This is a genomic window from Sphingobium sp. SYK-6 (genome assembly GCF_000283515.1).
In the GTDB taxonomy this organism is placed as follows: domain Bacteria; phylum Pseudomonadota; class Alphaproteobacteria; order Sphingomonadales; family Sphingomonadaceae; genus Sphingobium; species Sphingobium lignivorans.
On record NC_015976.1, the window covers coordinates 1 to 55139 of the forward strand.

The 55139-nt window shown below is 67.0% G+C and carries 55 protein-coding genes, 1 tRNA gene and 2 riboswitches (1 of these 58 running past the window's edge); of the genes, 37 read left to right on the forward strand and 19 right to left on the reverse strand.

Annotated elements, in window-relative coordinates:
• Positions 1-153: 153 nt before the first annotated feature.
• The 14 genes from SLG_RS00005 (at position 154) to SLG_RS00070 (ending at position 11807) form a co-directional block, all read left to right on the forward strand.
• Positions 154-999, forward strand: a complete 846-nt coding sequence (locus tag SLG_RS00005; RefSeq protein WP_014074328.1) for a pyruvate, water dikinase regulatory protein — start codon at positions 154-156, stop codon at positions 997-999.
• Positions 996-1601 (forward strand): Maf family protein, encoded by a 606-nt coding sequence (locus SLG_RS00010; protein ID WP_014074329.1) that lies wholly within the window; start codon positions 996-998, stop codon positions 1599-1601. Before SLG_RS00005 ends, SLG_RS00010 begins: the two co-directional genes overlap by 4 nt.
• Positions 1598-2422 (forward strand): shikimate dehydrogenase family protein, encoded by an 825-nt coding sequence (locus SLG_RS00015; RefSeq protein WP_014074330.1) that lies wholly within the window; start codon positions 1598-1600, stop codon positions 2420-2422. Before SLG_RS00010 ends, SLG_RS00015 begins: the two co-directional genes overlap by 4 nt.
• Positions 2423-2431: 9 nt before the next feature.
• Positions 2432-3037: a dephospho-CoA kinase gene (coaE, locus tag SLG_RS00020; RefSeq protein WP_014074331.1), complete on the forward strand. Its 606-nt coding sequence runs from the start codon at positions 2432-2434 to the stop codon at positions 3035-3037.
• Between the two features lie 27 nt (positions 3038-3064).
• Positions 3065-3766 (forward strand): DNA polymerase III subunit epsilon, encoded by a 702-nt coding sequence (gene dnaQ / locus SLG_RS00025; protein ID WP_014074332.1) that lies wholly within the window; start codon positions 3065-3067, stop codon positions 3764-3766.
• A 69-nt stretch (positions 3767-3835) separates the two neighbouring features.
• The gene (gene hpf / locus SLG_RS00030) at positions 3836-4426 is read left to right on the forward strand and encodes a ribosome hibernation-promoting factor, HPF/YfiA family (protein WP_014074333.1); all 591 of its coding nucleotides are present in this window, start codon (positions 3836-3838) and stop codon (positions 4424-4426) included.
• Positions 4427-4652: 226 nt separating this feature from the next.
• Positions 4653-5120: a PTS sugar transporter subunit IIA gene (locus SLG_RS00035; protein WP_014074334.1), complete on the forward strand. Its 468-nt coding sequence runs from the start codon at positions 4653-4655 to the stop codon at positions 5118-5120.
• On the forward strand, positions 5080-5580 hold the full coding sequence (locus SLG_RS00040; RefSeq protein ID WP_041391652.1) for a PaaI family thioesterase: 501 nt from the start codon (positions 5080-5082) through the stop codon (positions 5578-5580). Before SLG_RS00035 ends, SLG_RS00040 begins: the two co-directional genes overlap by 41 nt.
• Positions 5577-5918 (forward strand): DUF1491 family protein, encoded by a 342-nt coding sequence (locus SLG_RS00045; RefSeq protein ID WP_014074336.1) that lies wholly within the window; start codon positions 5577-5579, stop codon positions 5916-5918. Before SLG_RS00040 ends, SLG_RS00045 begins: the two co-directional genes overlap by 4 nt.
• A gap of 220 nt (positions 5919-6138) precedes the next feature.
• Positions 6139-6714 carry a cell wall hydrolase gene (locus tag SLG_RS00050; protein WP_231848709.1) on the forward strand — a complete coding sequence of 192 codons (576 nt, stop codon included), beginning with the start codon at positions 6139-6141 and terminating at the stop codon, positions 6712-6714.
• A gap of 70 nt (positions 6715-6784) precedes the next feature.
• The gene (locus SLG_RS00055; RefSeq protein WP_014074338.1) at positions 6785-7294 is read left to right on the forward strand and encodes an MmcB family DNA repair protein; all 510 of its coding nucleotides are present in this window, start codon (positions 6785-6787) and stop codon (positions 7292-7294) included.
• Positions 7295-7532: 238 nt separating this feature from the next.
• On the forward strand, positions 7533-9476 hold the full coding sequence (acs, locus tag SLG_RS00060; RefSeq protein WP_014074339.1) for an acetate--CoA ligase: 1944 nt from the start codon (positions 7533-7535) through the stop codon (positions 9474-9476).
• 95 nt (positions 9477-9571) lie between these two features.
• Positions 9572-9671, forward strand: a riboswitch (glycine riboswitch).
• A 1-nt stretch (position 9672) separates the two neighbouring features.
• Positions 9673-9761: riboswitch (glycine riboswitch) on the forward strand.
• A gap of 57 nt (positions 9762-9818) precedes the next feature.
• Positions 9819-11030: a D-amino acid dehydrogenase gene (locus SLG_RS00065; protein ID WP_014074340.1), complete on the forward strand. Its 1212-nt coding sequence runs from the start codon at positions 9819-9821 to the stop codon at positions 11028-11030.
• Positions 11031-11135: 105 nt separating this feature from the next.
• Complete coding sequence (locus SLG_RS00070; protein WP_014074341.1) at positions 11136-11807, forward strand: peptidylprolyl isomerase; 672 nt, start codon at positions 11136-11138, stop codon at positions 11805-11807.
• Positions 11808-11868: 61 nt separating this feature from the next.
• On the opposite strand, the gene SLG_RS00075 is transcribed toward SLG_RS00070, so the two are convergent.
• Together SLG_RS00075 and SLG_RS00080 are read right to left on the reverse strand one after the other, a co-directional pair.
• Positions 11869-16524 carry an NAD-glutamate dehydrogenase gene (locus SLG_RS00075; RefSeq protein ID WP_014074342.1) on the reverse strand — a complete coding sequence of 1552 codons (4656 nt, stop codon included), beginning with the start codon at positions 16522-16524 and terminating at the stop codon, positions 11869-11871.
• A 134-nt stretch (positions 16525-16658) separates the two neighbouring features.
• Entirely contained in the window at positions 16659-17957 is a 1299-nt protein-coding gene (locus SLG_RS00080) for a PAS domain-containing protein (RefSeq protein ID WP_231848710.1), read from the reverse strand.
• A gap of 368 nt (positions 17958-18325) precedes the next feature.
• Here SLG_RS00080 and SLG_RS00085 point away from each other — a divergent pair.
• From SLG_RS00085 to SLG_RS00095, 3 genes are all read left to right on the forward strand, one after another.
• Positions 18326-18401, forward strand: a tRNA-Thr gene (locus SLG_RS00085).
• 193 nt (positions 18402-18594) lie between these two features.
• Positions 18595-18852, forward strand: coding sequence for a hypothetical protein (locus SLG_RS00090; RefSeq protein WP_014074344.1), 258 nt, complete (start codon positions 18595-18597; stop codon positions 18850-18852).
• The gene (locus SLG_RS00095; protein ID WP_041391653.1) at positions 18849-19160 is read left to right on the forward strand and encodes a hypothetical protein; all 312 of its coding nucleotides are present in this window, start codon (positions 18849-18851) and stop codon (positions 19158-19160) included. Before SLG_RS00090 ends, SLG_RS00095 begins: the two co-directional genes overlap by 4 nt.
• 179 nt (positions 19161-19339) lie before the next feature.
• Here SLG_RS00095 and SLG_RS21580 read toward each other — a convergent pair whose 3' ends face one another.
• Positions 19340-19501, reverse strand: coding sequence for a hypothetical protein (locus SLG_RS21580; protein ID WP_014074346.1), 162 nt, complete (start codon positions 19499-19501; stop codon positions 19340-19342).
• 136 nt (positions 19502-19637) lie between these two features.
• On the opposite strand from SLG_RS21580, the gene SLG_RS00100 reads away from it, so the two are divergent.
• On the forward strand, positions 19638-20369 hold the full coding sequence (locus SLG_RS00100) for a hypothetical protein (RefSeq protein ID WP_014074347.1): 732 nt from the start codon (positions 19638-19640) through the stop codon (positions 20367-20369).
• 144 nt (positions 20370-20513) lie between these two features.
• On the opposite strand, the gene SLG_RS00105 is transcribed toward SLG_RS00100, so the two are convergent.
• The 4 genes from SLG_RS00105 to SLG_RS00120 all read right to left on the reverse strand — a co-directional run bounded on the left by SLG_RS00105 (position 20514) and on the right by SLG_RS00120 (position 25020).
• Entirely contained in the window at positions 20514-20870 is a 357-nt protein-coding gene (locus tag SLG_RS00105) for a response regulator (protein ID WP_014074348.1), read from the reverse strand.
• Positions 20867-22315, reverse strand: coding sequence for a sensor histidine kinase (locus SLG_RS00110; RefSeq protein ID WP_014074349.1), 1449 nt, complete (start codon positions 22313-22315; stop codon positions 20867-20869). Before SLG_RS00110 ends, SLG_RS00105 begins: the two co-directional genes overlap by 4 nt.
• Before the next feature lie 349 nt (positions 22316-22664).
• Positions 22665-24380, reverse strand: a complete 1716-nt coding sequence (locus tag SLG_RS00115; RefSeq protein WP_014074350.1) for a flotillin family protein — start codon at positions 24378-24380, stop codon at positions 22665-22667.
• A gap of 19 nt (positions 24381-24399) precedes the next feature.
• Entirely contained in the window at positions 24400-25020 is a 621-nt protein-coding gene (locus SLG_RS00120; RefSeq protein WP_014074351.1) for an OB-fold-containig protein, read from the reverse strand.
• 303 nt (positions 25021-25323) lie between these two features.
• On the opposite strand from SLG_RS00120, the gene SLG_RS00125 reads away from it, so the two are divergent.
• On the forward strand, positions 25324-26658 hold the full coding sequence (locus SLG_RS00125; protein ID WP_014074353.1) for a YceI family protein: 1335 nt from the start codon (positions 25324-25326) through the stop codon (positions 26656-26658).
• 132 nt (positions 26659-26790) lie between these two features.
• Here SLG_RS00125 and ruvB read toward each other — a convergent pair whose 3' ends face one another.
• Genes ruvB through ruvA form a run of 3 tightly spaced genes read right to left on the reverse strand, consistent with a single transcriptional unit; the run spans position 26791 to position 29101 of the window.
• Entirely contained in the window at positions 26791-27819 is a 1029-nt protein-coding gene (gene ruvB, locus SLG_RS00130) for a Holliday junction branch migration DNA helicase RuvB (RefSeq protein ID WP_014074354.1), read from the reverse strand.
• 59 nt (positions 27820-27878) lie between these two features.
• The gene (locus SLG_RS00135) at positions 27879-28427 is read right to left on the reverse strand and encodes a DsrE family protein (RefSeq protein ID WP_014074355.1); all 549 of its coding nucleotides are present in this window, start codon (positions 28425-28427) and stop codon (positions 27879-27881) included.
• Positions 28428-28483: 56 nt separating this feature from the next.
• Positions 28484-29101, reverse strand: a complete 618-nt coding sequence (ruvA, locus tag SLG_RS00140; protein ID WP_014074356.1) for a Holliday junction branch migration protein RuvA — start codon at positions 29099-29101, stop codon at positions 28484-28486.
• A 480-nt stretch (positions 29102-29581) separates the two neighbouring features.
• Here ruvA and rpmH point away from each other — a divergent pair, with 480 nt between their 5' ends.
• From rpmH to SLG_RS00170, 6 genes are read left to right on the forward strand one after another with little or no spacing between them, the layout of a single operon-like run.
• A complete protein-coding gene (rpmH, locus tag SLG_RS00150) occupies positions 29582-29716 on the forward strand; it encodes a 50S ribosomal protein L34 (protein WP_014074358.1) in 135 nt (44 codons plus the stop codon).
• Between the two features lie 44 nt (positions 29717-29760).
• On the forward strand, positions 29761-30126 hold the full coding sequence (gene rnpA / locus SLG_RS00155) for a ribonuclease P protein component (RefSeq protein WP_014074359.1): 366 nt from the start codon (positions 29761-29763) through the stop codon (positions 30124-30126).
• A complete protein-coding gene (gene yidD / locus SLG_RS20720) occupies positions 30123-30335 on the forward strand; it encodes a membrane protein insertion efficiency factor YidD (RefSeq protein ID WP_014074360.1) in 213 nt (70 codons plus the stop codon). The genes rnpA and yidD overlap by 4 nt, the downstream gene beginning before the upstream one ends.
• A gap of 44 nt (positions 30336-30379) precedes the next feature.
• Positions 30380-32104, forward strand: a complete 1725-nt coding sequence (gene yidC, locus SLG_RS00160) for a membrane protein insertase YidC (protein ID WP_014074361.1) — start codon at positions 30380-30382, stop codon at positions 32102-32104.
• Between the two features lie 60 nt (positions 32105-32164).
• Positions 32165-32806 carry a ribosome biogenesis GTP-binding protein YihA/YsxC gene (gene yihA / locus SLG_RS00165; RefSeq protein ID WP_014074362.1) on the forward strand — a complete coding sequence of 214 codons (642 nt, stop codon included), beginning with the start codon at positions 32165-32167 and terminating at the stop codon, positions 32804-32806.
• 12 nt (positions 32807-32818) lie between these two features.
• Positions 32819-33511, forward strand: a complete 693-nt coding sequence (locus SLG_RS00170) for a glutathione S-transferase family protein (RefSeq protein WP_014074363.1) — start codon at positions 32819-32821, stop codon at positions 33509-33511.
• A 24-nt stretch (positions 33512-33535) separates the two neighbouring features.
• On the opposite strand, the gene SLG_RS00175 is transcribed toward SLG_RS00170, so the two are convergent.
• Positions 33536-34000, reverse strand: coding sequence for a cupin domain-containing protein (locus tag SLG_RS00175; protein WP_014074364.1), 465 nt, complete (start codon positions 33998-34000; stop codon positions 33536-33538).
• A gap of 131 nt (positions 34001-34131) precedes the next feature.
• Between SLG_RS00175 and dapE the strand changes: the two genes are divergently transcribed.
• Entirely contained in the window at positions 34132-35280 is a 1149-nt protein-coding gene (gene dapE, locus SLG_RS00180) for a succinyl-diaminopimelate desuccinylase (protein WP_014074365.1), read from the forward strand.
• On the opposite strand, the gene SLG_RS00185 is transcribed toward dapE, so the two are convergent.
• From SLG_RS00185 to SLG_RS00195, 3 genes are read right to left on the reverse strand one after another with little or no spacing between them, the layout of a single operon-like run.
• The gene (locus SLG_RS00185; protein WP_014074366.1) at positions 35258-35812 is read right to left on the reverse strand and encodes a Smr/MutS family protein; all 555 of its coding nucleotides are present in this window, start codon (positions 35810-35812) and stop codon (positions 35258-35260) included. The genes dapE and SLG_RS00185 overlap by 23 nt on opposite strands.
• Positions 35787-37082: a murein transglycosylase A gene (gene mltA / locus SLG_RS00190; protein WP_051003820.1), complete on the reverse strand. Its 1296-nt coding sequence runs from the start codon at positions 37080-37082 to the stop codon at positions 35787-35789. The genes SLG_RS00185 and mltA overlap by 26 nt, the downstream gene beginning before the upstream one ends.
• 24 nt (positions 37083-37106) lie before the next feature.
• A complete protein-coding gene (locus SLG_RS00195; RefSeq protein WP_041391654.1) occupies positions 37107-37760 on the reverse strand; it encodes a Tim44/TimA family putative adaptor protein in 654 nt (217 codons plus the stop codon).
• A 347-nt stretch (positions 37761-38107) separates the two neighbouring features.
• Here SLG_RS00195 and secB point away from each other — a divergent pair, with 347 nt between their 5' ends.
• The 4 genes from secB (at position 38108) to SLG_RS00215 (ending at position 42118) form a co-directional block, all read left to right on the forward strand.
• On the forward strand, positions 38108-38593 hold the full coding sequence (secB, locus tag SLG_RS00200; RefSeq protein WP_014074370.1) for a protein-export chaperone SecB: 486 nt from the start codon (positions 38108-38110) through the stop codon (positions 38591-38593).
• 35 nt (positions 38594-38628) lie between these two features.
• Entirely contained in the window at positions 38629-40212 is a 1584-nt protein-coding gene (gene murJ, locus SLG_RS00205; protein ID WP_014074371.1) for a murein biosynthesis integral membrane protein MurJ, read from the forward strand.
• A gap of 27 nt (positions 40213-40239) precedes the next feature.
• Entirely contained in the window at positions 40240-41244 is a 1005-nt protein-coding gene (trpS, locus tag SLG_RS00210; protein WP_014074372.1) for a tryptophan--tRNA ligase, read from the forward strand.
• Positions 41245-41464: 220 nt separating this feature from the next.
• Positions 41465-42118: a DUF4136 domain-containing protein gene (locus tag SLG_RS00215; RefSeq protein ID WP_014074373.1), complete on the forward strand. Its 654-nt coding sequence runs from the start codon at positions 41465-41467 to the stop codon at positions 42116-42118.
• A gap of 99 nt (positions 42119-42217) precedes the next feature.
• Here the strand turns inward: SLG_RS00215 and SLG_RS00220 are convergent, their stop codons facing one another.
• From SLG_RS00220 to tsaD, 3 genes are all read right to left on the reverse strand, one after another.
• On the reverse strand, positions 42218-43738 hold the full coding sequence (locus SLG_RS00220; protein ID WP_014074374.1) for a lipopolysaccharide biosynthesis protein: 1521 nt from the start codon (positions 43736-43738) through the stop codon (positions 42218-42220).
• An 86-nt stretch (positions 43739-43824) separates the two neighbouring features.
• Positions 43825-44811, reverse strand: a complete 987-nt coding sequence (locus SLG_RS00225; protein WP_014074375.1) for an NAD(P)H-dependent glycerol-3-phosphate dehydrogenase — start codon at positions 44809-44811, stop codon at positions 43825-43827.
• On the reverse strand, positions 44808-45842 hold the full coding sequence (gene tsaD / locus SLG_RS00230) for a tRNA (adenosine(37)-N6)-threonylcarbamoyltransferase complex transferase subunit TsaD (protein ID WP_014074376.1): 1035 nt from the start codon (positions 45840-45842) through the stop codon (positions 44808-44810). Before tsaD ends, SLG_RS00225 begins: the two co-directional genes overlap by 4 nt.
• 330 nt (positions 45843-46172) lie before the next feature.
• On the opposite strand from tsaD, the gene hemC reads away from it, so the two are divergent.
• From hemC to SLG_RS00245, 3 genes are read left to right on the forward strand one after another with little or no spacing between them, the layout of a single operon-like run.
• Positions 46173-47114: a hydroxymethylbilane synthase gene (hemC, locus tag SLG_RS00235; RefSeq protein WP_014074377.1), complete on the forward strand. Its 942-nt coding sequence runs from the start codon at positions 46173-46175 to the stop codon at positions 47112-47114.
• Positions 47111-47794: a uroporphyrinogen-III synthase gene (locus SLG_RS00240; protein ID WP_014074378.1), complete on the forward strand. Its 684-nt coding sequence runs from the start codon at positions 47111-47113 to the stop codon at positions 47792-47794. The genes hemC and SLG_RS00240 overlap by 4 nt, the downstream gene beginning before the upstream one ends.
• A 17-nt stretch (positions 47795-47811) precedes the next feature.
• The gene (locus tag SLG_RS00245; protein WP_014074379.1) at positions 47812-48768 is read left to right on the forward strand and encodes a hypothetical protein; all 957 of its coding nucleotides are present in this window, start codon (positions 47812-47814) and stop codon (positions 48766-48768) included.
• A 15-nt stretch (positions 48769-48783) separates the two neighbouring features.
• On the opposite strand, the gene SLG_RS00250 is transcribed toward SLG_RS00245, so the two are convergent.
• Positions 48784-49179: an acyl-CoA thioesterase gene (locus SLG_RS00250; RefSeq protein ID WP_014074380.1), complete on the reverse strand. Its 396-nt coding sequence runs from the start codon at positions 49177-49179 to the stop codon at positions 48784-48786.
• A 107-nt stretch (positions 49180-49286) separates the two neighbouring features.
• Between SLG_RS00250 and mutM the strand changes: the two genes are divergently transcribed.
• Together mutM and SLG_RS00260 are read left to right on the forward strand one after the other, a co-directional pair.
• A complete protein-coding gene (gene mutM, locus SLG_RS00255) occupies positions 49287-50096 on the forward strand; it encodes a bifunctional DNA-formamidopyrimidine glycosylase/DNA-(apurinic or apyrimidinic site) lyase (RefSeq protein ID WP_014074381.1) in 810 nt (269 codons plus the stop codon).
• Between the two features lie 53 nt (positions 50097-50149).
• On the forward strand, positions 50150-50776 hold the full coding sequence (locus tag SLG_RS00260) for a Pr6Pr family membrane protein (RefSeq protein ID WP_014074382.1): 627 nt from the start codon (positions 50150-50152) through the stop codon (positions 50774-50776).
• Between the two features lie 45 nt (positions 50777-50821).
• Here the strand turns inward: SLG_RS00260 and SLG_RS00265 are convergent, their stop codons facing one another.
• Positions 50822-52603: an aminopeptidase P family protein gene (locus SLG_RS00265; RefSeq protein ID WP_014074383.1), complete on the reverse strand. Its 1782-nt coding sequence runs from the start codon at positions 52601-52603 to the stop codon at positions 50822-50824.
• A 292-nt stretch (positions 52604-52895) separates the two neighbouring features.
• Between SLG_RS00265 and SLG_RS00270 the strand changes: the two genes are divergently transcribed.
• Both SLG_RS00270 and SLG_RS00275 read left to right on the forward strand, forming a co-directional pair.
• Positions 52896-53357: a PAS domain-containing protein gene (locus SLG_RS00270; protein ID WP_014074384.1), complete on the forward strand. Its 462-nt coding sequence runs from the start codon at positions 52896-52898 to the stop codon at positions 53355-53357.
• Between the two features lie 39 nt (positions 53358-53396).
• Positions 53397-55139 carry the 5' portion of an SLC13 family permease gene (locus SLG_RS00275; RefSeq protein ID WP_014074385.1) on the forward strand. It continues 33 nt past the right edge of the window, so 1743 of the gene's 1776 nt are visible here — the first part of the coding sequence; its start codon is at positions 53397-53399; its stop codon lies beyond the right edge, outside the window.

Consider the following 55139-nt stretch of genomic DNA (forward strand, 5'->3'; position numbering starts at 1 on the left):
TCATCCACATTTCCCACAGCCTGTGCGCAAACCGGCCCTGCTGTGGACAAGTGATCGAGTCGCGATCGCCGTAGCGCGGACGATTCCGGGTCGGCCTTTCATCCACTGTCCTGTCCCTTGCCTTATCCGGCATTTATCCACATGGTTCCCCGCATGGATCGGCTGAACCTGCACCTGCTTTCGGATTCCACCGGGGAAACGCTGGAACATATCGGCAAGGCGGCGATCGCGCAGTTCGAGAATGTGGAGACGATCCGTCATTTCTGGCCGATGGTCCGCTCCGAGCAGCATCTGGAACGCATCATGGAGGAAGTCGGGCGCAATCCCGGCATGGTGCTTTTCACGCTGGCCAACCAGTCCCTGCGCCGCAAGCTGGAGAGCAGCTGCCGCGCCATGGGCATTCCCTTCGTCGCGCCGCTCGACCCGGTGACGGATGCCATGTCGAATCTTCTCGGTCAGGAGACGCGCAACCGGCCCGGCCGCAAGCATGTGCTGGACGAAGCCTATTTCGCGCGGATCGACGCGATCCAGTTCACCATCGCGCATGATGATGGCGTCGGCTGGGAAAACTGGGAGGAAGCGGACATCGTCCTCGCCGGCGTGTCGCGCACTTCGAAGACGCCCACCAGCATCTATCTCGCTAATCGCGGCTACAAGACGGCCAACATCCCGCTCGTGCCCGAATCGCCGCCGCCGCCCAGCCTGTTCAAGCTCCGGCATCCGATGGTCGTCGGCCTGACGGCGGGCGCCGAACGGCTGGTGCAGGTGCGCCGCAATCGGCTGCTGTCGCTCAATCAGGCGCCGGCCACGCCTTATGTGGATATCGAGCGGGTCAACAGCGAGGTCGCGCATGCGCGCCGCATGTTCGCCGATCAGGGCTGGCCCGTCATCGACGTCACCCGGCGTTCGATCGAGGAGACGGCGGCGGCCATCGTCAATCTCTATCAGGAGCGGTTGAAGAATCTCGCCGCCGGGCTGGGCAGTTCGCTTCCGGTATGAGCGGGCCGCGTCTCATGCTGGCCTCGCAGAGCGAGAGCCGCCGCCGTCTGCTGGAGCAGGCCGCAGTCCCCTTCGAGCTGGTGGAAGCCGGCATCGACGAGGACGCCGTCAAGGGTGCTCTGGAAGCGGAAGGCCTCAGCGCGCGGGATCTTGCCGATGCGCTGGCCGAATGGAAGGCGCAGCGGCCCTCCATCCGCCATCCCGGCGATTTCGTGCTCGGCTGCGACCAGACGCTAGAGCTGGACGATGGCAGCCGGGTCGACAAGGTCGCGACACGGGAGGAAGCCGCCGCACTGCTGGAGCGGATGAGCGGCCGCGCGCACAAGCTGCACAGCGCGGCGGTGATCGCGCAGGGCGGCGCGGCGCAATGGCGCCACATCGAGAGCGTGACGCTTCACATGCGGCCGCTGAGCACCGCGTTCATCGACCGCTATCTCGCGCTCGATTGGGAGGCGTGCCGGTGGTGCGTCGGCTGCTACCGGGTGGAGGGGCCGGGCGCCCAGCTCTTCTCCCGCATTTCCGGCAGCCTGTTCGCCGTGCAGGGCCTGCCCCTGCTGCCTTTGCTCGACTATTTGCGCACACGCTCTATCTTGCCGGCATGAGCCAGCAACGCCCTTATGCCGAAGTGATCGGCGATCCCATCGCGCACAGCAAGTCGCCGACCATCCATAATTTCTGGCTGGAGGCGCTCGGCATCGATGCCGAATATCGCAAGACGCATGTGCGGCCGGACGAGCTTGCTGCCTATTTCCTGCGCCGGCGCGCCGATCCGGACTGGCTGGGCTGCAACATCACCATACCGCACAAGGTCGCGGCGCTGGAGTTCGTGGACGATCCGGGCGGCGTGCGCGAGCGGATCGGCGCGATCAACACCGTCGCCTGCGAGACGGGCGGGCCGCTGATCGGGACCAACACCGATGCCGGCGGCTTCCTCCAGCCGCTGCTGGCGCGCAAATGGCAGGGCAGCAGCGCTGTTCTCGCCGGCACGGGCGGCGCGGCGCGCGCCATCGGCTTCGCGCTGCGTTCGGTGGGCGTGAGCGCGATCACCATCGTCGCGCGCGATGCCGCAAAGGGCCATGCGCTGCTGGAAAAGCTCGGCATGGAAGGCGATGTGCAGGATTTCGCGGCGCCGTTGCCCGCTGCGGATCTGCTGGTCAATTCCTCCTCGCTTGGCATGGTCGGCCAGCCGCCTTATCAGCCCGATCTGCGCGCCTTGCCGGACCGGGCGGTCGTCTATGACATCGTATATGCGCCGCTCGAGACGCCCCTTCTCGCCGCTGCGCGCGCGCGCGGGCTCGAGACGGTGGACGGGCTGGAAATGCTCATCGGCCAGGCGGCGCTTGCCTTCGACATCTTCTTCGATGCCGATGCCCCGCGCGCGCTGGATGCGGAGCTGCGCGAACGCCTGCTCGCGCCCGCCTGACCGCCGTCCATGCCCCATCGCCCTTTCAGGCTCGGCCTCACCGGATCGATCGGCATGGGCAAGTCCGCCGTGGCCGGCATGATGCGCGCCATGGGCGTGCCGGTGTTCGATACCGATGCACAGGTGCACCGGCTGCAGGGCCCGGACGGCGCGCTGATTGGCGCGATCGAGGCGCGCTTTCCCGGCACCACCGGCGCGGGCGGGGTCGACCGGCAGGCGCTGGGCGCGCGGGTCATTGGCCAGCCTGAGGAAATGGCGGCGCTGGAAGCCATCGTGCATCCGGCCGTGCGCTCGGCGCGCCGCGATTTCCTGGCCCGGCATCGCGCTTATCCCATCGTGCTGCTCGACATTCCCCTGCTGTTCGAGACGCGGGCCGAGCGCGGGCTGGACATGGTCGCGGTCGTCTCCGCGCCTTTCTTCCTCCAGCGCCGCCGGGTCATGGCGCGGCCGGGGATGACAGAGGCGCGCTTCCGCCGGATCCGCGCCAGCCAGATGCCCGATCACGTCAAGCGCGCGCGCGCCGATGTGGTGATCGAGACGGGCTGTCCCAAATGGCGGACAAGAGCGCAGGTGCGGGGCCTGATTGCTTGCCTTCGCCGGTCGCTGGTCCGATAATGCCAACCCCACGAGTCTAGAGCGACAATGCGCGAAATCGTCTTTGATACGGAAACCACTGGCCTTGATCCGCTGACCGGGGATCGGCTCGTCGAGATCGGCTGTGTGGAGCTGGTCAATCGCATTCCCACCGGCGCGACCTATCATTGCTATTTCAATCCGGAGCGCGCGATGCCCTCGGCGGCCGAGGCCGTGCATGGCCTGTCCGACCGGTTCCTGGCGGACAAGCCGCGCTTTGCGGAGAAGGCCGCCGAGCTGCTGGACTTTCTGGGCGACGACAAGCTGGTGGCGCACAATGCCCGGTTCGATTTCGGCTTCCTCAATGCGGAGCTGGAACGCTGCCGGCTACCGCTCGTTGATCTCGAGCGCATGATCGACAGCCTGACCATCGCCCGCACGCTTCATCCCGGGGCAAAGCACAGCCTCGATGCGCTGTGCTCGCGCTACGGCATCGATCGCAGCCACCGCGTCAAGCATGGCGCCTTGCTGGACGCCGAGCTGCTTGCGCAACTCTATATCGAACTGACCGGTGGACGGCAGATCGGCCTTGGCCTGGTGGCGGAGGCGCAGATCGTGGTCGGCACGAGCGCGGCCGTTCTGCGTCCCGCCATGGCTGGCCGCGCGCCGCGTCCGCCCCGCCCCTTTTTCCCCAGCGAAGCGGAACTGGCGCGCCATGCGGCCTTTCTCGACAAGCTGGACAATCCCATCTGGCGGGATGGCGTGGCCTAGGGCAACGGCCCGGGGCCCCGCCATCCCGCTTACACAGGCCATCAAGGCCCAAGAAGAAGGAGAAAGTTGATGGACATCCGCGTATCGGGTCACCAGGTCGACACCGGTGAAGCCCTGCAGGAGCATGTCTCCACGCGCTTGAAGGCCATTGCAGACAAATATTTCTCGCGCACCATTTCCGCGAGCGTGACGTTCAGCCACGCCCCGCATGGTGCCTTCCGCTGCGATATCGTCTGTCATGTCATGTCCGGACTCATCCTGAAGGGCGCCGGTGAGGCGCATGACGCGCACCACTGCTTCGACCAGGCCGCCGAACGCATCGACAAGCAGCTGCGCCGCTACATGCGCCGCCTCAAGGACCGGCATGAGCAGACCGCCGCTGCCGAGGCGCAGCGCGACGCGACGGATACCATCGACGATGCGAGCTATGTCGTCTTCCAGTCGAGCGGAGAGGACGATGCGGAGGACATCGCTGACGCGCCGGTGGTGATTGCCGAGATGCGGGTGGATATCCCCCGGGCAAGCGTGTCGGACGCGGTGATGATGCTCGATCTGCGCAACACCAACGCGCTGCTCTTCGTGAACAGCGGCACCGCTGCCTTCAACATGGTCTACCGCCGCAATGACGGGACGATCGGCTGGGTCGAACCCCCCAAGTGACTGCCGGCGGCTGATCGGATGATGCGGGGCGGGAATGACGCTGCCTCGCTCGGATGGCCTTCGCTGCGCCGACCAACGACCCCACCCCTGCCCGGCGGCGGGGGTGGCGGTTGACCCCAGGGGCTATAAGCTCTATGGGGCCCCACGGTTTCTCCCCGCGGCAGCGCAGGGCCGGCTCGCCAGCATCCGACATCATCTGCAGGCCGCCGCAGGACACAGGTTGAACATGGATAATTTCAGCGACTTGCTGGCAGCGGACGCTGTTTCGTCTGCGGTCACGCTTCCCAACAAGAAGCAGCTTTTCCAGAAGCTCGGGCAGCTTGCGGCCGACGCCTACGGCCTCGATGCGACCGAAGTGATCGAGCGCATCACGGAGCGCGAGCGGCTGGGTTCCACCGGTTTCGGCGGCGGCATTGCCATCCCCCATGCCAAGCTCGATCATCTGGACAAGGTGCACGGCGTCGTCGTCCTGCTCGCCGAACCCATCGCGTTCGATGCGATCGACGAGGCGCCGGTGGATGTCGTGTTCATGCTGCTCTCGCCGTCGGACAGCGGCGCGGAGCATCTCAAGACCCTGGCGCGTGTCTCACGCCTGCTGCGCAACGAGCGTCACCTCGCCCGCATTCGCGGCGTGCGCTCGGATGCCGCGCTTTATGCCCTGCTCGCCGGCGGCGAGACGCGTGACGCTGCCTGAGGGCATGGCGCCCTCGGGTGAGGCTGCCCATTTTCGCGCGCTGGAGCGGCTATATGCCTCGGCGCGCATCAACCAGCTCTTTCCCTCCCGGCTCTCGGTCACTGCGCCGGGAGAAGCGCGCATCGCCTTCGATGTGAACGAGACCTATTTCCATGCCGGCGGCGCTACCCATGGCACGGTCTATTTCAAGATGCTCGATGACGCGGCCTTCTATGCCGCGAACAGTCTGGTGAGCGATCGTTTCCTGCTCACCACGGCCTTCAACCTCTTTTTCACGCGCCCGCTCCGCGCCGGTCCGGTCGTGGCGGAGGGACGCTGGCTCAGCGGGAAGCGGCGCGTCTATGTCGCCGAGGCGCGGCTGATCGACAGCGAGGGCGAGGAAGTCGGTCGCGGCACCGGCACGTTCATGCGCTCCACCATCGCGCTTGCCAGCCTGCCCGGCTATGCCGAAGCGCCATGAGCAGCCGGCCGACGACGCAGTTCCTGGTCGGTGCGCTTGTGCGCGCCGTGGAAGCGCAGGGCGGCATGGCCGCAGTGCTTCACAAGGGCGAGCCGGAGAGTGGCAGCATTGTCGTGCAGCTCGTTGAAAAGGGACGAAATCATGGCTTCTACGAGCGCGTGACGGCGCTGTCTGGTGCTGTGGAACTCACTCCCTGCGGGCCGCGAAATATGGATCAACCATTTGAAATGATGGAATATATTGAGCGTCGCGTGCGTTCGGACCCGGATATCTGGTTCGTGGAACTGGATGTCGCAGACGGGGAACAGCTCGCCGCCGCGATCCTCTGCGCTGCTTGACAATACAGCGCCCAGCGGCAAAGAGCGCCTCCACTCCCGCGCAGGTTGCCCAGGCGGTCACGGGGACACGCCATGGCAAACACGCAGACGGGGGGCGGACCGGAGCATCGAGTGACCGCATGACAAATGCGGCCCGGGCTTCGTCATCCGACCCACCGCCATATTCTGAAGGTTCATGCCCAACACTACTGTCATCGCCGCATTGACGGCGTTCGGACTCATGTCGTCCACTCTCGCGCTGGCTGAAGTCACGGATACTTCGCCGGCCGTCTTCGAGGTTCCTGCTACTGTGAACGCGCCAGCCGCGCTTCCGGTTCCGGTCGAGCCCGATACGTCTCTTTCGTCCGATGCGGGCTTCTCGCCGCTCGCGGATCCCGAGCAGCCCGACAGCCTGCCGGAACTGGTCGCCGCCGTCGATGAGCGCGGCGCCCTGAGCGAAGACGAGCATTGCCTCGCAACCGCCATTTATTACGAAGCGCGCAGCGAGAGCCTGTCCGGCCAGCTTGCCGTCGCCAATGTCGTCCTGCAGCGCGCCAAGTCGGGCCGTTTCCCCACCAGCCTGTGCGGCGTGGTGACTCAGCCCGGCCAGTTCAGCTTCGTGCGCAGCGGTCGTCTGCCCACGGCGCCCGAGACCGCACCGCAGTGGCGCACCGCCAAGGCCATTGCCGAGATCGCCATGGAAGGCAGCTGGGAAAATCCCGTGCAGGGCGCCCTCTTCTTCCACAGCACCCGGGTCCAGCCGGGCTGGAACCGGGCGAAGCTCACGCGCATCGGGGGCCATGTCTTCTACCGATAAGGCGTGCTTTCGGGGGCCGGATGCGTTCAGGCCCCTTGTTCTTGTTCCTGTCTTGTTCTAATCCGGTCGAATGGATTGCGTTTCCGGCCCTGATCTCGTCCTGCAGACCGCGTTGCTCGAGGGCACGGCGCCGGCAGTGACGCGCGGCGTCCTGCGCCTGTTCGCCCGGCACGATATTTTCGGCGTCGCGGAAGTGCCGCTGCCCAATGGCCGGCGGCTCGACATCATGGCGGTGGACGCGCGCGGCAGCATCATCGCGGTCGAGATCAAGTGCAGCCGGGCGGATCTGCTCGGCGATGGCAAATGGCCGGATTATTTCGACTATTGCGATCGCTATTTCTGGGCGGTGCCGGCGGGGTTCGATCTTTCGCTGTTCGAGGGCGAGGCGCTCTGGCCGGGACGCACCGGGCTCATCGTCGCGGATCAATATGATGCCGAGATCGTGCGGGCCGCGCCCAGCGAGCCACTCAGCCCGGCCCGTCGCAAGGCGGAGGTCCAGCGCCTTGCCCGCCGCGCCGCCCGCCGCCTCGCGCAGCTGGCCGATCCCGATGGGCAAATTCTCTGGGGCGAAGGCGCCTGACGCGACGGCATATCATGCGCGACCTCTCCCGCTGATCGCCGCCTGGGGGTGGCCAGCCCACGGCTCGCGTGCCGGAATCCATGGACAAGCGTGCCGGAACGTGCATCCATATCTGCAAAGGATGCAATCGCCAGCCCGGGTTCCCGGCCAATAGGATTAGGCTGCTGCCAATTCCAAACTTGGTATGTGTCCGGTCCGCCGCTCGCGGTCAGTCCGGCAAGAGTCAGGAGAGAGCGCCTTGAATCAGACCGTTTATCCCGTTCCCGCCGAATGGCGTCAAAGAGCCTATGTCGACGCGGAGGCCTATGCCCGCCTCTATGCGCAGTCCCTCAGCGATCCGGAGGGCTTCTGGCGGGAGCAGGCGCAGCGGCTGGACTGGATACGGCCCTTCACGCAGGTGAAGGATACGAGTTTCGACGAGGCCGATTTCGGCATCCGCTGGTTCGCGGACGGCAGTTTGAACATCGCCGCGAATTGCCTCGATCGCCATCTGGAGACGCAGGGCGATGTGCCGGCCATCCTCTGGGCAGGCGACGATCCGGCCGAGAGCCGCACCATCACCTATCGCGAGCTCCATGAGGAAGTCTGCCGCTTCGCCAATGTGCTGAAGGCCAAGGGTGTCCGCAGGGGCGATCGCGTCACCATCTACATGCCGATGATTCCCGAGGCGGCGATGGCGATGCTGGCCTGCGCGCGCATTGGCGCCATTCATAGCGTGGTGTTCGCCGGCTTCTCGCCGGAGAGCTTGGCGGGACGCGTCACGGATTGCGATTCGAGCGTCATCATCACGGCCGACGAGGGTCTGCGCGGTGGGCGGAAGATCCCGCTCAAGGCCAATGTCGACGAGGCGCTCGGCCATTGCACGGCGTGCGCGACGGTCATCGTCGTGCGGCGCACCGGCGGCCCGGTGACCATGGTGCCCGGCCGGGACTACTGGTATCATGAGTTGCGCGAGAGCGTGCCGGCGGATTGCCCGGCCGTGGAGATGGGTGCGGAAGACCCGCTGTTCATTCTCTACACGTCCGGGTCCACCGGAAAGCCCAAGGGCGTGCTGCACACGACGGGCGGCTATCTGCTCTGGGCGGCGCTCACCCATCATGTCGTGTTCGATTACAAGCCGGGCGAGATCTACTGGTGCGCGGCGGACATCGGCTGGGTCACGGGGCACAGCTACATCGTCTACGGCCCGCTCGCCAACGGCGCGACGACGGTGATGTTCGAGGGCGTCCCCAGCTACCCCGATTTCAGCCGCTTCTGGCAAGTGGTGGACCAGTTCGGGGTGAACATCTTCTACACCGCGCCCACCGCGATCCGCGCGCTCATGCGCGAGGGCGACGAATGGGTCCGCAAGTCCAGCCGCAGCTCGCTGCGCCTGCTGGGGTCGGTCGGCGAGCCGATCAACCCGGAGGCGTGGGAATGGTATTATTCCGTCGTGGGCGAGCGCCGGTGCCCGATCATGGACACATGGTGGCAGACGGAGACCGGCGGGCACATGATCACCCCGCTGCCCGGCGCCATCCCGCTCAAGCCGGGCAGTGCCTCGCGGCCCTTCTTCGGCGTGCAGCCGCAGGTCGTCGATCCGGAAGGTCATGTCCTGGAAGGCGCGGTGGAAGGCAATCTCGTCATCGCGGACAGCTGGCCGGGCCAGATGCGTACGGTCTGGGGCGATCATGAGCGCTTCTTCCAGACCTATTTCTCGACCTATCCCGGCAAATATTTCACGGGGGACGGCTGCCGGCGCGATGCGGATGGGGATTACTGGATCACCGGCCGCGTGGACGACGTCATCAACGTCTCGGGCCATCGCATGGGCACGGCGGAAGTCGAGAGCGCGCTCGTCGCTCATGCCAAGGTCGCCGAGGCGGCCGTCGTGGGCATGCCCCACGACATCAAGGGCCAGGGCATCTATGCCTATGTGACCTTGAACGCGAACGAGGAAGGGGATGATGCCCTGCGCGCCGAGCTGGTGCGCTGGGTGCGCCACGAGATCGGCCCGATCGCGACACCGGACGTCATCCAGTTCGCTCCTGCCCTGCCCAAGACCCGCTCGGGCAAGATCATGCGCCGCATCCTTCGCAAGATCGCCGAGAATGCCGTGGACCAGCTGGGCGATATCTCCGCGCTCGCCGATCCGGGCGTGGTCGATCATCTCGTGGCGAACCGGCATCGCGCCATCGCCTGAACCGCCGCCGCGCGCGCCCGTCCGGTCCTGCCGGCGCGGCGCGCGAGGCGCGTTGACAAGATTTCAAGGTTGCGACATAAAATTACGGTCCGCCATGACGCGATCCGGGAGAGTCCGGGCCCGATCAGTCAGGTCCGGCGCCGAAGGAGCAACCGGTCCCGGAAACTCTCAGGTACCAGGGACCGGATCGCCAGGACAGTCTGGAGAGAGGCGTCCGGCCAGGCGCCCACCGAAGGGGAACGGTCCGCGCCGCGGATCGACGCTCTCAGGTAACCGAACAGACGGGACTATGCCTTCTGTGGAGAGGGTAATGAGTCACGGCCTGCCCGGGAGTGTCCAGCCATGGCGAGAATCGCCGTCGTCGGTAGTGGAATAACAGGAATTACATCAGCTTATGCGCTGGTCCGCGCGGGTCATGAGGTGACGGTCATCGACCGGCATCGTTATCCCGCGATGGAGACGTCCTTCGCCAATGGCGGCCAGCTCTCCGCCAGCAATGCGGAAGTGTGGAACAGCTGGGGCACGATCCTCAAGGGCTTGCGCTGGATGACGCAGCCGTCCGCGCCGCTGCTCCTCAATCCCCGGCCGAGCTGGCACAAGCTGAGCTGGCTTGCCGAGTTCTGCGGACAGATCGGCAATTATCGTGCGCACAGCATCCAGACGGCGCGCCTCGCCATTGCCGCGCGGGAGCATCTCTTCCGGGTGGCGGAGGAGGAGGACATCGCGTTCGATCTCGAGCGACGCGGCATCCTGCATGTCTATCATGACGCGGCCGGCTTTCGTCAGGCCGATCGCGCCAATGCGCTGCTGCGCGAGGCGGGGCTGGATCGCTATCCGGTCACCCCGGCCGAGATCGCGCAGATCGAGCCGGCGCTGAACGGCACCTTCCATGGCGGCTTCTTCACCCCGTCGGACAGCACCGGCGACATCCACAAGTTCACGCGCGGGCTTGCCGCGGCTTGCGAACGTCGCGGCGCCGCACTCAGGCTCGGGGCGGGCGTGGAGCGGATCGTCGCGGGCGAGCGGGAGGTGCGGCTGGAGCTGGCGGCGCCCGATGGCGGTACGCTTATCTGCGATCGGCTGGTTGTCTGCGCGGGCGTGGAAAGCCGGCGGCTGGCCGCGAGTCTGGGGGACCGGGTCAACATCTATCCCGTCAAGGGCTATTCCATCACGGTCGCGCTCAATGACGAGGCGAGCCGCGCCGCGGCGCCGTGGGTCAGCCTGCTGGACGAAAGCGCCAAGATCGTGACGAGCCGGCTGGGTGCCGATCGCTTTCGGGTCGCGGGCACGGCGGAGTTCAACGGCTACAACAGGGATATCCGGGACGATCGCATCCGTCCTTTGGTTGCCTGGACGGAGCGGCTGTTCCCGGGCGTGGAGACCGATGCGGTCGTCCCCTGGGCGGGGCTGCGGCCGATGACGCCGTCCATGATGCCGGTGGTCCGCGCCGGGCGGAACCCGCGGGTGCTCTACAATACCGGGCACGGCCATCTCGGCTGGACACTCTCGGCCGCGACGGCGGAGATGCTGAGGGGGCTGCTCGACGGGGAATGAGCCCGTCCGGGCGGAAGATGCCCGGCGCTCGTCCCGCCACGGTTGAACAGGCACGCGCAGATGTGACATGCTGGGGGGACGATCCACCTCAGCCCAGGAACGATCTTGCTGTTTTTGTCCCGCTTTCTCCTCGCCCTGGCGGCCTTTCTCATCCTGCCTCTCTCCGGTCTCCAGGCCCAGCCGCCTTCCGCCAGCCGGCCGACGCCGGGTTATGTGCGGGTCCGGCTCGAGACGAGCATGGGCAATATCGTGCTGGCGCTGGATGCGAAGCGGGCGCCGCTCACCACGAAGAACTTCCTCGTCTATGTGGATGACGGGCGGCTGGACGACACGACCTTCTATCGCGCCACGCGCCACAAGGGCAATCCGAAGACCGGCTTCGTCCAGGGCGGCATCGATACGGATGCGCGGCGCATCTATTTCCCGACCGTGAAGCTGGAGCCCACGGACAAGACGGGCATTCGCCATCTCGACGGCGTCATTTCCATGGCGCGGCACAAGGACCCGGATTCGGGCACCGGCAATTTCTCGATCCAGGTCGGCCCCAATCCCACGCTGGACGCCCGGCCCGGCTATCCCGGTTATGCCGCGTTCGGCCATGTTGTGGCGGGCATGGACGTGGTGAAGCGCATTCTCGCGCTGGACACATGCTGCGGGCGCGGCGTCATGTTCGGACAGATGATCAAGAACCGGGTGACGATCGTCCGCGCGGTCCGGCTGGACGGCAAGCCCGCGCCGACCGGCGCGGTGAAGCCCTGGCTGATGCGCCGGAAATAGCGCAGCGGGAGGCACCGGCGCCGACTCCCGCCGGGGCCGGTGCCTCCCGATGTATCGCCGCTTATCGCGCCAGCAGTGCCCGGGCCTGTCCGGTCAGTTCCGCCACCATCGCCGCGCTCGGGCCGGCGGCCGCCTGCGCGCGGGTGATGAGCTGGCGGAACTTGGCCACCGCACCTTCGTTGCGCTCCAGCCATTCCGCCACATAGGGGCCGGTTTCCTTGTAGCGCGCGCCGGAGAGGAAGGAGAGGCGCATCTGCTGGAGGTCGCGGGCGCTGCCGGCGACCAGCAGGCGTTCCCACGGGTCGGTCGGGCTCATCCGCGCCGCCAGTCCCTGCAGCCAGTCGATGCCGAGCGCTTCGCCCAGATGGGTGAAGGCGCCGGCCACCGCGACTTCGCCCTGGGCGAGGTCCTTGGCGAGCAACGAAAGGCCGATCGCGCCGTCCATCTTCACCAGCAGCACGGTCCGCGCCGCCAGGGCCTTGCTCACGCCCAGCTCGCTCAGCTCGGACATCTGCGCGGTGGTCCGGCGTGCGGGCTCCGGCTGCAAGAGGCTGTCGACTTCCTTCACGAGCGTTGCCATCGGGGGCGTCAGCGCGGCGATCGCGTCGCTTGGCCGCATCGCGGCGGGCAGCGAGCGATGGGCATCGCCGATATGCGCCGCCATCGCATTGGCGACCTGGCGATACAGCGCGAGCCGTGCCTGTTCGCTCAGCTTCGCGGCGTCGATGTCATCCCACAGGGCGCGCACGTCGAACAATTGCTCGGCAATGACGAAGGCCCGTGCGATCTCGTCGAGCGTGCAGCTTGCTTCCTCCGCCAGCGTGAAGGGCAGGATGACGCCCAGCCGGTTGACGATGCGGTTGGCGAGCTTGGTCGCGATGATCTCGCAGCGCAGCTGGTGCGCCTCGATCGCGTCGGCCTCTTCCTCCCGCATCCGGGGCGGGAAGGCACGGATGAGGTCGCTGGTGAGCACCGGGTCGGCGGCGAGGCTGCTTTTCTCGATGGCGTCCTGAAGCGCCAGCTTCGCGGTGGAGAACAGCACGGCCAGCTCCGGCCGGGTGAGGCCGATGCCCTCGCCCGCGCGGCGCAGCAGTTCCTGGTCGCTGGCAAGGCCCTCCACTTTCCGGTCGAGATGGCCGCCATTTTCCAGTGTCGCGATCAGGCGGACATAGGATGCCAGATCGTCGGTGCCGCCCGCCTGCGCGATGGAAAGGCCGAGCGCCTGCAGGCGATTGTCCTCCAGCACGATCTCGGCGACGTCGTCGGTCATATCGGCCAGCAGGGCGTTGCGGGCGTCCTCGCTCAGGCGGCCCTCGGCCATTTCCTTGTTGAGCGCGATCTTGATGTTCACTTCATTGTCCGAGCAATCGACGCCGGCCGAATTGTCGATGAAGTCGGTGTTGATCCGCCCGCCCCGCAGCGCGAAGGCGATGCGCCCGGCCTGAGTCACGCCCAGATTGGCGCCCTCGCCGATCACCTTGGTTCGCACATCCTCGGCGTCGACACGCAGCCGGTCGTTGGCGCCGTCGCCCACGTCCGCGTTGTTCTGCCCGGCCGCCTTGATGTAGGTGCCGATGCCGCCGAACCAGATGAGGTCGCTTTCCGCGCGCAGCAGGGCGGAGATCAGCGCGGTGGGCTCCATCGACGTTTCGCTGGTCCCGACGATGGCCTGCATTTCCCGGCTGAGCGGGATGCTCTTGAGCGAGCGCGGGAAGACGCCGCCGCCCTTCGAGATGAGCTTGCGGTCATAATCGTCCCAGCTTGAGCGGGGCAGCTTGAACAGCCGCGCCCGTTCCTTCCAGCTCGCCGCCGGATCGGGCTCGGGATCGATGAAGATGTGGCGGTGGTCGAAGGCAGCGACCAGCTTGATCGCCTTGCTGAGCAGCATGCCGTTGCCGAACACGTCGCCGGACATGTCGCCCACGCCGATGACGCGCACGCTTTCCTTCTGCACGTCGATTCCCATTTCGGCGAAATGGCGCTGCACGCTGATCCAGGCGCCGCGCGCCGTGATGCCCATCGCCTTGTGGTCATAGCCGTTCGAGCCGCCGCTGGCGAAGGCATCGCCCAGCCAGAAGTCGCGCTCGATGGCGATGGCGTTGGCCACGTCGGAGAAGGTTGCGGTGCCCTTGTCCGCCGCGACGACGAAATAGGGGTCCTCGCCGTCATGGATGACGACATTCTCGGGATGGACCACCTCGCCCTTCACCAGATTGTCGGTGACGGAGAGCAGCGAGCGGATGAAGATCCGGTAGCTCTCGGTGCCTTCGGCGAGCCAGGCGTCGCGGTCCGCGGCGGGATTGGGCAGCATCTTGGGATAGAAGCCGCCCTTGGCGCCGGTCGGCACGATGACGGCGTTCTTCACGCGCTGGGCCTTCATCAGCCCCAGGATCTCGGTGCGGAAGTCGTCGCGCCGGTCGGACCAGCGCAGGCCGCCGCGGGCGACGCGCCCGGCGCGCAGGTGGATGCCCTCGACGCGCGGCGAATAGACCCAGATCTCGCGCCAGGGGAGCGGCCGGGGCAGGCCCGGCACTTGCGCGCTGTCGATCTTGAAGGCCAGCGCTTCCTGCGCGGCGGGCGAGAAGGCATTGGTGCGCAGCGTCGCGCAGATGACGGCGCGATAGAGGCGCAGGATGCGGTCGTCGTCCAGCCCGTTCACGCCCTCGAGCGCCGCGTCGATCTCGGCATTCAGCGCGGCCGCCGCATCCTTGTCCCCGCGGCGCTCCGGGTTGTGCCTCGCGTGGAAGAGGTCCACCAGCATCCGCGCGATGCGCGCTTCCCGCCCGAGCGAATCGACCACGGTGGACAGGCCGTAGGAGATGCCCGTCTGGCGCAGGTAGCGGAAGATCGCGCGCAGGATGATGATGTCGCGCGGGCCGATGTCCGCCGTCACGATGAGCTCGGCGAAACTGTCATTCTCGGCCCGTCCTTCCAGCACGGCGTCGAGCGCTTCGCCGACGATCTCGGCGCGGTCAAGCACGGGCGCGGCCGGGCCGCCGTCCTGCCGTTCGAGCGCGAACCGCTGGATGTGGCCGAGCGCGCTGTCGGCGCCGACGCCGGTGCTCCGCTCGTCGAGCGCCCGGAAGCCGAAATTCTCCAGCGCCGGCACGGCTTCGGAAAGCACCAGCGGCTCGAGGCTGTAGATCTTCACGCGCAGCCGGCTCTCACCGTCCGATGCGATGCGGTAGAAGCGCACGGAGCGGGTGCCCGGCCCCGGCAGCCGGTGCAGGGCGAGGATGTCCCGCGCCGCTTCCTCGGCTCCCGCGCTTTCCCGGTAGGAGAGCGGCAGGCCCGGCGCGTAGCGCTGGGCGAGGATCGCCGCGCGCGTGGTTTCGCCCAGGTCGAGCAATCCCTGCTCGACGGCCGGCACCCAGCCGCGCAGCATCCGCTCGAGCTGATGGTCGAGCGCCTCGGCGTCCGGCATGTGGCCGCCGTCGCGCACGTCGAACGTGAAGCGCACCAGCGCAAGGCCGCTGTCCTCCAGCGCGATGGACCAGCCGAGCAGCGTCGCATTGGCCGCGCTGGCGAGCATCCCGCCAATGGCTTCGCGGCGCGTGGTCGAGAGGTCGTCGCGCAGCATCCAGACGAAGGCGAAGAGATGCCGGTCCAGCGCGTCGCTCACCAGCTCCAGCTTGGGCCGGGGCCGGTCCGCCAGCGACATCGCGGTCAGCGTCACGCGCTCGCGGTCCTCCGGCTGGAAAGCCATCATGATGTCGTGCGGCAGGGTGGTGAGCGCATGCACCATCGTCTTGGCGGCATGGCCGGTCGGATCGTAGCCGAAGCGGGCCATGAGGCCGAACAGCGTGTCGCGCAGGCCCGGGATTTCCTCGGGCCGGGCAGCGAGCGCGGCGCTCGTCCACAAGCCGGCATGGATGGAGAGCGCGGTGATCTCCTCGCCCTCGCGCACCGGCACGATGAACAGGTCGATCAGCACATGGCGATGCACGCGCGACATGCGGTTGGATTTGAGGATCAGCGGCCCGGCATGGCCGGCCTCGAACCAGGCGAAGGCATCGGCGATGCGGCTGCGGGCGATCAGCGGCTCGTCGGCGAAGGTGCTGATGCCCTTGGCGCGGCTGACATTGCCTTCCCGGTCGCGCTGTTCGTGGCCGAGCTGGGTCAGGTTGCCCTTCTGCAGCCAGCGCAGCAGGTCGCCGCCTTCGCCCGCGCCCAGCCGGTTGGCATCCGCGTTCATCGCGTCGACCATGCTGCGCCAGGCGCCCACGGCCGCCCGCACATGCGCGAGGGTGAGTTCGAGCGCGCGCGCCAGGGCCTGCCGGCCTCGCGCATCGATCCGGTCGGTCTCGATGTAGATGAAGGATTCGCGCGTCGCGCCGTCATCGTCGCCGATGGCGGTGAGGCGGCCTTCCGCGTCGCGCCGGACGGGGAGGATCGGGTGCGCGAGCAGGTGAATCACCAGCCCCGCGTCGCTCAGGCAATTGCCGATGCTGTCCACGAGGAAGGGCTTGTCGGCATTGATGATCACCAGCCGCTGGCGCCGGGTCACGGCGTCGCCCCGCAGCTCGTCGCTGCTGCTGTCGATCAGGATGACGGATTCGCCGTCCTTGCGAACGGCCGCCGCTTCGCTGACGAATTGCGCGGCGGCGTCCAGCGCGCTGCCGCTCAGCGCGTCCCGTTCGCTGCCGTGCAGCCCGTCCGCGAGGGCCTTGGCGATGTGGAAAGTCGTCGATGCTTCGGAAGTGAGTGTTGCGCTCATGCCATCCTCTCTCGATGGTCGCGTCGAAGGGGTCGCGGCGCGCGACTGGCGCCGGTGTTATTTTCTTGCGTTAGACCTCTGACGATAAAACCGCAACTCGGCCTCTGCCCTTCGCGGCAGGGCGAGGGGAAAACTCAGACCTTTCGAGCGGCGGCGGCATAGACGCGGCCGGTCAGCCGGTCTTCCTGGTCGAGCGCGGCCACCATGGCGAGCTGCCCGTCCGCGTCCCGCCGCAGGATGACGACTGCGAGGCCCGTCTCGTCGAAGGGCAGTGCTTCGGGGGTGATCGTGCCGGCTCCGCGCAGCTTGCGCCGGGCGCGGCTGCCGGCTGCCGGGCGCGTCGGCACGCTGGCGCCGCGACGACGCGCGCGCACGCTGGCGACCAGCCCCTTGAGCCCCCCGGGGATGCTGTGGAGATACTGGGTCAGCGCGCCGGGCTCCATGCCCTCGGCCAGCGCATGGTCGATCGCGCAGACGAACTCGGCGAGGCGGGTCTTGTCATAGTCCGCGCCGAAGACGAGCTTGGCGAGCGCGGTCAGCGGGCTGCGCGGCTGCACCTCGATGCCGGAATCGGCCAGCAGCTCGGCATAGTCGTCCGGCCGTGCGGCTGCCACGGCCGCGAAGGCGTGGGCGAGGCCGATGGCGCGATAGAGGGCATGGCGCGTGCGGCCCTCGCTGGCGTTGGCGGCTGCCGCGGCCTCGCGTGCCTGCGCCAGCGAATCGCCCAGCGCCGTCTCGCTGTCGGAATGGTCTATGAGGTCGGGCGTGAGGTCGAGCGCGGCATTGTCCCACATCCCGTCCTCGGCCGTCGGCGTCTCATCGAGGTCGTCGAAGCCATCGTCGGGACCGAGGTCGAAGCTGGTGGGGCCGTCGGACCAGACCGGCACGCCGGTCGGCATGGCCAGCGCACCCGGCCCGGCCGCGGCGACTTCCGCGGCGATGCTGTCGGCCAGGTCCTCGGTGACCACTTCCTTCCAGTTGATGACGCCATAGACGAAGTCGATGGTGTCGTCGTCGGTCGAGAAGGGCATCATGATGCCGCGATAGAGAATCTCGGCACCGCGCTGGTTGGTGAATTCCGCCTCGAAGCCGATCGGCGCGGCATTGGCGATGATCTGGAGATAATGGTCGGTGATGCGCGAGAGCAGCGTGCGCGCCGGGATCTGGCTGACACGGCTGACCGGGCTCGTCAGGTCGCACTGCGCGGCCAGCGCGCTGCCGAGGAAAGCGATCGTCGGGTCGTCGATGCCGCTGGTGAAGTCCAGCAGCACGCTATGCGAGCCGAAATCGTGGATCTCGGCGGGATTGAGATCCTCGATATTGGGCAGCGAGCGGTCGCCCAGCAGCGATGCCCAGTAATTATAGGCGCGGATGTGCATCCGGCGCTCGTCGAAGCGGACGATAGGCGGCGCGTCCATTGCGTCGTCCAGCATTATGGCCTCCTCGGCCGCGCTGTGCCCCTGTGCATCCATGGTCTGACTCGTCGATCCGCCGTTGCGATTGGCCGGACACTTGCGCACGGAAGGGTAAATTCGGGGTAAAGGCGGGGCCGGATCGTAACCGCTCATTAGGACTGTTGTCCCGCGCCGGGCCACGCGATCGTCCCGATCCGGCGGGATCGGGCGCCATGCCGGAGGATCGCACGCGCCGGCCCGCGCCCGCTCGTCCGCCCGCACCGATGCCCCGGCCCGCACTCTAATGGCTTGCCACGCGCCACCACTGCTGTTAAGCGCCGCCGCTGCGCGGGAAAGCCCTTCACCAAAGGCCCTCGCGCAGAAGGACCGCAGGCCGGTCCACCGGAGCCGCTTTAGCTCAGCCGGTAGAGCATCGCATTCGTAATGCGAGGGTCAGGTGTTCGAGTCACCTAAGCGGCACCATTTCTTCGAAACCGGCGGGAAAGCCGGATTCCGACAGGCCAATAGGTAACTATCTAAGAGCTTTTCTCTGTGGCTTGACCGCCGGGAGCCGCCGCAGATCGGCTGGGTTAAGAAAAACCTCGGCCGCGAAACGCCAGCGAAGCGATATAATGATGCCGCGACGGGCGCTCGGCCCGGTCAGGCGCCCACGTTGATGCGGACGATGCCGGATGGCTCGAAGCGGCCGGTCAAGTTCGATGGCGTACAGGGCGAATATGTGATCGACCGAAAGTTCAGGGTCGTGAACCGTCCCAGGGCGCGTGCCCAGTTATTGCGGCAGTCGGAAGCACTGGCGCATAATCGGGCCATTGGAACTTGGGAAGTGCCCAATGAAGCCGAGCGAATCGCTGCGCTCAAGTTGTTTAAAGAGATGAAGATCACGAACATCAAGGTGAGGGTGGTGAAGCCATGAGCGCAATAGGGGTGGCGCGGATTATCGCTGATTTCATATTGTTTCTGGATCTCACCGATGATGATGTTCTTGATCCTGATGCAGCTGTCCTCATGATGGAGGATGTGGCAGCGAGGCTTCAGGATTTGGACAAAGCTTTTCTTCGACAACTGGTCGATGCTTTTCCTGTGATTGCCTCAGAATATAGCGGCGAGGCCCACAAATTGGTGCTCGACATACCCTATAGCTTCTATCTTGAGGAAACACTTGCCGCCGGCGACCCGGTGAGGCTAGCCGAACTGGAAGCGCTCCGCGACGCGAGGGATTGAACGTCCGGTTCTAGCGCGGGGTCGGATCACGACCTTTCGACGCCGCCCCTGTTACGCGCGATCAATAGAAAATTCGCAGTGATTTGAGCGCCCATCCTTGTCGTCTGTGGGGCACCATTTTCTGTCAAAACCATGAACGGCGGTAGCACCGCCCATGCCGCTCTTTGCGGCAGCCGCTTTCAGGACCGTAGTGGATCCAGCGACACGCGCTCCCGGCGGACGCGTTCCAGATCATCCTTGCGACGCTTTTCAGCATCATCCGAACGGTAGGGAATATTCGCGAGCAACATCTGCAGCCGCGACGGATCGAGCACGCGCCCGAGCAGACCATCGAGGACCATCCCGTCACAGTTCCTTTTCCTGTCCGTTGACGCAAAAGCCTCTCGAGATCGTAGAAGGCTTGGTCCGGTGACCTGCTTAACTTGCCGTTTAGCAGAACTCCGATAGGGGAGGCGTCAATCCGCAGCAGGAGCCATCATGATAGAGGTTGATCTTCGCCGCCTTTGCACCATCACTCAGGGCGTGGCGCACCAGCATATGCCTGCATGGGCCAATCTGACCGCGAATGTCATCAAGGGCACAAAGACGGACCCCGGGGACCTTGCGGGGCCCGGCATTTATACCTGCTTCTGGGACCGGGCGCTGATCTACATCGGCGCTTACAGCGGTCTCGCTCACGATCCGTTCGGCGGCCACGTTATCGATCGTGCCTTCAAGCATATTGTCGGATTTACGCTGCGTTCCGATCAGCTGTTTTTCAACGATCGTCCGCTGCGCGCCATCATCGACGGCCTTGACCATGAGATCGCCCGAGATCTCGCGAGGGCACGCGAGCAGGGTGACCGAGTGCGTTCGGGGGGAGGGCCTGAAACCGCGCTGGGGCCCAATGGCGCCTTTTGTGCGACCGAGAGAAAGGCCCGTTTCGCGGCAAGGCACTGGGATGTGCTCCGCGGTGCAACCCCTGACGAACTCTTTCGCCGCCTGACCTTTGCCTATCGCCGGCTCATGCCGCCTGCCTCGCTGGTGAGCAAGAAGGCCATTCAGAAGGATTGGATCGACCAGATCGAGAAGAAGCTGATCACCGCATTCGAGCCATGCTGCAACACGTCGGGGCGTCGCGGTCCGGATGGCCCGCCCGCGAGCCTGCAACAGGTGTCCGAAGCCCTCGACACGGCAATTGCCGCGGTCCGCGCCTCGCATAAGCTATGATCCGCCGCAGATCGGTTGGGTGAACGAGCATCTCGGCCTCTTTGTCCGCTGTTGCGGCCATCCTGCTCCCACCCTCGGCCCTGCCCCGTCCCCGGCCACAGTCGCCTCGTGCGCCGATGATGTCCGCACCCTTCCTCGTCCGCCTTACATCCCCTGCGCGCGTTTCAGGGCGCGTTCGATGTCGCGGAAGCTGTAGGGTTTCGCGACGGTGGGCACTTGCGCATGGGCATCCTCGTGCATGGCGTCGCCATAGCCGGTCGCGAAGATGAAGGGGATGCGCCGCTCGGCCAGCGCCGCTGCAACCGAATAGCTCTGCTCGCCGTGCACATTCACGTCCAGGATCGCCGCATCGGGAGGCTGGCGCGCGATCATCTCCGTCGCTTCCGCGAGCGTGTCGGCGAGGATCGGGCTGGCGCCCGCTTTTTCCAGCATGTCCTCCAGGGCAAGGGCGAGGATGGGCTCGTCCTCGATGATGAGGATGGCGAGGCCGCGCATCGTCATGCCGGGCTCTTCGGGATGCGGGCGTCGATCGTGCAGCGCAGGCCCTCTGGCTCGAAGTGCAGGGCCACGGCCCCGCCCAGCCCGGGCGCTATGCCGCGCTGGATGAGCCGCGTGCCGAAGCCGCGCCGCGTGGGCGGCTCCACCGGAGGGCCGCCCCGCTCCCGCCACTCGATCGCCAGCCGGCAGTGATGCTCTTCCTCCTCCACCGTCCAGGCGAGGTCCACTCGCCCCTCGCCGGCCGAGAGCGCGCCATATTTGATGGCGTTGGTGCTCAGCTCATGCACCACCATCGCCATGGCCATCGCCGCTTGCGGGGGTAGCCGGATGTCCGGCCCGGCGAGGTGGAAGCGCGCGCTGTCCGATCCGGCCGTGGCCTCGATCGCGCTGCGCACGGTGTCGACCAGCCGCGCGGCCTGCCAGCTCTGCGCGGTGAGCAGGCTGTGCGCTGCCGCCAGCGCGGTGAGCCGGGCATCGAAGGTCGTGCGGGCCTGCTCCGATCCCGGGATGCCCCGGAAGGACTGGGTCGCAAGCCCCTGCACGACCGCGAGCGTGTTCTTCACCCGGTGGTTCAGCTCGTGGATGAGCAGTTCCTGCTGCTCCTGCGCCTGCACCTGCTCCGTCACGTCATTGCCCTGGACGAAGATGCCCGTCACCGCGCCGGCGCCATCGAAGATCGGCTGATAGATGAAGTCGAGGAAGCGTTCCTCGTCTCCTTCGGGCCCCTCATTGGCGAGCAGGATCCGCTGGTTGCGGCCGACATAGGGCTGCCCGCTCTCGCGCACCGTATCGAGCAGCGCGATGAAGCCCTGCGCGACGATTTCCGGCAGCGCCTCGGCGACCGGCCGGCCGATCAGGTTGCGCTGCCCCACGAGGCGGAGATAGGCGCGGTTGGCGAGGCGGACTTCGTGGCGCGGCCCGCTCAGCACCGCCATGAAGCCGGGCGCCTGGTCGAACAGGGCCTTGAGCTGCTCGCTTTCCTGGCTGAGGTCCAGATTGCGCGCCTGCACCGCATTGGCGCGCTGGACGAGGCCCATCTCGTCCCGCATCGCGCGCAGGCTCTCGAGCTCGGTCACGTCGACGGTGTGCTGGAGGATGTGGCGCACCTCGCCATCCGCATCGTGCAGCGGGGTGTGCGTCGCGCTCCAGTAGCGCTGGTCCATGCCGCCGTCCGGCCGGCTGATGTCGTAGCGGATGAGCGCCAGCTCGTCCGTCTGCCCGGTGTCGAGCACGCGCCGGAGCGAGCCTTCCAGCAGCTTGTAGCTTTCCGAGTCCGGGTCGCTGGGAAAGGCCTCGAACATCGTGCGGTCGACCAGCTCCTCGCGCGTCCGCATGGTGGCCTTGAGATAGGCATCGTTCATCCACACGAGCCGCAATTCGCGATCAAGCACGACATAGGCATTGGGGGATCGGGCAACCAGCATCCTGAAGTCGATCGTCGCCGGCATGCGCACCCATCTCCCCGCTGATACTGCTTCTGCCGGCCAGGTCCTGCAGAGGCGACTCCCACGTCAGCCGGCATTATCAGTGCTGCCGTGACCTTAGCGCGCTGCGGGCGGCGCGCAAGAACGCAGCGCCGGGCCGTTTGGGGAAAGAATGGCGGGGCGACCCGTGGCGCACGCCACCGGAACGAGCCGCGCATGCCGACGACATGACGGAACCTCGCTGGCCGCCATCGAGCGAGCGACGACCCTATGGGATGCCAGAGCCACGGCGGCCCAAAGTTCAATCGTCTGTCGCGCACGGAAGGGCTGACAGTCCCGAATTATTCCGCAGCTTCCTGACTCTTGGATGGCCTTATCCCGACTTGGGCCGTTCCGCGGCTCCTTCCGCACGCCCGACTGCACCCGCGCCGCCTTCTGCTGCCTGGGTGGCACCTTCGCCAATCGCGGGCTGAGCCATCAAGCCCGCCAGTGAGGAGCCGTCCAGGCCCAACTCTTTCATGAGCCCATCGAGGATCGGTGCTTGTGCCCGGTAGGATAGGGCGGCCGCCACGGCATCGTTTGCAAGGTTCCCACCGGACTTCGAACTGCTGCCACTTCCACTCTCGGCATTCCCGCCGCGCTGTGTGAGGCCATCGACTTGGACGATCTTGATGGAATCGATCGCTTCCAATGGCTTAGCGCTTTCGCGGACCAGTTCCGGGAGGACCTTGAGAAGGGCCAGCTTCATCTGGAGGCTGATCTGTTCAAGCGACAGAATGTTCGCTGCCTCGTTTACCGCCCGCTGGCCCGCTGCCTCGACTTCGAAGCGGACGCGGTCTGCCTCGGCGGTGAGCTTGGCGGCGTCGGCTTGACCTTCTGCTTCGCGTCGTATGGCCTCGGCACGGTTGGTGGCCGCATCCTTTTCTGCTTCCGCATCAACCTTGATGCGAATTGCGTCACGTTCAGCCTGCTTGGCTGCTTCGATCAGTTCGATTCGCTTGCCACGCTCAGCCACCTCGGTTTCGCGACTGGTCGTGACCGCCTCTTCAGCAGCAACCGCCTTGGCCCGTGCTTCATCGGCGAGCGCTTTTGCCTGGCTCTCCTCGCGGCTCTTGTTCTGGACCGCGATCTGTTGTTCCTGGCGGGCAATTTCCAGCGCCTGCTTCTGCAGGATCCTTGCCTCTTCCACGGTTCGATCGGCTTCGATCTGTCGGGAGTCGACCTCTCGCTTGGCGTTGATCCGCGCGCTTTCGGACTCCTGATTTCGCACTGCCTGTTCCCGGGCGATTTCAGCGGCTTGCGCGGCCCGCCGCACCTCGACCTCGCGCTCCTGCTCCAGCCGGGCATATTCCTGGTCGCGGGCAATCTCGAACGAGCGCTTGTCGGCCTCAAGATTCTTGGTTTCGATCTGTACCCGGGTGTCCTGCTCGATGTCATTGCGCAGTTTCTTACGCGCTTCGATCTGCTCGGTCAGCTTGGTAAGGCCTTCAGCGTCGAAGGCATTGTTCGCATTGAAATGTTCGATGCTTGTCTGGTCGAGGCCGGTCAATGATACCGATTCAAGCTCGAGGCCGTTCATGGCCAGATCGTTGGAAGAGACCTGCTGCACCTTCTGCACGAATTCCGCGCGCTGCTCGTGCAGCTCGTTCATCGTCATGCCGGCCGCGACCGACCGAAGCGCATCCACGAATTTTCCTTCCACCAGGTCCTTGAGCGCTTCAGGATTCATTGTCCGCTGGCCCAGCGTTTGAGCAGCCATAGCGATCGACCCTGCATCCGGCCGCACGCGGACATAGAATTCGGCCTTCACGTCAATGCGCAGTCGATCGAGAGTGATGAGCGCATCAGAGTTCTTGCGCTCGACGGCCAGGCGCACGGTGTTCATGTTGACCGGCATGGTCTCGTGGAGAACCGGGAGCACGAGCGCGCCCCCGTTCAATACAACCTTCTCGCCGCCAAAGCCCGTCCGTACGAAACCGACTTCCTTAGTGGCGCGCCGGTAAAGCCGCGCGATCGTGAAAGCCACGATCAACACAAACAGCAGAACTGTGCCTGCCAGAATCGCGATGTCAGTAAACGTGCCGAACACTGCCTTCCCCCGGATGATTCTAATCCATTGGTGTTAGCTGCCAGTCCTGCAGTGGCACACCATAAAATGTTTCCCTTTCCCGCCGGACAAGCAGCACCATCTCACCGTCGCGAATCTCGCCGGCCGCATCGTGCGGTTCCACCATGACATGATGCGGGTGGCCGAAGCGGTCCTTGACGATGGCGCGGGCGGGCGAGCCGGCTGACGCTCTGCCGAGCGTGATCGTCGCCCGACGGCCGACGAGACTTTCCAGCTCGACGGCTGTCGTTTCATCGCGGGGTAATATGCGTGACAGCGGACGCGACAACATGGCCGTCGCTGGGAGAGACACCACGCACGCCGCTGCTGCCGCTATCCAGCGATTAAGCGGACCGCCCAGCAGGTCGATCGCGATGGACTGAATTCCGATACCAGAGCCGGCGAACAGGAGAAGCAGGCTGGCCAGCCAGATCATGAAGGGAACGTGCCGAACGCCGGCGACACTCAGCAATCCGTCGAGCGGCCCACTGGTGTCGGCATCCGCGCTGGCCTCCGGGTCAAGTTCGATGCCGCTCAGTCCCAGGGCTTGCAGGAGGGCAAGCAGCGCCATGAGCAGCAGGGCCGCAGCAAATGGTATGTTGTGTTCAGCTAGCAGGCTCACGCTACGTCCCGTCGGCCGGGACCGACGCCTTCCCCCAATGGCTCCGGAGCATAAGACAATATAGAGACGGCTTGATCCAGCGAAATAGTTCGAGCGGTTTCGTCATTCGCATCTATGAGGCTTTACTGCCTTTTCCCGTACAATTCTCCGTCGGGCTCGGCGCGGATTTGTCGGTCCAGTCAAACGAACGCTGGGCGTGTGGCCCCTGCCTCTTGCCCGCCGATCCGGCTTGCCAATCCGCCGCGTGGCTGGCACCTCCGGGGTGTCGGCGGCACCGGCCGTGGCATATGGGAGAGTTCGGCCATGCATGTTTCCATGTCCCCCGCCCGCTATGCGCGTTCCGCCATTGCGCTGCACTGGCTGCTGGCCGCGCTGCTGCTGTTCCAGCTCTCGCTCGGCTGGCGGCTGGAGGATTTGGCGGGCCTGCCGCAGTTCGCCGCCTATCAGCTTCACAAAAGCGTCGGCATCGCGATCCTGCTGCTGACGCTGGCCCGCCTCGGCATCCGGCTGGCGGTGCGGCGTCCGGCGCCGGTGCCGGCCAGCCCGGCCGTCGCATTCCTTGCCCATACCGTCCATGTGCTCTTGTATGGGGTGATGATCGCCGGGCCAATCACGGGCTGGATCATCGTCTCGACGGCGCCGGTCAAGGTGCCGACATTGTTCCTCGGCATCCTGCCATGGCCGCACCTGCCGCTCGGCAGCGGCTGGAATGAGCCGGCCGAGACAGCGCATGGGTTGATCGCCTGGCTGTTCGTGGGGCTGTTCCTGCTCCATGTCGCCGGGGCGCTGCGCCACCATTTCATGGGGGATGACCTGATCGCGCGGATGATGCCGCGCGCGCTCTCCACGCGTCCGGCGCTCAGCGTGGCGACCCTCGCCGTGCTGATCGGGGCGGGGCTGGCCTTCGTCGCGGCGCAGCGCCTCTCCTTCGCGCCTGCGCCGGGAGAGAGCGCAGCCGCCGGGGCCCCTTCCGCGCAGGCGAACGGCGCGGAGGCTGCCGACCAGCCGGGCGAGGCACCGGCGGCGCTCGCCAACGCGGCGCAGGCCATGGCGACGGGATCGAACGCGGCGCGCGCGCAGGATGCGCCGGCGGCCGCCGAGCCGGCGCCCGAGGCCACGCCCGCGGCGGAGCAGGCGCGTCCCGCCGTGCCATGGCAGGTCCAGCCGGGCGGCCGTCTCGGTTTCCGGGCGGATTATGCAGGTTCGGCCATCGACGGCAGCTTCTCGCGCTGGGATGCCGATATCGTCTTCTCGCCCGAGGACCTTCCCGGGTCGCGCATCCGCGTGACGATCGATCTCGCCTCGGTGGATACGGCGGATGCCCAGCGGGACGATACGCTCCGCAGCGACGGGTTTTTCGACGTTGCGGCCCATCCGCGCGCGACGTTCCGCTCGACCGGCATCAGCTCTCGCGGGGGCAAGGCCTATCGCGCGGCGGGCGTGCTGTCGCTGCATGGGCGGGAGCGGCCGGTCAATCTGGACTTCACGCTGGACATTGATGGCAAGGATGCCACCGCCGCCGGCACCGCCAGCCTCAGCCGCACCGCCTTTGGCGTCGGCTCCGGCCAGTGGGCGGATACCGGCGAAATCAAGGACGGCGTGAGCGTGGACTTCCGTTTCAAAGCGAAACGGAAATAAGAGCCCTGGGCCCTTTTCGCGAGGCCTGTTTTATATGTCCTGATGTGTCCGGAAACGCACCTGCCTGCCCGTTTCCGAACGGCGGAAAATCGCGGATCGGGCGTGAATTTGACGTGCGGCTGTACCGTCCGCTCAGAGCAGGCCGGGCAGCGCGTCCTGACCGCCTTCCGGCGGTGTCAGTCCCAGATGTTTCCAGCCGGGCGCATTGAGGATGCGGCCGCGCGCGGTGCGGGCGATGAAGCCGAGCTGGAGCAGATAGGGCTCGATCACGTCCTCGATCGTGTCGCGCGGCTCGGACAGGCCCGCCGCCAGCGTTTCCACCCCCACCGGCCCGCCTTTGTAGATGTCCGCGATCATGTGCAGATAGCGCCGGTCCATGAGGTCGAGGCCGAGCCGGTCCACGTCGAGCCGGGAAAGCGCATGGTCCGCCGCACGGGCGTCCACCGTCTCGTGGCCGGCGTCATGCGCAAAGTCCCGCACGCGCCGCAGCAGCCGGCCGGCGATGCGCGGCGTGCCGCGCGAGCGGCGGGCGATCTCGGTGGCGCCGTCCGGCGCGATGGGCAGGGCCAGCAGCCGCGCCGCCCGGCTGATGACCAGCTCCAGCTCCTCGACCGTGTAGAAGCTTAGGCGTACCGGAATGCCGAAGCGATCGCGCAGCGGCGTGGTGAGCAGCCCTTGCCGCGTCGTCGCGCCGACCAGCGTGAAGCGGGGCAGGTCGATCCGCACCGAGCGCGCGGAGGGCCCTTCGCCGATCATGATGTCCAGCGCGCGGTCTTCCATCGCCGGATAGAGGATTTCCTCCACGGCCGGACTGAGCCGGTGGATCTCGTCGACGAAGAGGACGTCGCCCTCGTCCAGATTGGTGAGCAGCGCCGCGAGATCGCCCGCCTTGGCGATGACCGGCCCGGATGTGGCGCGAAAGCCCACGCCCAGCTCGCGCGCGACGATCTGGGCGAGCGTGGTCTTGCCGAGCCCCGGGGGGCCGAAGAACAGCACATGGTCCAGCGCCTCGCCCCGCGCTTTCGCGGCGGCAATGAACACGCGCAGATTCTCGCGGGCGCCCTTCTGGCCGACGAACTCGTCGAGTGTCTTGGGGCGCAGCGCGGCATCGGCATCCTCGGCGATGCGCGTGCCCGTCGTGAGGCGATCGGATGCAGTCATGCCCTGCCCTTGCGCTCCGCTCCGCTGCCTGTCGAGCCCCGCATCATCATCCTGGCCGTTCAGAACGGGTTGATCGCATAGCCCTGCTGCTGGAGCAGGACATGCGCCGACATGGCGGAAAGCGCGAGCTTCACACCCGGCAGCAGGTCGTCCTTGGCGATGCCGAGGCTCGCGGCGCTCTGGCCGCAGAGATAGATGTCCACGCCCTTCTCCAGAAGCTGCGCCACAGCGCTTGCCGATCCATTGGCGCCCCCCTCCTTGTGCGCGCGATAGGCCGCGTCCCGCACCACGTCCCAGCTCGCCGGTCCGTGGACGACCACGGCGACCTTGATGCGGTCAGGCGCCACGCCGGCCGCGACATGCATGTTGATGAAGCGCGCGGCGCTGTTGATTGTCTTGTTCACCTCTCCCGCCGGCGCGGCGTCCTTCGCGTCGAAGGCGATCCTGAGTTGCGCATCCGGCGGGATCACGAGGTCGCTGTCCACCGGCGCGGTCTGGCCGAAGTCGGTGAAGACCGGGCCGGGGCGGAAGGCTGGTCCCTGGGCGGCGGCAGGCATAGCGGCGGGCAGCAGCGCCACGCCGGCGAACAGAAGAACCGGTAACCGCATGACAATTCGTCTCCCTCGATATGGAACAGCGCGTGCGCGGAAACGGCGCCTCGTCCTCATTTCGCGGCCTTGCGCAGCGCGAGTCGCACTAGCCTGTCGAGGCTGACGTCTTCCCCCAGCTCCGCCAGTGCCGCGCTCACCGCAAGGCTTGCCTCGCCCGGCCGGAAGCCGAGGGATGCGAGCGCGGCCATGGCGTCGGCTTCCACGCCGCTCCCGGCCGCCGGCGCGATCCCGCCCTGCCCCCCGCCGATGGGCAGCGGACCGCTCGCGATCGTGCCCGTCCGGTCCTTGAGTTCGCGCACGATGCGCTCGGCAAGCTTGGGGCCCACGCCATTGGCGCGTGCCACCATCGCCTTGTCCTGCGCGGCGACGGCGCGATGCAGCTCATTGGGGTCGAGCACCGAGAGGATGGCCAGCGCGACTCGCGCGCCGACACCCTGCACGCTGGTGAGCAGCCGGAACCAGTCCCGCTCCGCTTCGCTGGCAAAGCCCACCAGCCGGATGAACTCTTCGCCGACCAGCATCTCGGTATGGATCATGACATGCTCGCCCGCCCGGCCGAGGGCGGCGAGGCTGCGCGTGGACATGCCGACCAGATAGCCCACGCCGCCGACGTCGACGACGGCATTATCCGCCCCGGTGGAGACGAGCAGGCCCTTGAGATGCGCGATCATGGCGCGGGTCTAGCGATGTTCCCGCTTCGTTTCCACCCATTCCGTGCATGACCCGGCAGAGCCTCTCCGCTTCCCCGCGCCGGGCAAATGGCATAGAATGAGGGCATGAGAGGGATGCTTCGCACACTGCTGCTGTGCGGCCTCCTCGCGACCGTCGGATCGGCGACGTTGGAGCCCGCCTGTGCACAGGAAAGATGCTGCAAGATCTGCCGCGCCGGCAAGGCGTGCGGCGACAGCTGCATCGCGAAGGACAGGGTCTGCAAGAAGGTCGGGGGCTGCGCATGCGACGGCTGATGCGGCGGGGACGTCGGTGGCCGATCTCGTTGCCGGGGCCTCATGATGTCCGTGCCGCGAGATTGACAAATCCGCCTGCTTTGCCTATCGGCGCGCCTTCGGACAGGCGGCCGCTCATCCCTAACCGGAGCGAGGCGGCCATTTTTGTCGATTCTGCAGAACCGATTCGATGTTGAGGAATGAACGATGAAGCGCACCTTTCAGCCGAGCAATCTGGTTCGGAAGCGCCGCCACGGCTTCCGTCTCCGCATGGCGACGGCGGCGGGCCGCAAACTGCTGAACGCGCGCCGCGCCCGCGGCCGCAAGAAGCTGACCGCCTGATTTCTTCGCGCGGCGGGGACGCGCCTCGGCGCGTCCTTGGGCGCATGACCCGCCGCGCTGATTTTCTGGCTGCCAATCGCGGCCTGCGCGCGCCCATGCCCGGCTTCGTCCTGCTGGTCCGTGATCGCCATGACGGCGATTCGATGCCGCGTCTCGGCATCACCGTGACCAAGAAGATCGGCGGCGCCGTCGTGCGCAATCGCATGAAGCGGCGGTTCCGGATGCTGGCGGCCGAGCTGCTGCCGACCGAGGGATTCGAGGGGGCCGATCATGTGTTGATCGGTCGCCAGGGTGGCATCGAGCGGGATTATCAGGCCCTGCGTGGCGAGCTTTCGCGCGCCTTGCGCAAGATCGGCGGCCGGCGTGGCAAGCCCTCGCCCGAGGTCAGCCAGCCCGACCCGCAGCGATGATCGCACGGGCGCTCATCCTCGTGGCGCGGGCCTGGCAAATCGGGCCTAGCCGCTTCATGCCGCCCACCTGCCGCTATTCGCCGAGCTGCTCGCAATATGCCATCGAGGCCCTCGCGAAACATGGCGCGATAAGGGGTGGCTGGCTGGCGGCGAAGCGGCTATTGCGCTGCCACCCATGGGGCGGATGCGGCCATGATCCAGTGCCTTAGCTGCTCATGACTGGCCGGAACGGAACAGGACGCAAGAGAGACTCGTGAACGATAAGCGCAACATCATCCTCGCCGTGGTGCTGACGATCGCCATCCTGTTCGGCTGGCCCGTGATTTCCGGCTATTTCTTCCCCCAGCTCAATCAGCCCGCGCCGCGCCCTGCGGCAAGCGCGCCGGCCGATCCCGCCTCGGACGCCGCTCCGGTTCCGGGTGCGCCCGGCGCGCCGGGTGCCGCGCAGGCCATGCGCTCGCTGCCGCAGGCGCTGCGTGACGCACCGCGCGTCGCGATCGAGACGCCCAAGCTGCGCGGTTCCATCAATCTGCGCGGCGCGCGCATCGACGATATCGTCCTGCCCACGCACAAGCAGACCATCGAGAAGGATTCGCCGCCGGTTCGCCTGTTCAGCCCCAGCGGCACGAAGGACGCCTATTTCGCGAGCTTCAGCTGGAGCGGCGAGGGCATGAAGCTGCCCGGCGCGGACACTGTCTGGACGCCGGACCGGCAGACGCTGACGCCGCAGTCCCCGGTCACGCTGCGCTGGGACAATGGCAGCGGCCAGCGCTTCCTCATCCGCCTCTCGGTCGACAATGACTATATGATCACCGCTGCCCAGACGGTCGAGAATGCCGGCACCGGCGCGGTCGTGGCGCGGCCTTATGGTCTGCTCTCCCGCCTAGGCCATTCGCGCGATCCCTCGACCTGGACGATCCACACTGGCCCGGTCGGCGTGTTCAATGGCTCCGCCAATTACGATGTCGACTTCGCGACGCTCGACAAGGAAGGCGACCAGCGCTTCGCCACCCGGGGGGGCTGGCTGGGCTTCACGGATCTCTACTGGCATGCCGCGCTCATTCCGGCGCAGACTCTCCCGGTCGAGGCGCAGTTCCGTTCGGGCGCGGACCAGCGCTATCAGGCCGACATGACCTATGGCCCCGTCGCGCTGGCGCCCGGCAAGACCGTCACCACCACCAGCCGGCTCTTTGTGGGCGCCAAGGAAACCCCGGTCCTCGAACGCTATGCCGATCAGGAAGGCGTGCAGCTTTTCGACCGCGCGATCGACTGGGGCTGGTTCCGCTGGTTCGAGAAGCCGATCTTCTACCTGCTGGACTGGCTGTTCCGGATGATCGGCAATTTCGGCGTGGCGATCATCTGCCTCACCTTCATCGTGCGCGGCCTCATGTTCCCCATCGCGCAGCGCCAGTTCGCCTCCATGGCGGCCATGCGCGCGATCCAGCCCAAGATGAAGGCGATCCAGGAGCGCTACAAGGACGACAAGGTCAAGCAGCAGCAGGAGATCATGGAGCTGTATCGCTCCGAGAAGGTCAATCCGCTTGCCGGCTGCCTGCCCATCTTCCTGCAGATCCCGATCTTCTTCGCGCTCTACAAGGTGCTGATGCTGGCGGTGGAGATGCGTCACCAGCCCTTCTATCTGTGGATCAAGGATCTTTCCGCGCCTGATCCGCTTCACATCCTCAACCTGTTCGGCCTGCTTCCCTTCACGCCGCCCAGCTTCCTCGGCATCGGCCTGCTCGCGGTCATCCTGGGCATCACCATGTGGCTGCAGTTCAAGCTCAATCCGGCACCGATGGATGAGATGCAGAAGCAGATCTTCTCGATCATGCCCTGGGTGATGATGTTCATCATGGCGCCGTTCGCCGCGGGCCTGCTCATCTACTGGTGCACGTCCAACATCCTCACCATCGCGCAGCAATGGTGGCTGTATCGCCAGCATCCGGTGCTGGGCCAGCCGGCGGCGGAAGCGAAGTAGCGCGGCGGCCGGCGCCAGCGCCGGGCGCGCTGGCGATCCTGAATGAACGGAGACTTGGTGATGGATGAGGCCGACCAGACAGATCGCATCGAGGAGGCCCGGCGCATCTTCGCGGGGCCGATCGCGTTCCTCAAGTCGGCCCCCAGCCTCAAGTTCCTGCCGGACGCGGACGTGCCGGAAGTGGCCTTTGCCGGCCGCTCCAATGTCGGCAAGTCCTCGCTCATCAATGCGCTGACGGGCCGCAATGCTCTGGCCCGCACATCCAATACGCCCGGCCGCACGCAGGAGCTGAACTTCTTCGACGTCGGCAGTCCGCTGCGCTTCCGGCTCGTGGACATGCCGGGCTATGGCTATGCCAAGGCGCCCAAGGATGTCGTCAAGCAATGGCGCTTCCTGGTGAATGATTATCTGCGCGGCCGCCCAGTGCTCAAGCGCACGCATGTGCTCATCGACAGTCGCCATGGCCTCAAGGATGTGGACGAGACGCTGCTCGACATGCTGGACGAGGCGGCGGTGAGCTATCGCGTCGTGCTGACCAAGGCCGACAAGGTGAAGGCAAGCGATCTTGCCGCCGTCATCGAGCGCACCGCCGCGGCCATGCGCAAGCGCCCGGCCGCGCATCCGCAGATCATCGCCACGTCGAGCGAAAAGGGCATGGGCATGGCGGAACTGCGCGCGGCCGTGATCGGCGCGCTGGACTGAGGAGAGCGCCCGATGCTCCGGCTCATCATCGGCAACAAGGTCTATTCAAGCTGGTCGCTGCGCGGATGGCTGGCGGCGAAACTATCCGGCCTGCCCTTCGAGGAAGTGGTCGTGCCGCTCTTCGATGCGGACTGGCCCGCCCGCAAGGCCCTGCCGGACCTCGCGCCCTCGCGCGGCAAGGTGCCGATCCTGTGGGACGGGGACAGCCCGGTCTGGGAAAGTCTCGCCATCATCGAGCATCTCGATGCGCTGACCGGCGGCACGCGCTTCTGGCCGGAAGAGAAGGCCGCGCGGGCCCTCGCGCGGTCCATCTCGGCGGAAATGCATGCTGGCTTCATGGCGCTGCGGCAGGCCTGCCCGATGAACCTGCGTCATGTCTTCCCGCCGCGCGAGACCAGCCCCGATGTGGCTGCCGATGTCGAGCGGATCGTCGCGCTCTGGCAGGATGCGCGCGAACGGTTCGGCCATGGCGGCGATTTCCTGTTCGGGGGCTTCGGCGCGGCGGACATCATGTTCGCGCCCGTGGTCACGCGCTTCGTGACCTGGTCGATCCCCGTTCCTGGTCCGGCCCGCGCCTATATGGACGCCGTGCTGGACCACCCCTTCATGCGCGACTGGCGCGCCGGGGCCGATGCCGAGACATGGATCATCGCGCGGCTGGAGCCGGCTGAGGATGATTCAGGCGCCGCCGCTCCGCGGGGCTGAGACGCAGCCGCCTTTCGTGGCGGTTCAGGGCAGCGGCCGCGTCGGATAGGGCGTGCCGTCCCGGCGCTTGTAGCCATCGGCGGTGAAGATCATGTCGATGTCCGAATAGCCGCCCCCCGCATCGCGATCGCCGGCGCTGAAGCACAGGAAGGTGCAGCGTTCCGTGCTGCGATTGACGAGATGATGGCCATTGGCGACACCCGCTGCCCAGGCCACGCAATCGCCGGGCCCCAGCACTGTCTCGCCCTCGTCCTCGATCAGCACGGCTTCGCCATCGAGCATCACGAGGAACTCGTCTTCTCCTTCGTGCCAGTGCCGCTGCGAGGACCATGCGCCGGGCTCCAGGACGACATGGCTGACGCCCAGCGCGGTGAGACCGGCATGGCGGCCGAGCCGCCGGTGCCAGCGGCCCTGCACGGCCGCGTCGAACGGCGCGGGATAGCCGGTGCTGTTGGCCTGCGGCACGGTGTCGATGTCGATGCGGGGCATGGTGCGTCCTTCAAGCGTTTTGCGCATCCTGCCAGCGCCGGGGACGCCGGACAAGCGGCCACGATTCCCCGCTCCCCTCTTCTCCCGGCCCTCTCTTCCCATGCGAACCGGCTTTGGCTAACGCGGGGGCAATGACACCCGCTCTCACCGATCCCGTCGCGCTGGCCGAAAAGCTGATCGCCTGCCCCTCCGTCACACCCGCCACCGGCGCGGTGTTCGACTGCCTCGAGGCGATGCTGCGGCCGCTGGGCTTCACGGTCGAGCGCTTCGTCGATGGCGACGAGGCGGAAGGCGGGCCGGTCGAGAATCTGCTGGCCGTACGCCGATCGGGTGACGGGCCGCATTTCGCTTTCGCCGGTCATCTCGACGTGGTGCCGCCCGGCGAGGGCTGGACAAGCGATGCCTTCCTGCCCGAGCGGCGGGGCGACCTGCTCCACGGGCGCGGCGCGGTGGACATGAAAGGGGCCATCGCCGCTTTCGTCGCCGCCGTGGCGCGCACGCCGAACGCTGGCGGCACGATCAGCCTGCTCATCACCGGCGACGAGGAAGGCGAGGCGGTCCACGGCACCCGCGCGCTCATGCGCCACATGGCCGCGCGGGCCGTGGTGCCGGACCTCTGTCTCGTCGGGGAGCCGACCAGCGTCGGGCGGCTGGGCGACACGATCAAGATCGGGCGGCGCGGATCGGTCAACATGTGGATCACCGTGCCCGGCGTGCAGGGCCATGTCGCTTATCCGCATCTGGCCGACAATCCGATCCCGCGCCTCATCCGCATCCTGTCGGCGATCGAGGCGATCGAGCTGGACGAGGGAACGGACTGGTTCCAGCCCAGCAACATCGAGATTACCGATCTGCATGTCGGCAATCCGGCCACGAATGTCATTCCCGCCCGGGCGGCCGCGCGCCTCTCCATCCGCTTCAATGATCTGCATCGCGGCGAGGCACTGGTGTCGCGGATCGCGGCGCTGGTGGAGGCAGAGGGCGGCACATTGCAGGCGAAGATCAGCGGCGAGGCGTTCCTGACCCCGCCCGGTCCGCTTTCCACGCTGGTGAGCGACGCCATCACGGCCGAAACCGGCCTTGTCCCGGAGCTGTCCACCAGCGGCGGCACGTCCGACGCCCGCTTTCTCTCCGCGCTGTGCCCGGTCGTCGAGTTCGGCCTCCTCAACGCGACGATGCACAAGCTGGACGAAGCGGTGGCCCTGCCGGACCTTGAAGGCCTCACCCGCATCTACATGCGCGTGCTCGCTGCCGCGCTCAGCCCGGCCGCCGCAGGATGACGTAAAGCGCGCCGTCCCCGCCATGGCGGGGATGAGCCGCGCGGACGCTGGCGATGCGGTGCGCATGGGGACTGCGCGCCAGCCAGTCCCCGATTTCCGCCCGGATGGCGCCCCGGCGCCGCGTCTCGCCCGGTTCCGGTGCCGGGCGCGGCTTTCCCGTCACCACCAGCAGGACGCGCCAGCCCTGTGCCACCGCATCGCCCAATGCCCGGTCGAGGCGGACATGGGCCGCCGCCAGATTGTGCCCGTGCAGATCGATGCTGTGATCAGGCACGAGCCTTCCCGATCGGATGCGCCGCTCCCAGCTCGTGTCGAGCACGGGAACCGGCGCGGGGCGCGGCGGCGCCTTGGGCGGCTTTGCTGGTGTCGCCGGCGGCAAGACGGCGGCCTTCGCAGCCGGGCCTTCGACGGGAACGGGCGGCGTGGCTGCGGCATCATTCGCCCGGGCCGGGCTCCGGCGCAGCGGCGTCACCGTGCGGGCGAGCTTCTGCCAGAGCGCCTGTTCCTCAGGGGAGAGGCGGCGGCGTGACATCTTGCTGGCTGCGCAGGCGCTGGTAAGTGCCAATGGGCAACAGCAGCAGCGCGCTGCCCCGTGCCGACATGCCGCCCGCGACGGCGCGCGCCCGCTCACCCGCGCCCCAGAAGGTGTCGAAGCGGTTGGCGCCCTTGATCGCGCCGCCGGTATCCTGAGCGATCCACAGGCCGCTGGCTTCCGCCCGGTCCAGCGAGAGCAGCACCGGCGCACCGAGCGGCACGAAGGTCGGGTCAGCCGCAACGCTCGCTTCCGGCGTCACCGGCAGGCCGAGCGCGCCGAGCGGCCCCGGCCCGGTCAGCTCGCGGAAGAAGATGTAGCTCTTGTTCTCGTTCATGATCGCGCGCCCCTCGACGGGGTTGGCGCGCAGCCAGGCCATGATGTCCTGCATCGAGCCGGCCTGGATGAGCCCGCGATCCTTCATCAGCTTGCCGATGCCGGTATAGTCGCGGCCATTCTGCCCGTCATAGCCGACCCGCATCACGCCGCCGTCGGGCAGGCGCAGGCGGCCGCTGCCCTGTATCTCCAGGAAGAACAGTTCGATCGGATCGTTGGCATAGGCGATTTCGAGGCCGCGTCCCGCCAGTGCGCCGCTGGTGATCGCTGCCCGGTCGTCATAGGGGACGAAGTTGGTGCCATCGACCTTGCCCCGGATGCGCCGGCCTTTCAGAGTGTCGCTGAACAGGCCCAGATCCACATCGATGAGGTCCTGGGGCCGCCGGTAGAGCGGCGTCTCGCAACCCGCCATGCGCTGGCGGCAGCCGGTGATCTCGGGCTCGTAATAGCCGGTGGCGAAGGCCTTGCCGTCGCCGATCTGCACGGCTTCGAAATAGCGGCGGAAGAATTCGCGGGCATTGGCCTCGCTGAAGCTGGCGGCGGCCGCGCAGGCCTGCTGCCAGTCGGAGGCGGATGTCAGGCCGCTCTGGTCCCGCCGTCTGGTGAGCGAGGGGCAGGAAATGCGAAACGCGCGGAAGGCGAGGCGCAAGCGCTCCGTATCGGGCGGCAGCAGCGTCTCGATGTCCGGCGCCAGGGTCATCCCGGCAGCGACCGCCGGACCGACCGCGGTCTCGCCCGGGGTGGGCAAAGGCGTCGGCGCGGGAGGGAGCGTGGGGCGTGGCTGGGCAGGCTGGGGCCGGACGCCCGGTTCAGGCGTGGCGCCCGGCGTCCCGGGCGGGATCATCCGTCCGCAGGCGGCGAGCGCAAGGCAGGCGGCCAAGAGCGCGAGCCACCGGCCAGGCCGGGCCGGGCGGGATTGAACGGAAGCAGGCATGAGGCAGCGCCGCATCCCTGGCCGTCAACCTTCGTCCGTCTCCGTCAATTGCCAGTTGGGGTCGCGGCTGCGCAGATCGCGGCTGAAGGTCCAGGTCTCGATCGTGGAGACGGCATCGTCCAGCGAGCCGGCGACGACCGCGCCGTTGCTGTCGCGCGTCACGGCAGACAGATCGGCCTCGAAATGAACCGCAACATGGGCCATGCCATCGTCCACGCGCGCGTCGACGATATTGGCCGTATCGATGCGCACCAGCTTGTTGTCGAGCGTCAGGCCGGCCGATTCGCGCTCGGTGATCGCGGTGTCGAAGGCGGCATAGACGTCGGCATCGCACAAGCTCTTGAGCGTCTCGCGATCGCCTTTCCAGAACGCCTCGAGGATCATGCCATAGGCCGCGCGCGCGCCGGAGAGGAACTGCGCAACATCGAAGCTGCGATCGGCGGCGATCAGGGCGCGCAGCCCCGCCTGTGCCGGTACGGCGACGGCGCTTTCGGCAGCGCGCTGGGCGGGCGTGCGCCCGTCCTGCTGCTCGCCGGCGGGCATGCGGGCGCCTGCCGGCCGATCATCCGCAGGCGCGGGGATCTGTTGCTGTTCATGGCCAGTCCGCCGCCCAAGCACGGAAAACAGCCGCAAGGCCAGCAGCGCAAAGATCATGGCCAGGACGACAATGACGGTCACGAGAACGAAACCCTTCCAAACAATCCGGAACCCACCAGACATAGGCGTCTTTGCGGCAAATTCAAACCTGCAACGTCCCGGGTGGCGTTCAGGTTACCCAGAGGCGGCAAAAAAAGCATCAACAATCTGGACTCGGCTCCGGGCCCGGCTGGCCGGGCGGCAGTGTCATGCGGGGACGCGGCCGGCGCGTGCGGGAGATTGCCCTGCCCCGGCCCGCCTGCTAAGCGGCCCGCCGACTGGGACGGCCGGGCGAGGACAAAGCCGGAACGCCACCCCCGCGACTTTTCAGCTATGGGTAGCGGCATGGTGGCCGGTGGCCCGGCAACAGCCTGAAGGACAGGAACGACATGACCGACGAAACCACTGCAAACGGCGCGGACAATCAGCCGCAGATCGGCCTCATCGCACAATATGTGAAGGATCTTTCCTTCGAGAATCCGAATTCGCCGGCAGTTTATCAGTGGCAGGAGCAGCCGCAGATCGACGTGAATTTCAACATCAGCAACAACAAGGTTGCCGATGACGTGTTCGAGGTCGCGCTGAAGGTTTCGGCCACCGCCGCGGGCGAAGCCGGCACGGCCTTTGCCGTTGAGCTGGTCTTTGCCGGCCTGTTCGGCATGCGCAACGTGCCGGAGGAGCAGATGCGCCCCTTCCTCTATGCCGAGGCGCCGCGCCTGCTTTTCCCCTTCGCGCGCCGCATCCTGGCCGATGCCGTGCAGGATGGCGGTTTCCCGCCGCTGCTGCTCGATCCCATCGATTTCGGGGCGCTTTACATGCAGCAGCAGGCGCAGATGGCTGCGGGCGGCGAAGGCATGCCGATCGGCAACGCCTGACCACCTGCTGCTGAAGCGACGGGCGCCATGACCCGATGAGCCTGCTCCGCGCGACGGGAACCATCGGCGCCCTGACGCTCGTCAGCCGCGTGCTCGGCATGGTGCGCGACATGCTGATGGCGCGCTATGTCGGCGCGGGCTTTGCGTCCGATGCCTTTCTGATCGCCTGGCGCCTGCCCAACCTGTTCCGCGCCCTTTTCGCCGAGGGCGCCTTTTCCGCCGCCTTCGTGCCGATGTTCAATCGCATCATCGCGCAGGAAGGCGGGGAAGAGAGCGAGGCCGGGCGCCGGGCGGCGATCGCCTTTGCGGGGCAAGTGCTTTCCGTCCTGTTTCCCATGCTGGTCGTGCTCACCATCATCATGATGCTGGCGGCCGGCCCGGTTGTATGGGCGATGACCGGCGGATTTCCCGACGGCGGGCCGGAGAAGTTCGCGCTGGCCCGGCATCTCACCATCATCACATTTCCTTATCTGGGCCTCGTATCGCTCGCTTCGCTGCTCGGCGGGATCCTCAACAGCTTTGATCGCTTCTGGGTGAACGCGGCCGCCCCCGCGCTGCTCAACATCTGCATGATCGTGGCGATCCTGTTCTTTCGTGGCGATACGGAAGTCGAGACGGCCATGACCCAGGCCATTGCGGTCACCGTCTCCGGAGCACTGCAACTGCTCTGGCTGGTCTGGTCGTGCCGCAGGATCGGCGTCGTGTTGCGGCTCACTTTGCCGCGCCTGTCGCCGCGCGTGAAGGCGCTGCTCGCCATCATCGGTCCCGCCGCCATCGGCCAGGGCGCCATCCAGTTCAATCTGCTCGTCTCTACCTCGCTCGCCGCGCGTTTCCTGCCGCAGGGCTCGGTGAGCTGGATCTATTATGCGGACCGGCTGAACCAGCTTCCGCTGGGCCTTATCGGCATCGGCGTCGGCACGGCCATTCTCCCGATGCTCTCGCGCCAGATCGGCTCGGGCGACGGCAAGGCTGCGAACGATACGCAGAACCGCGCGCTGGAGCTGGCGCTGTTCCTGGCCCTGCCCGCTGCCGTCGCTTTGCTCGTCTCTGCCGTGCCGCTCATTCGCGGCGTGTTCCAGCATGGCGCGTTCACGGCGGAGGATACGCTCGGATGCGCTGCGGTGCTCGCCGCCTTTGCGCCCGGTGTGCCGGCCTATGTGCTCATCAAGGTGCTCACCCCGGGTTTCTATGCGCGGGGCAACACCCGCACGCCGGTGCGCATCGCCTTCATGGCCATGCTCGTGAATCTCGTCGGCAATCTTGCGCTCATCTGGCCGCTGGGCGCCACCGGCATCGCGCTGTCGACGGCGGTCTCCGCCTGGGTGAACGTTGCCCTCCTCTATGCGGCACTGCGGCGCGAGGACCATCTGACTCTCGATGCGCGTTTCCGGGCCAAGGCCCTGCGCATTCTCGCCGCAGGGCTGCTGATGGGCGGAACCCTGCTGGCCGGCAATCGCGTGCTCGATGCGTCCATGGCCGGACCCTTCTGGGAGCGGATCGCCGCGCTGGCGCTGCTTTGCGGCGGGGGGGCGATCGTCTACGGGCTGGCGTCCATCGGCCTTGGCGCCTATCGCATTGCCGAACTCAAGGCGCAGTTGCGCCGCTCACCGAGACTTTAAGACCAATAGCAGAAAGCGGATCGATCCATGCGCGTGCTCTCCGGTATCCAGCCGACCGGCAATCTCCACCTCGGCAATTATCTCGGCGCGATCCGCAACTGGGTCGCCATGCAGGACAGCATGAGCGGTGATTCGCGCTGCTTTTTCTTCCTTGCGGACATGCACTCGATCACCGTGCACGAGACGCGCGAGCAGCGCCTCGCCAATGTGCGGGACATGACGGCTGCGCTGGTGGCTTGCGGCATCGATCCCGATCGCTCCGTGCTGTTCAATCAGGCCCGGGTGCCGGCCCATGCCGAGCTGTGCTGGCTTCTGTGTGGCACGGCGCGGATCGGCTGGCTCAATCGCATGACCCAGTTCAAGGACAAGGCGGGCAAGAACCGCGAAGGCGCGAGCGTGGGCCTGTATGTCTATCCGGTGCTGCAGGCGGCCGACGTGCTGCTCTACCAGGCGACGCATGTGCCTGTCGGGGAGGACCAGAAGCAGCATCTCGAGCTGACCCGCGACGTGGCGACCAAGTTCAACACCGATTTCGGCGTGGAGCTGTTCACGCTGCCCGATCCGATCATCCCGAAGGAAACCGCGCGGATCATGAGTTTGCGGGACGGCTCGGCGAAGATGTCCAAGTCCGATCCCAGCGACATGAGCCGGATCAATCTTACCGACGACAATGACATGATCGCCCAGAAGGTGCGCAAGGCGAAGACCGATCCCGAGCCTCTCCCTTCTGACGCCGCCGGACTGGCCGGCCGGCCGGAGGCGATCAATCTCGTGGGAATCTACGCCACCATGATCGGCTCGACGCCCGACGCGGTCTGCGCGCAGTTTGCCGGGCAGGGCTTCGGCGCGTTCAAGCCTGCGCTGGCGGACCTGCTGATCGAGAAGCTGGCGCCGATCCGGCAGCGTTATACCGCGCTCAGGGCGGATTATGGCGCGCTCGACGCCATTCTGGCCAGCGGTGCGGAGAAGGCATCGGCCGCGGCGGAGCCGACGCTGCGCGGCGCTTATGAAGCCATGGGCCTGATGCGCTGACCGTCCGATCGAAAGCATTTTCGGGTCCGGGCTGGAACGCCGACCGGATGGTCCGCCTGATCGCGCGCCGGGGCCTGCGGGTATCGGGGCGGCGTCTCCAACGGCCCTCCGCTGCAACCGGAAAATCATTCGCGCATTCAAGTGGAGTTCATTTGCACCAAGGCAATGTGCTCCCTACTTCGTCTACAGGGCATCGGACGCCCGAGAAACGGACAAGATCATGACTTTCAAGCGCACTCTCCTGATCGCCGCGGCCTCTGCGCTGGCGCTGGGCGGCCTTTCGGCCTGCTCGACATCCTTCAAGGCAGACGTGGCGCGCTTCCAGCAGCTTCCGCCTGCGCAGGGCCAGAGCTTCACTGTCCAGCCGGCCGACCAGCGGCTCGCCGGCAGCCTGGAGTTCCAGCATTATGCCGATCTCGTTGCGCAGAGACTGACCGACCAGGGCTATACGCGTGCCACGGATCCCGCCGCGGCGCAGCTCGTGGTCCAGCTCGATTATGATGTCGATCGCGGCACCCAGCGCATCCGCTCGACCGGCTTCGGGCGCGATCCCTTCTTCTACGACCCGTTCTTCTATCCGGGCTATTATCGCGGCTGGCGCGGGCGCTACATGATGGGCTGGAATGATCCCTTCCTCTGGGGCCCGGGCTACAACGACATCGAGAGCTATCTGGTCTACCAGAGCCGGCTGAACATGCGGATCAACCGCGCGGCCGATGGCGAGCCGCTTTTCGAAGGCACGGCGCGCGCGCAATCGGTGAGCAACAAGCTCACTTATCTCGTGCCCAACCTGATCGACGCGCTGTTCACGGGCTTCCCCGGTCGGAACGGCGAGGAGGTCAAGGTGACCGTGGCTCCCGAACCCCGCAAATAAGGACGGCGCCGGCTCGCCCGGCCGTCCATTTCTCCAGCGCGCGACAGGGCGACCACTCGCCTGTCGCCACCGGCTGCCATGGCCGGCGCGGTGCGCTGGTCAGGCGTTCGCCGGGTCCTGCAAGGCCTTCTTGCGGAACAAGGTGCGATCGGCATCCTTGAAGGCGAACCGCCAGATCAGCAGGCTGTAGACGCCCAGCATCGCCGGGATGCCGATCACCAGCTCGATCCACTCGAAGCGCGCGGGCAGCAGCGTGAGGCTCATGCCGGCGATCGCCACGACGAGTCCGCAGATCACGAGACTGGCGCGCCAGATGCGGACCCGCTCGTGCAACAGGCGCCCGAGCAGCCACGATTTGGCCAGCGCGCCGCAGGCCAGTGCCAGTGCCAGCGCCAGCGCCGGCATCGCCGCGATGTAGAGGTCCGGCAGGGCAAGGCGTCTCGCGGCCAGGATCAGGAGGACGGTCAGCCCGGCCTGCAAGGCGATCGCGAGCACGGAGATGGTGAGATTGCGCATGCGGGCGAGATAGACCAGCGCCGCTTCGCTCACGACCGCGGGTGCGGCCAGCACCTCGGCTGCCAGCAGGCAGGCGAGCGCAATCGCGCCGCCCACGAACGTCGGGCCCACCAGTCCCATCACCGCTTCGCCGGGAATGCCCAGCGCCAGTGCCACGCCCAGCTGCGCCGCGACGATCCAGAAGCCGACCTGACTGACCTGCCGGGCAATCGCCGCATGATTGCCCAGCCGGATGTTGCGCGTGATCACCGGGCCCAGAATCGGCTCGAAGCTCGTCTTGAGCTTCTGGGGCAGGGACGCGACCTGCTGCGCCACATAATAGATGCCCACGACATAAGGCGTGGCGAACAGGCCCAGAATCGCCAGATCGAGCCTGCGGCTCCCCCATTCTATGGCATCGGCCGCGGCCAGCGGCAGGTTGCGGATCGCGAGATGCCAGAGCCGTCCCGGATGGGGCCGCCACTCGCGCGGCAGGCCGTAATGGCGCAGCAGCGGCCAGAGCGATGTCGCGAAGGCCGCGAGCATGGCGAGGACATAGGCCAGGATCAGTCCGTCCCGGGCCGAGTAGAAATAGAAACCCAGCGACGCGATGCTGATCGTCCAGGGCTCCACGATGGACCGGGCCCGGACGGATGCTGCGATATTGAACTGATAGGCGCAGCCCGCCAGCGCGATATCCGTCATCGCAATGGCGATCACGATGAGCGGCAGCAGCCGGTCCAGCCCGTTCAGTCCGCTGTTGGGGAACATCGCTTCCGGAAAGATCAGGAGCAGCCCCGCCGTCGCGCAACTGCCGATGAGGCACAGCAGGAGCGCGTCCGCGACCACATGCGACTGGGGCCGCGCATCCTTCGCCAGTTGCTCGGCGAGCCCGCGCTTGAGGCCAAAGGTCGCCAACTGCGCGGCGAACTCGATGACGAGCACCGCATAAGCGAAGCGGCCCAGCACGGACGCGCCGTAGAGCCGGCCGGCAATGAACAGGAACGGCACGCGCGCCGCGAGGCGCAGCACGAAGCCGAACACATTGGCCCGCCCGCCCTTGGCGAGCGCCGCGATGTCGTCCCCCTCGGTCCGTTCGACCGGATCCCCCGCCTTCTGGCTCATGAAAGGCGCTCCCCGACGCCATCCGCAGACGCGCGCATGGCTTTCATAAGGGGAACTCGGCACTGACGCAAAGTCTCCGCCTCCCCTTATTCCGCGCGCAAGGGGCGTGAGAGAAGCGTGCGGATGGCATCGTCCACGTCGAGCGTGCCGGCGATCAGGGCGCAAACCGCTGCCGTGATCGGCATGTCGATGCCGCGAAGCCGGGCGGCCTCGAGCAGCACCGGCGCCGTGAACGCCCCTTCCGCCACCGTGCGGCGATCCGCCAGCAAGTCATGGGCCTTGCGCCCCTCGCCCAGTTCCTTCCCGAGCGTATAGTTTCGCGAGCTCGTCGAGGAGCAGGTGAGCACGAGATCGCCGAGACCGGAAAGCCCCGCAAGCGTCTCCAGTCGCGCGCCACACGCGAGCCCGAAGCGCGTCATTTCCGCAAAACCACGCGCGATCAGCGCGGCGCGGGCATTCTGTCCGAGCGCCGCTCCCTCCACCACGCCGCAGGCGATGGCGAGCACATTCTTGACCGCGCCGCCGATCTCGGCCCCCGCCACATCGTCGGTCACATAGGGGCGGAACGCCGGCTGGGCGATCCACTCCGCCAGCGTCCGGGCCAGCGCTTCGTCTTCCGCGGCGAGCGTGACGGCCGTCGGCAGGCCCGCCGCAACTTCATGCGCGAAGGTCGGGCCGGACAGCACGGCGACCGGGGAGCCGGGCATGGCCTCGCGCGCGACCTCGTGCATGAACTTGCGCGAATGCGCCTCAATACCCTTGGCGCACAGGATGAGCGGCTGCCCATGCGGCGCGAAACCGGCGAGGACCGCGCGCATATGCTGGGCGGGCGTCACCACCAGCAATGCCGCCGCGCCGTGCAGCGCGGCAGGATCGTCCGTCGCCCGGACGAGCGCCGACAGGGGACGGCCCGGCAGATAGACCGGATTTTCATGCAGCGCGTTGATCGACTCCACCACCGATCGGTTGCGTGCCCAGAGCGTGACCGGGCGGCCGCCCGCGGCCAGCACCTGCGCAAGCGCCGTGCCCCAGGCCCCGCCGCCGATCACCCCGATGGGTGCCTCCATGCTCATGCTTTCACTCCGGCCCCGCGCACGGCTTCCGCCGCCGGATCCAGTGGCCAGCGGGGGCGGGCAGGGAAGGACAGCGGATCGTTCGCACCTTGGGCGAACCGTTCGGCGCCGGCCCATGCGATCATCGCGGCATTGTCCGTGCAGAGCCAGAGGGGCGGCGCCACGAAGGGCAGGCCATGCTCGTTCGCCAGCTGCTCCAGTCCGCTGCGCACGGCCCGGTTCGCCGCCACGCCGCCGGCGACGACCAGCGCGGTGGGCGCATCCGCGACCGCCAGCGCGCGCCGGGTCCGGTCCACGAGGCAGTCGACGACAGCTTTCTGGAAACTCGCGGCAATGTCCGTATCACGCCATTGCCCGCTCTGCACCGCGCGCATCACGGCGCTCTTGAGCCCCGCGAAGGAGAAATGCGGCTCGGCGGTGCCCACCAGCGGGCGCGGGAGTGGGACGGTCGCGGCATCGCCCTGCGCGGCGAGTGCTTCCACTTTCGGTCCCCCCGGCATGCCGAGCCCGAGCAGCTTGGCGGTCTTGTCGAAAGCTTCTCCCGCGGCATCGTCGATGGTCGTCGCGCGCCGGCGGTAATCGCCCACGCCGCGCACTTCGAGAAGCTGGCAGTGCCCGCCCGAAACGAGAAGGAGGAGATAGGGAAAGCGCAAGGCGGGGTCGGCGAGGCGGGGCGAAAGGGCATGGCCTTCCAGATGATTGACCGCGATCAGTGGCTTGCCGGCGGCGTGGGCAAGTGCCTTTCCGGTCACCAGCCCGACCATGACGCCGCCGATGAGGCCGGGGCCGGCGGTGGCCGCAATGGCATCGACATCGGCAAGGCTCATCCTGGCATCAGCCAGCGCCGCCTCGACGAGCGGGATCAGTGCCTCGACATGCGCGCGCGCAGCGATTTCCGGCACCACGCCGCCATAAGGACGGTGCGCGGCTTCCTGCCCCGCAAGGCGGTGCGCGATGATCGTCCTGTCGTCGGCCACCAGCGCCGCCGCCGTCTCGTCGCAGCTCGATTCCAGGCCAAGGATGATGGGCATGTATTTTCCTGTAGAGCCCCGAACGGCGAGAGCAACCCACACGGTCTGAATTGAACGCTTGCGTGTCCCGGAACCAACATGGGTGCGGGGCGCCCGCATTTCCATCGGGGGACGGGCGGCGCCATCCTGCACGGCATCGAAAAGCGGCTCTCCCCGTTCCGGCGAATGGTCTAGGGCTGATCGACGTTCAGATGATGGCGTGACGAAAATGGTGGTTTTCCGGGACCCGGCGCGCAGCGTACTCAAGGTACGTGAGCACCGGAAGCCCGGGAAAGCGCCATTTGCAGGCCGCTAGCGCTGAATGGCGATTAGCCCTAGAGGGTCGCAGCTATGACCAGCCTCTTCCCCGATCCCGACCGGCCCTTCCGCCTTGGTACGCGCGGCTCGCCCCTGGCGCTCGCCCAGGCGGAGCTGACCATCGCGGCCCTGATCGCCGCGCATGGCTGGCCGCGCGAAGCAATCCGCATCGTGACGGTCTCCACCAGCGGCGACCGCATTCAGGACAGGCCGCTCGCCGAGCTTGGCGGCAAGGCGCTGTGGACGAAGGAGCTGGATCGCGCCTTGCTGGAAGGCGAGATCGATTGCGCCGTGCACTCGATGAAGGATGTGGAGACGATCCGGCCGGAGACGATCGCCATCGCCGCCATGCTGCCGCGGGCAGCCACGCAGGATCGCCTCATCGGCGCCCCGTCCATCGCGGCGATCCCCGAGGGTGCGGTGATCGGCACGAGCTCGCCACGCCGGGCGGCGCAGATGAAGGCGTTGCGGCCGGATCTCCGCACGAGCCTGCTGCGCGGCAATGTGGCGACGCGCCTTGCCCGGGTGGACAGTGGCGACATCGATGCCACGCTGCTTGCCGCGGCGGGGCTCGACCGGCTCGGCCTTGGCGACGTGGGGACGACGATTCCGCCGGAAACGCTCCTGCCGGCTGTGGCGCAAGGCGCGGTCGGCATTGAATGCCGGGCGGACGATGCCGTGGCCCGCGGCCTGCTTCAGGCGATCGGCGATGCGGCCACCGAGGCCTGCGTGCGTGCCGAGCGCGCGCTGCTGCTGGCGCTCGGCGGAAGCTGCCACAGCCCCATCGCGGCACTCGCGCAACTCGACGGCGGCAGGATCCGCCTGCGCGCGCAGATTCTGAGCGAGGACGGCTCCGAACAGGTGAGCCGCGAGACGATGCTGCCGGCGAACGCTCCGGAGGCCGGTGCCATGGCGCTCGGCAAGGAACTGCTCGACGAAGCCAGCCCCGCGCTGCGGGCGCTCTTCCATCCATGAAGCGCCCGCTCGTGCTGTTGCGCCCGCAGCCGGGCAACGATGCCTCGGCCAAACGCGCGCGGGCGCTTGGCATGGACGTCATACAGATCCCCCTGTTCGAGATTGCGCCCACGCCGGCCACCGCGTTGCCGGACGGGCCTTTCGACGCGCTGCTGGTCACCAGCATCAATGGCGCGCGTCATGGGGAGGCCGTGCTGCGCCAGTTCGCGGACCTGCCCGTCTTCACTGTCGGTGACGCGAGCGCGCAGGCCGTGCGGGACGCGGGCGGGCAGATCGTCATCACGGGCCAGGGCGATGCCGCCTCGACAATCCCTCTCATCCGGGCGGCGGGGCATGGCCGGGTTCTGCATCTGTGCGGGGACCATGTCCGGCCGTTCGATGCGATGGGGATCGATGTCGTCCGCCATGTCGTCTATTGCAGCGAGGCACGCGACATGCGCCCCTTCGCGAAGCTGCTCGCGACGTTGCCGCCCAGCGTGATCGCCGTGCATTCGCCGCGCGCGGGACGGCGGCTCAATGCCCTGATGCCGCCGCCCTGCCGCAACCATGTCCTGCTCGCCATCAGCGAGGCGGCGGCGAAGGACAGCGGCGGGGGCTGGCGACAGGTCCATGTCAGCCCGGCTCCGGACGATACGGCCTTGCTGCGCCTCGCAACCTCGCTATGTATGGGCACTTCTTGAGCGATCTGGCAGGACGCATGGCAAGCAATCCACCGGACGGCAGCGGCAACATCCCAAGCGCAGAGCCGCGGAAACCTGGCCGGACCCGGCTGGTCATCGCACTGACGTTGCTGGCATTTGTCGGCGGGCTGGCAGCCATGGCCTGGGTGATGGTGCATTGGCGTGGCGGTCTGGGCTTTGGCGATGAGGCGAGCGGCCCGCCCGCTGCTGCCGCGCCAGGCGCCGCGCAGACCGGCGTTGCACCCAGCGACCCGGCGATCGACATCACCGCCGCCATGCGCGCCATCCGTTCACCGCGCGAAGTGCTCACGGCCGATCAGCAAAGCGCGCGCGTCCTGGATCTGGATCAGCGGCTGGCGCGAATCACGATCGCGGCGCAGGCTGCGTCCGGCTATGCAAATCGGGCCGAAGCGATGATGGTCGCTTTTGCGGCCCGACGCGCGCTCGATGCGGGCAAGCCTTTGGGCTATGTGGAGGGCCAGTTGCGTCTGCTCTTCGGGGATGCCCAGCCCCGGGCGGTGGCGACGATCGTGAATGCCGCCGAGGAGCCGGTCACGCTGCCGGCATTGCGGGCCGGCCTCGAGGCGATCGGGGGTGCTGTCGAACGCGGCAGTCCCGGCGAGAGCTGGTGGGCGGTCACGATGCGTGAGCTCCGCGGGCTTGCCGTCATCCGTCATGCGGAAGACCCGTCCCCTCAGCCCCGGCAGCGGATCGAGAGGGCCCGCCTCAATGTCGAATCCGGCCAGATGGAGGCCGCGATCATGGAAATCGAGGCGCTGCCCGCTCAGCCGGAGATGGCGCGATGGCTGGAGCAGGCTCGCCGCTACAATGAAGCGCATCGCGCGCTCGACGTGATCGAGGCCGCTGCCATTCTCGAGCCACGCGCCGCTCCCATGGTCGCGCCGACCTCGCAACCGCCCGCCCAGACGCCCGCGCCTTCCGCTACACCGGCGCCGACGCAGTCGCCGGGCTGATCGGGCGGCAAAGGGTCAGGCGAGGAAGATCGCGGCGAGATCGGCCGGAACGCGCATGAGCCGGCCGGACGCCAGATCGATCATCGCCCAGGTCGTGCGGGCCGCCACGCGAAGCTTCCCGTCCGCGCCAAAGAACTCCGTCACCCTGTCAAAACGCGCGCCGCGGGGCGGGCCGTCGATTTGCGTGACGGCTTCGACTGTTCCGCCCTGCCGCACATTGCCGCGATAATCGATCTCGTGCCGGGTCACGACCCAAGCGACGCGCTGCTGCACGTCCATCGGCGCCAGGGCCTCCCAGTGGTGTGTCGCGACAATCTCCATCCACCGGACCCAGACGGCATTGTTGACGTGCCCCATCACATCGATGTCCTCCGGCTGCGCAACGAACGTCATTCTGAAAGCCGTGCTCATGGTGTATTTCCTAAAGCCTCCCGGCCCCCAGACATACACAAAAGGAGACCGCATGGCTGCGTGACTGTCGCTGGCGCTGCCCCGCTCCGGAGCGTAAGGAAGCGGTCATGCCCGAACTGCCTGAAGTCGAGACAACGGTTGCCGGCCTGCGGGCCGTGCTCCAGGACGCGGAACTCATCGAGGTCGAAACGCGCCGGGCGGACATGCGGTTTCCCTTCCCGGAGGATCTGCGCCAGCGGCTCACCGGCGCCCGGGTGACCGCGCTCGGCCGCCGCGCCAAATATGGGCTGATCGATACCGATCGGGGTGACACGATGATCTTTCATCTCGGCATGTCCGGCCGCTGGCGGATCGATCCGCTGGAGATCGGCAAGCATGACCATCTCCTCCTCGCGACCGCCCGGCACCGGCTGGCCCTGCACGATCCTCGCCGGTTCGGCTTCGTCCAGCTCACAGAACGCTCGGCCCTGGCGGCTTTCCCGGCCTTCGTCGCGCTCGGGCCGGAACCGCTCGGCGAGGCCTTCGATGCCGATTATCTGGCGGCGGCCTTGATGGGCCGCGCAGCGCCGATCAAGGCGATGCTGCTCGATCAGCGGATCGTTGCGGGGCTCGGCAACATCTATGTGTGCGAGGCGCTCAACATGGCGGGCATCGCGCCGACCCGGGCGGCCGGGCGCATTGGCAAGGCGCGCCTGGCACGATTGGTCGACGCCATTCGCGACGTGCTCCAGGCAGCCATCGCGGCCGGCGGCTCCACCCTGCGCGATTATGCGCGACCGGATGGCGAGCTCGGCTATTTCGCGAAGGACTGGCGCGTCTATGGGCGGGAAGGCCTTGCCTGCGTCTGCGGCGGCATCGTGAGACGACGACTCGATTCCGGCCGGTCGACCTTCTATTGTGCGGCTTGCCAGCGATAGGCCGGCTACGGCAGATCGACGAAACGGAAACGGGGCAGGGAGAGGGAACAGCCATGATGAGATGGCCTGCAACAGCGCGGCTGGCCGCAATGCTGGTGGCGCTCGTCGCCCTGTCCGGCCTGTGGATACAGTTCACCGTCTCGCTCGCGAAGACAGGGTCGCCGCAGGCGGCTTTGTGGACCATGGCGGGCTTCTTCACGATCATCGGAAACAGCATCGCGGCGCTGCTCTTCCTGGCCGTGGCGCTGCGAGGCGCCAGCGCGGCGCGGCCGGGCGCGCTTGGCGGCATCACGCTGATCACTGGCCTGATCGGCGTCGTCTACACCCTGATGCTGCGCCGCACGGAGCATCTGGTCGGTGCGGGGCAGCTGGCGAATGCGCTCCTGCATTATGTGATGCCGCTGCTTGTCGCGGCTTACTGGCTGGCCTTTGCGCCCAAGGGAAAGCTCAACCGGATGCATCCGCTGGTCTGGATGATCATCCCTCTGGCTTATTTCCCTTATGCGCTCGTTCGGGCGACAAGCGATGGGCGCTATGCCTATCCGTTCATCGACGTGACCAGCCTCGGCTGGCCGCATGTCATCGTGAACGCGCTCGTCATCGCGGTCGCCTATCTGCTGGCCGGTCTCCTGCTCGTCTGGCTGGACCGGATGATGGCCCCTCGGCCACCATCCGCCTGACGGTCTCTCGCGGGTTTTGCGCGGCCGGGCATTCCCGGCGACCGATCACAGCGGCGCGCACGCCCTTTCCAGCCAGGCCTTCGCCTCTCCTTCGAGCTGCGGACCGATGATCGCGAGCGTGCGGGCGTGATAATCGTCGACCCATTGCCGTTCCGCGGGTGTCAGCATCTCGGTGACGATGAGGCTGCGGTCGATCGGCGTGTGGCTCAGCGTTTCAAAGCCGTAGAAGGGCTTTTCCGCGCCGGGGATGTCCGCATCCACCACCAGCACGAGATTCTCGATGCGGATGCCGTAGGCGCCGGTGACATAATAGCCGGGCTCGTTGGAGAAGATCATGCCGGGAAGGATCGGCTCGTCGGTGCCTGCGCCGAACGTGCCGATGCGCTGGGGGCCTTCGTGAACCGAGAGGAAGCTGCCCACGCCATGGCCGGTGCCATGCGCATAATCGAGGCCTTCCGCCCACAGGAACTGGCGGGCCAGCACGTCGAGCTGGTTGCCGCGCGTGCCGGCCGGGAACTTCACGCTCGCCAGCGCGATGTGCCCCTTGAGCACCAGCGTGAAGTTGTGCCGCATCTCCTCGGTCGGCGTGCCGATGGCCATGGTGCGGGTGATGTCCGTCGTGCCTTCGCGATACTGGCCGCCGGAATCGACCAGAAAGAGCGTGCCCGGCTCGACCGGACGATTGGTCGCCTCGCTGGCCTTGTAATGGACGATCGCGCCATTGGGGCCGGAGCCCGAGATGGTATCGAAGCTGAGGTCGACCGCGCCCATCTCCTCGCGATAGCGCTGGAGCTGGTCGGACGCGCTGATCTCCGTCTGCTGCCCGGTTGGCCCCTCGATCGAGAGCCAATGCAGGAATTTCGCCATCGCCGCGCCGTCCAGCGCCTGGGCCTTCTTCTGCCCGGCGATCTCGACCTCGTTCTTGATCGCTTTCGGCAGGATCGTGGGGTCCCGCACGGCGCGGACGCTGGCACCGGCCTTGTCCAGCGTCTCGAAGATGGCGGCAACCGCCCGGTCGGGGTCCACCGCGACGGTCCTGCCGCCCAATGCCATCAGCGCCTGGGTGAATTCGCTCCTGTCGCGCAGCGTGACCGCGTTGCCGAGATGCGCCTGCACATCGGCGTCGATCTTCTCCGGCGCCACGAACAGTTCTGCCCGTCCGTCCGCATGTACCAGGGCATAAGCGAGCGCGACCGGTGTCCGCGCGACATCGGTGCCACGGATATTGAAGGTCCATGCGATGGAATCGAGCGCGGTGAGCACCGTAGCGTCGACATCCTCGTCCTTCATCCAGTCGATCACCTCGGCCCGCTTCGCGGCGCTGCTCTTGCCGGTATAGGCATCTGCCTGCGCGATCAGGCGCGCCTTGCTGGGCTCGGGCTGGTCATCCCAGACAGCGTCCACGGGGTTGGCAGAGACCGGCACCAGCGTGGCGCCCTTCTTGGCCAGCGCCTTCCCGGCGTCCTGCACCCAGCGGCGCGTATGGAGCCAGGGATCGTAGCCGATGCGTGCGCCAGCCGGCGCATGCTCGGCCAGCCAGGCCGCGATGCTGGTCTGCGGCACGCTCTGATACTGCCATTGCCGTCCATCGACCTGGTCGCGCACTTGCAGCGTATAGCGGCCATCGACGAAGATGGCGGCATCCTCGGGCAGCACGACGGCGCTGCCCGCGGAACCCAGGAAGCCAGTCAGCCAGGCCAGTCGCTGCGCATAGGCGCCGACATATTCCGAGAGATACTCGTCTGTGAGCGGCACGACGAAGCCATCGAGCGACTGTCGCGCGAGTTGATCCCGCAGGGCTTTCAACCGGTCTTCATGAGTGGACATCGCAGCTATCCTGTCTTCAATTCGGTCCCCGGAAAAGCGCGATTCGACGCCGTTTCTTGTCGAGACTCGGGGGTCGGGCGGGCGCCCTATCAGGCAACGAGCCCTAACCGCTTGTTAAGCTGCTGATCAATAGGCTAGGGCTGATCGACCTTCAGATGATGGCGTGACGAAAATGCTGGTTTTCCGGGACCCGGCGCGCGGCGTACTCAGGTACGTGAGCACCGCAAGCCCGGGAAAGCGCCGTTTGCAGCCCGCCCGCGCTGAATGTCGATTAGCCCTAGGCCAGCATCGAATGACCGCAGTCAGTTCTCCGCCCCATCCGCTCACGCACAGCTGGCCTCTCTTCGAGGCCCCGCATCGCTTGCCGCCCCGCGCCCTGGGCGCGCCGGTTCAGGCCGGGCGGCACTGGCAGGAGGATGAGGCCGTGGGCCTGTGGAGTTGCCGGCTCTGCGATGACAGCCTGTGCTGGTCGCCGGCCGTTCACGATCTCTTCGGCCTGCCGAGGGACGAGGCCATCCGCAGGCCATTCGCGGTTTCGCTGTATTTGCCCGACTCGCGCCGCGCGATGGAAGGGCTGCGGCGTCATGCGATTGACCATCAGCGGGGCTTCACGGCCGATTGCCGTATCCGCCGCCCGGATGGCGATGTGCGCTGGATGCGCCTCACGGCCATCCCGGTCCTTTGCCAGGGCCGGGTGGTGCGCCTCGCCGGGACGAAACAGGATGTGACGGTCGATTATGACGGGCCAGGTTGAACGGCAGATGCCTCATCGAAACAGCGGGACGGAACGGCCATGACTCCTGATGCCCTGTTCGCCGTCCTGGAGCCCTACAAGCCGTGGATCGGCATCGTCATCCTTGTCGGGCTGTTCGCTGCCTTCATTCGTGAACGTTATCCTCCCACGGTCATCGTGGTCCTGGGCGTCTGCGCCTTCCTCGCCACCGGCCTTCTGGACAGCGCTTCACTGCTGCAGTCCTTCGCCAATCCCGCTCCGATCACCATCGCATCGATGTTCGTGCTGTCGGCGGCCCTGATGCGCACCGGCACGCTCGATCTGATCGGCAACTGGATCGTCGCGCGCGCGCGGCAGCATCCCATCAGGGCGATCGTGGAACTGATTCTGGGCCTGTTTGCCGCAGCGGCCTTCATGAACAACACGCCCGTCGTGGTCATCATGATCCCGATCGTGCTGCGCCTTGCCGCCGCCATCGACGTCTCGGCCAAGAAGCTGCTCATTCCGCTCTCCTATCTCGCCATGCTGAGCGGCACGCTCACCCTTGTCGGAACATCGACCAATCTTCTGGTCGATGGCGTGGCACGCGATCTCGGGATGGCGCCCTTCGGCATCTTCGAGATCACGCCGGTGGGCATCGTGGTCGCGCTGGTCGGCACGCTCGCCTTGTTTGTGCTGGGGCAGTTCCTGCTCCCCGGCGGGGAGATGGCGCCCTATCACAGCGATGGCGACCGGATGTTTCTGAGCGAAGTGCGCGTCCCGCGCGACAGTCCGCTGATCGGAAAGTCCGCAGGCCAGATCGGTGCCCTCAAGCGCGCGCGGGTGATCGCGATCCATCGCGGCGGGCAGCGCGAGGAAGATCCCGATCGGCCCCTGATGGCGGGGGATCGCATCACTATCCGCGCCAAGCTGGCCGACCTGATGACCTTGCGGAGCGAGAAGGACATCGAGCTGGGCTTCTCGATCGTCGGCGGCGCGCGCGCCGATGCGCCGGTGGTGGTCGAGGCCATCATCGCGCCGGGGCATCCGAGCATCGGCGCGCTGATGCGGGATATTCCGTTCCTCAGCGCACAGCCTGTCCGCCTGCTTGGAATCACGCGGCATCGCCACGATCCGGGGCCAAGCCTGACGGAAAGCCGCATTCGCGCCGCCGACACCGTGCTTGTCACCGGCTCAGCGGAAGCCATGAACGCCCTGCGCGAGAACCCCAATCTTATCGGGGTCCAGGAAACGGAAGGGGTCGCTTTCCGGCCCACCAAGGCGCCTGTCGCCATCGGCGCGCTCGCTGCCGCCGTCGTGCTATCCGCGCTCGGGCTGGTGCCCATCATGATCGCGGGATTGATGGCTGTCGGGGTCGTTCTTGCCGCGCGCTGCATCGATGGCGACGAAGCCTGGGCTTCGATCAACGGCGATGTCCTCGTCCTGATCTACGGCATGTTGTGCGTCGGCACAGCACTTGAGCGGGCCGGGAGCATCCGTCTGCTGGTGGAACAGCTCACGCCTTTCCTGAGGGATCTCAGCCCCATCATGCTGCTGTTCGTCATCTATGCCTGCACGAGCCTGTTGACCGAGGCGATCAGCAACAATGCCGTCGCCGTCATCATGACGCCTCTCGTCATCGGGCTCGGGACCGGGCTGGGCGTGGATCCCAGACCCCTCATCATCGCAGTGATGTTCGCGGCCTCAGCCAGCTTCGCGACGCCGATCAGCTACCAGACCAACACGATGGTCTATGCCGCGGGCGGCTATCGCTTCGCCGATTTCATCAGGATCGGCCTGCCCATGAATTTCGTGGTTGGCCTG

Excerpts from the sequence above, each read along its gene's own strand:
- yidD (WP_014074360.1), top strand. The coding sequence starts at position 30,123 with ATGATCGCACGGGCGCTCATCCTCGTGGCGCGGGCCTGGCAAATCGGG.
- SLG_RS00095 (WP_041391653.1), top strand. The coding sequence starts at position 18,849 with ATGAGCGCAATAGGGGTGGCGCGGATTATCGCTGATTTCATATTGTTT.
- dapE (WP_014074365.1), top strand. The coding sequence starts at position 34,132 with ATGACACCCGCTCTCACCGATCCCGTCGCGCTGGCCGAAAAGCTGATC.
- SLG_RS00185 (WP_014074366.1), bottom strand. The coding sequence starts at position 35,812 with ATGTCACGCCGCCGCCTCTCCCCTGAGGAACAGGCGCTCTGGCAGAAG.
- dnaQ (WP_014074332.1), top strand. The coding sequence starts at position 3,065 with ATGCGCGAAATCGTCTTTGATACGGAAACCACTGGCCTTGATCCGCTG.
- SLG_RS00125 (WP_014074353.1), top strand. The coding sequence starts at position 25,324 with ATGCATGTTTCCATGTCCCCCGCCCGCTATGCGCGTTCCGCCATTGCG.
- SLG_RS00170 (WP_014074363.1), top strand. The coding sequence starts at position 32,819 with ATGCTCCGGCTCATCATCGGCAACAAGGTCTATTCAAGCTGGTCGCTG.
- SLG_RS00055 (WP_014074338.1), top strand. The coding sequence starts at position 6,785 with ATGGATTGCGTTTCCGGCCCTGATCTCGTCCTGCAGACCGCGTTGCTC.
- SLG_RS21580 (WP_014074346.1), bottom strand. The coding sequence starts at position 19,501 with ATGGTCCTCGATGGTCTGCTCGGGCGCGTGCTCGATCCGTCGCGGCTG.
- SLG_RS00015 (WP_014074330.1), top strand. The coding sequence starts at position 1,598 with ATGAGCCAGCAACGCCCTTATGCCGAAGTGATCGGCGATCCCATCGCG.
- SLG_RS00245 (WP_014074379.1), top strand. The coding sequence starts at position 47,812 with ATGGCAAGCAATCCACCGGACGGCAGCGGCAACATCCCAAGCGCAGAG.
- SLG_RS00005 (WP_014074328.1), top strand. The coding sequence starts at position 154 with ATGGATCGGCTGAACCTGCACCTGCTTTCGGATTCCACCGGGGAAACG.
- SLG_RS00220 (WP_014074374.1), bottom strand. The coding sequence starts at position 43,738 with ATGAGCCAGAAGGCGGGGGATCCGGTCGAACGGACCGAGGGGGACGAC.
- hemC (WP_014074377.1), top strand. The coding sequence starts at position 46,173 with ATGACCAGCCTCTTCCCCGATCCCGACCGGCCCTTCCGCCTTGGTACG.
- ruvA (WP_014074356.1), bottom strand. The coding sequence starts at position 29,101 with ATGATCGCGCATCTCAAGGGCCTGCTCGTCTCCACCGGGGCGGATAAT.
- SLG_RS00065 (WP_014074340.1), top strand. The coding sequence starts at position 9,819 with ATGGCGAGAATCGCCGTCGTCGGTAGTGGAATAACAGGAATTACATCA.
- SLG_RS00040 (WP_041391652.1), top strand. The coding sequence starts at position 5,080 with ATGCCCTGCTCGCCGGCGGCGAGACGCGTGACGCTGCCTGAGGGCATG.
- coaE (WP_014074331.1), top strand. The coding sequence starts at position 2,432 with ATGCCCCATCGCCCTTTCAGGCTCGGCCTCACCGGATCGATCGGCATG.
- SLG_RS00090 (WP_014074344.1), top strand. The coding sequence starts at position 18,595 with ATGCGGACGATGCCGGATGGCTCGAAGCGGCCGGTCAAGTTCGATGGC.
- mutM (WP_014074381.1), top strand. The coding sequence starts at position 49,287 with ATGCCCGAACTGCCTGAAGTCGAGACAACGGTTGCCGGCCTGCGGGCC.
- SLG_RS00045 (WP_014074336.1), top strand. The coding sequence starts at position 5,577 with ATGAGCAGCCGGCCGACGACGCAGTTCCTGGTCGGTGCGCTTGTGCGC.
- SLG_RS00250 (WP_014074380.1), bottom strand. The coding sequence starts at position 49,179 with ATGAGCACGGCTTTCAGAATGACGTTCGTTGCGCAGCCGGAGGACATC.
- SLG_RS00225 (WP_014074375.1), bottom strand. The coding sequence starts at position 44,811 with ATGAGCATGGAGGCACCCATCGGGGTGATCGGCGGCGGGGCCTGGGGC.
- SLG_RS00270 (WP_014074384.1), top strand. The coding sequence starts at position 52,896 with ATGACCGCAGTCAGTTCTCCGCCCCATCCGCTCACGCACAGCTGGCCT.
- mltA (WP_051003820.1), bottom strand. The coding sequence starts at position 37,082 with ATGCCTGCTTCCGTTCAATCCCGCCCGGCCCGGCCTGGCCGGTGGCTC.
- SLG_RS00080 (WP_231848710.1), bottom strand. The coding sequence starts at position 17,957 with ATGCTGGACGACGCAATGGACGCGCCGCCTATCGTCCGCTTCGACGAG.
- SLG_RS00100 (WP_014074347.1), top strand. The coding sequence starts at position 19,638 with ATGATAGAGGTTGATCTTCGCCGCCTTTGCACCATCACTCAGGGCGTG.
- rpmH (WP_014074358.1), top strand. The coding sequence starts at position 29,582 with ATGAAGCGCACCTTTCAGCCGAGCAATCTGGTTCGGAAGCGCCGCCAC.
- SLG_RS00105 (WP_014074348.1), bottom strand. The coding sequence starts at position 20,870 with ATGACGATGCGCGGCCTCGCCATCCTCATCATCGAGGACGAGCCCATC.
- SLG_RS00260 (WP_014074382.1), top strand. The coding sequence starts at position 50,150 with ATGATGAGATGGCCTGCAACAGCGCGGCTGGCCGCAATGCTGGTGGCG.
- SLG_RS00110 (WP_014074349.1), bottom strand. The coding sequence starts at position 22,315 with ATGCCGGCGACGATCGACTTCAGGATGCTGGTTGCCCGATCCCCCAAT.
- SLG_RS00010 (WP_014074329.1), top strand. The coding sequence starts at position 996 with ATGAGCGGGCCGCGTCTCATGCTGGCCTCGCAGAGCGAGAGCCGCCGC.
- SLG_RS00050 (WP_231848709.1), top strand. The coding sequence starts at position 6,139 with ATGTCGTCCACTCTCGCGCTGGCTGAAGTCACGGATACTTCGCCGGCC.
- SLG_RS00240 (WP_014074378.1), top strand. The coding sequence starts at position 47,111 with ATGAAGCGCCCGCTCGTGCTGTTGCGCCCGCAGCCGGGCAACGATGCC.
- murJ (WP_014074371.1), top strand. The coding sequence starts at position 38,629 with ATGAGCCTGCTCCGCGCGACGGGAACCATCGGCGCCCTGACGCTCGTC.
- trpS (WP_014074372.1), top strand. The coding sequence starts at position 40,240 with ATGCGCGTGCTCTCCGGTATCCAGCCGACCGGCAATCTCCACCTCGGC.
- yihA (WP_014074362.1), top strand. The coding sequence starts at position 32,165 with ATGGATGAGGCCGACCAGACAGATCGCATCGAGGAGGCCCGGCGCATC.
- SLG_RS00215 (WP_014074373.1), top strand. The coding sequence starts at position 41,465 with ATGACTTTCAAGCGCACTCTCCTGATCGCCGCGGCCTCTGCGCTGGCG.
- rnpA (WP_014074359.1), top strand. The coding sequence starts at position 29,761 with ATGACCCGCCGCGCTGATTTTCTGGCTGCCAATCGCGGCCTGCGCGCG.
- ruvB (WP_014074354.1), bottom strand. The coding sequence starts at position 27,819 with ATGACTGCATCCGATCGCCTCACGACGGGCACGCGCATCGCCGAGGAT.
- SLG_RS00035 (WP_014074334.1), top strand. The coding sequence starts at position 4,653 with ATGGATAATTTCAGCGACTTGCTGGCAGCGGACGCTGTTTCGTCTGCG.
- SLG_RS00175 (WP_014074364.1), bottom strand. The coding sequence starts at position 34,000 with ATGCCCCGCATCGACATCGACACCGTGCCGCAGGCCAACAGCACCGGC.
- tsaD (WP_014074376.1), bottom strand. The coding sequence starts at position 45,842 with ATGCCCATCATCCTTGGCCTGGAATCGAGCTGCGACGAGACGGCGGCG.
- SLG_RS00265 (WP_014074383.1), bottom strand. The coding sequence starts at position 52,603 with ATGTCCACTCATGAAGACCGGTTGAAAGCCCTGCGGGATCAACTCGCG.
- SLG_RS00135 (WP_014074355.1), bottom strand. The coding sequence starts at position 28,427 with ATGCGGTTACCGGTTCTTCTGTTCGCCGGCGTGGCGCTGCTGCCCGCC.
- hpf (WP_014074333.1), top strand. The coding sequence starts at position 3,836 with ATGGACATCCGCGTATCGGGTCACCAGGTCGACACCGGTGAAGCCCTG.
- SLG_RS00075 (WP_014074342.1), bottom strand. The coding sequence starts at position 16,524 with ATGAGCGCAACACTCACTTCCGAAGCATCGACGACTTTCCACATCGCC.
- secB (WP_014074370.1), top strand. The coding sequence starts at position 38,108 with ATGACCGACGAAACCACTGCAAACGGCGCGGACAATCAGCCGCAGATC.